The 57,529-nt window shown below is 42.4% G+C and carries 63 protein-coding genes and 1 riboswitch; of the genes, 58 read left to right on the top strand and 5 right to left on the bottom strand.

Annotation, left to right across the window (positions count from 1 at the left end):
* Nucleotides 1-60 precede the first annotated feature (60 nt).
* From ACTNC6_RS14310 to ACTNC6_RS14185, 26 genes are all read left to right on the top strand, one after another.
* Nucleotides 61-486, top strand: a complete 426-nt coding sequence (locus ACTNC6_RS14310; RefSeq protein WP_441044419.1) for a GNAT family N-acetyltransferase — start codon at nt 61-63, stop codon at nt 484-486.
* Between the two features lie 28 nt (nt 487-514).
* The gene (locus ACTNC6_RS14305; protein WP_441044418.1) at nt 515-1,222 is read left to right on the top strand and encodes an SDR family oxidoreductase; all 708 of its coding nucleotides are present in this window, start codon (nt 515-517) and stop codon (nt 1,220-1,222) included.
* A 184-nt stretch (nt 1,223-1,406) separates the two neighbouring features.
* Nucleotides 1,407-2,093 (top strand): MBL fold metallo-hydrolase, encoded by a 687-nt coding sequence (locus ACTNC6_RS14300; RefSeq protein ID WP_441044417.1) that lies wholly within the window; start codon nt 1,407-1,409, stop codon nt 2,091-2,093.
* A complete protein-coding gene (locus tag ACTNC6_RS14295) occupies nt 2,090-2,446 on the top strand; it encodes a VOC family protein (RefSeq protein ID WP_441035926.1) in 357 nt (118 codons plus the stop codon). The genes ACTNC6_RS14300 and ACTNC6_RS14295 overlap by 4 nt, the downstream gene beginning before the upstream one ends.
* Nucleotides 2,447-2,515: 69 nt before the next feature.
* Entirely contained in the window at nt 2,516-2,878 is a 363-nt protein-coding gene (locus tag ACTNC6_RS14290; protein ID WP_008704887.1) for a YccF domain-containing protein, read from the top strand.
* A gap of 185 nt (nt 2,879-3,063) precedes the next feature.
* Nucleotides 3,064-3,468: a (deoxy)nucleoside triphosphate pyrophosphohydrolase gene (locus tag ACTNC6_RS14285; protein ID WP_303242938.1), complete on the top strand. Its 405-nt coding sequence runs from the start codon at nt 3,064-3,066 to the stop codon at nt 3,466-3,468.
* A gap of 29 nt (nt 3,469-3,497) precedes the next feature.
* On the top strand, nt 3,498-3,740 hold the full coding sequence (locus ACTNC6_RS14280) for a hypothetical protein (RefSeq protein WP_441044416.1): 243 nt from the start codon (nt 3,498-3,500) through the stop codon (nt 3,738-3,740).
* 114 nt (nt 3,741-3,854) lie between these two features.
* A complete protein-coding gene (locus ACTNC6_RS14275; protein ID WP_441044415.1) occupies nt 3,855-4,151 on the top strand; it encodes a type II toxin-antitoxin system RelE/ParE family toxin in 297 nt (98 codons plus the stop codon).
* Between the two features lie 32 nt (nt 4,152-4,183).
* The gene (locus ACTNC6_RS14270; RefSeq protein WP_441044414.1) at nt 4,184-5,236 is read left to right on the top strand and encodes a HigA family addiction module antitoxin; all 1,053 of its coding nucleotides are present in this window, start codon (nt 4,184-4,186) and stop codon (nt 5,234-5,236) included.
* Nucleotides 5,237-5,381: 145 nt separating this feature from the next.
* Nucleotides 5,382-5,651 carry an ArsR/SmtB family transcription factor gene (locus ACTNC6_RS14265; RefSeq protein WP_441044413.1) on the top strand — a complete coding sequence of 90 codons (270 nt, stop codon included), beginning with the start codon at nt 5,382-5,384 and terminating at the stop codon, nt 5,649-5,651.
* Nucleotides 5,652-5,654: 3 nt separating this feature from the next.
* Nucleotides 5,655-6,344, top strand: a complete 690-nt coding sequence (locus ACTNC6_RS14260) for a DUF5714 domain-containing protein (RefSeq protein ID WP_441044412.1) — start codon at nt 5,655-5,657, stop codon at nt 6,342-6,344.
* On the top strand, nt 6,337-6,744 hold the full coding sequence (locus ACTNC6_RS14255; protein ID WP_441036604.1) for an arsenate reductase ArsC: 408 nt from the start codon (nt 6,337-6,339) through the stop codon (nt 6,742-6,744). Before ACTNC6_RS14260 ends, ACTNC6_RS14255 begins: the two co-directional genes overlap by 8 nt.
* A gap of 565 nt (nt 6,745-7,309) precedes the next feature.
* Nucleotides 7,310-7,624: a multidrug transporter gene (locus ACTNC6_RS14250; RefSeq protein WP_026648564.1), complete on the top strand. Its 315-nt coding sequence runs from the start codon at nt 7,310-7,312 to the stop codon at nt 7,622-7,624.
* Nucleotides 7,625-7,680: 56 nt separating this feature from the next.
* Complete coding sequence (locus ACTNC6_RS14245; RefSeq protein ID WP_441036603.1) at nt 7,681-8,091, top strand: peptide deformylase; 411 nt, start codon at nt 7,681-7,683, stop codon at nt 8,089-8,091.
* A gap of 26 nt (nt 8,092-8,117) precedes the next feature.
* Nucleotides 8,118-8,486, top strand: coding sequence for a VOC family protein (locus ACTNC6_RS14240; protein ID WP_303242933.1), 369 nt, complete (start codon nt 8,118-8,120; stop codon nt 8,484-8,486).
* A gap of 10 nt (nt 8,487-8,496) precedes the next feature.
* Entirely contained in the window at nt 8,497-8,952 is a 456-nt protein-coding gene (locus ACTNC6_RS14235) for a YaiI/YqxD family protein (protein WP_441044411.1), read from the top strand.
* 36 nt (nt 8,953-8,988) lie between these two features.
* Entirely contained in the window at nt 8,989-10,455 is a 1,467-nt protein-coding gene (locus ACTNC6_RS14230; RefSeq protein ID WP_441044410.1) for a WYL domain-containing protein, read from the top strand.
* A gap of 126 nt (nt 10,456-10,581) precedes the next feature.
* The gene (locus tag ACTNC6_RS14225; protein WP_441044409.1) at nt 10,582-10,773 is read left to right on the top strand and encodes a hypothetical protein; all 192 of its coding nucleotides are present in this window, start codon (nt 10,582-10,584) and stop codon (nt 10,771-10,773) included.
* 238 nt (nt 10,774-11,011) lie between these two features.
* Nucleotides 11,012-11,719 carry a gamma-glutamyl-gamma-aminobutyrate hydrolase family protein gene (locus tag ACTNC6_RS14220; RefSeq protein ID WP_441036600.1) on the top strand — a complete coding sequence of 236 codons (708 nt, stop codon included), beginning with the start codon at nt 11,012-11,014 and terminating at the stop codon, nt 11,717-11,719.
* A 33-nt stretch (nt 11,720-11,752) separates the two neighbouring features.
* A complete protein-coding gene (locus ACTNC6_RS14215; RefSeq protein ID WP_441036599.1) occupies nt 11,753-12,544 on the top strand; it encodes a LytTR family transcriptional regulator DNA-binding domain-containing protein in 792 nt (263 codons plus the stop codon).
* A gap of 192 nt (nt 12,545-12,736) precedes the next feature.
* Complete coding sequence (locus ACTNC6_RS14210; RefSeq protein ID WP_441036598.1) at nt 12,737-14,719, top strand: alkyl/aryl-sulfatase; 1,983 nt, start codon at nt 12,737-12,739, stop codon at nt 14,717-14,719.
* Between the two features lie 31 nt (nt 14,720-14,750).
* Nucleotides 14,751-16,085, top strand: coding sequence for a DUF1254 domain-containing protein (locus ACTNC6_RS14205; protein ID WP_441044408.1), 1,335 nt, complete (start codon nt 14,751-14,753; stop codon nt 16,083-16,085).
* Nucleotides 16,086-16,279: 194 nt separating this feature from the next.
* Nucleotides 16,280-16,357: riboswitch (glycine riboswitch) on the bottom strand.
* Nucleotides 16,358-16,595: 238 nt separating this feature from the next.
* Nucleotides 16,596-18,092, top strand: a complete 1,497-nt coding sequence (glpK, locus tag ACTNC6_RS14200; protein WP_173743116.1) for a glycerol kinase GlpK — start codon at nt 16,596-16,598, stop codon at nt 18,090-18,092.
* A 21-nt stretch (nt 18,093-18,113) separates the two neighbouring features.
* Nucleotides 18,114-19,550 (top strand): NAD(P)/FAD-dependent oxidoreductase, encoded by a 1,437-nt coding sequence (locus ACTNC6_RS14195; RefSeq protein WP_441044407.1) that lies wholly within the window; start codon nt 18,114-18,116, stop codon nt 19,548-19,550.
* A gap of 17 nt (nt 19,551-19,567) precedes the next feature.
* The gene (locus tag ACTNC6_RS14190; RefSeq protein WP_441044406.1) at nt 19,568-20,836 is read left to right on the top strand and encodes an NAD(P)/FAD-dependent oxidoreductase; all 1,269 of its coding nucleotides are present in this window, start codon (nt 19,568-19,570) and stop codon (nt 20,834-20,836) included.
* Between the two features lie 3 nt (nt 20,837-20,839).
* Nucleotides 20,840-21,199 carry a DUF1667 domain-containing protein gene (locus tag ACTNC6_RS14185; protein WP_303242922.1) on the top strand — a complete coding sequence of 120 codons (360 nt, stop codon included), beginning with the start codon at nt 20,840-20,842 and terminating at the stop codon, nt 21,197-21,199.
* Nucleotides 21,200-21,252: 53 nt separating this feature from the next.
* Here the strand turns inward: ACTNC6_RS14185 and eutJ are convergent, their stop codons facing one another.
* Nucleotides 21,253-22,089 carry an ethanolamine utilization protein EutJ gene (gene eutJ, locus ACTNC6_RS14180; RefSeq protein ID WP_441036594.1) on the bottom strand — a complete coding sequence of 279 codons (837 nt, stop codon included), beginning with the start codon at nt 22,087-22,089 and terminating at the stop codon, nt 21,253-21,255.
* Nucleotides 22,090-22,375: 286 nt separating this feature from the next.
* Between eutJ and ACTNC6_RS14175 the strand changes: the two genes are divergently transcribed.
* From ACTNC6_RS14175 to ACTNC6_RS14140, 8 genes are all read left to right on the top strand, one after another.
* On the top strand, nt 22,376-22,912 hold the full coding sequence (locus tag ACTNC6_RS14175) for a hypothetical protein (protein WP_441044405.1): 537 nt from the start codon (nt 22,376-22,378) through the stop codon (nt 22,910-22,912).
* Between the two features lie 130 nt (nt 22,913-23,042).
* The gene (locus tag ACTNC6_RS14170) at nt 23,043-23,528 is read left to right on the top strand and encodes a LeuD/DmdB family oxidoreductase small subunit (protein WP_019163282.1); all 486 of its coding nucleotides are present in this window, start codon (nt 23,043-23,045) and stop codon (nt 23,526-23,528) included.
* 1 nt (nt 23,529) lies between these two features.
* Entirely contained in the window at nt 23,530-24,783 is a 1,254-nt protein-coding gene (locus ACTNC6_RS14165) for a 3-isopropylmalate dehydratase large subunit (protein ID WP_303242920.1), read from the top strand.
* 96 nt (nt 24,784-24,879) lie between these two features.
* Nucleotides 24,880-25,371 (top strand): LeuD/DmdB family oxidoreductase small subunit, encoded by a 492-nt coding sequence (locus ACTNC6_RS14160; protein ID WP_441044404.1) that lies wholly within the window; start codon nt 24,880-24,882, stop codon nt 25,369-25,371.
* A gap of 17 nt (nt 25,372-25,388) precedes the next feature.
* Nucleotides 25,389-26,642, top strand: coding sequence for a 3-isopropylmalate dehydratase large subunit (locus tag ACTNC6_RS14155; RefSeq protein WP_173743122.1), 1,254 nt, complete (start codon nt 25,389-25,391; stop codon nt 26,640-26,642).
* Nucleotides 26,643-27,061: 419 nt separating this feature from the next.
* Complete coding sequence (locus ACTNC6_RS14150) at nt 27,062-28,627, top strand: aminotransferase class I/II-fold pyridoxal phosphate-dependent enzyme (RefSeq protein ID WP_433844734.1); 1,566 nt, start codon at nt 27,062-27,064, stop codon at nt 28,625-28,627.
* 164 nt (nt 28,628-28,791) lie between these two features.
* Nucleotides 28,792-29,364, top strand: coding sequence for a signal peptidase I (gene lepB, locus ACTNC6_RS14145; RefSeq protein ID WP_186994374.1), 573 nt, complete (start codon nt 28,792-28,794; stop codon nt 29,362-29,364).
* 251 nt (nt 29,365-29,615) lie between these two features.
* Nucleotides 29,616-29,795, top strand: coding sequence for a hypothetical protein (locus tag ACTNC6_RS14140; RefSeq protein ID WP_441036593.1), 180 nt, complete (start codon nt 29,616-29,618; stop codon nt 29,793-29,795).
* A gap of 355 nt (nt 29,796-30,150) precedes the next feature.
* On the opposite strand, the gene ACTNC6_RS14135 is transcribed toward ACTNC6_RS14140, so the two are convergent.
* Nucleotides 30,151-30,411 (bottom strand): hypothetical protein, encoded by a 261-nt coding sequence (locus tag ACTNC6_RS14135; protein ID WP_441036592.1) that lies wholly within the window; start codon nt 30,409-30,411, stop codon nt 30,151-30,153.
* A gap of 525 nt (nt 30,412-30,936) precedes the next feature.
* Between ACTNC6_RS14135 and ACTNC6_RS14130 the strand changes: the two genes are divergently transcribed.
* The 8 genes from ACTNC6_RS14130 to ACTNC6_RS14095 all read left to right on the top strand — a co-directional run bounded on the left by ACTNC6_RS14130 (nt 30,937) and on the right by ACTNC6_RS14095 (nt 38,689).
* Nucleotides 30,937-31,080 carry a hypothetical protein gene (locus tag ACTNC6_RS14130; protein WP_441044403.1) on the top strand — a complete coding sequence of 48 codons (144 nt, stop codon included), beginning with the start codon at nt 30,937-30,939 and terminating at the stop codon, nt 31,078-31,080.
* A gap of 134 nt (nt 31,081-31,214) precedes the next feature.
* On the top strand, nt 31,215-31,862 hold the full coding sequence (locus ACTNC6_RS14125; protein WP_441044402.1) for an L-rhamnose mutarotase: 648 nt from the start codon (nt 31,215-31,217) through the stop codon (nt 31,860-31,862).
* Between the two features lie 84 nt (nt 31,863-31,946).
* On the top strand, nt 31,947-32,813 hold the full coding sequence (gene aroE / locus ACTNC6_RS14120; RefSeq protein WP_441044401.1) for a shikimate dehydrogenase: 867 nt from the start codon (nt 31,947-31,949) through the stop codon (nt 32,811-32,813).
* Between the two features lie 213 nt (nt 32,814-33,026).
* Complete coding sequence (locus tag ACTNC6_RS14115) at nt 33,027-34,526, top strand: S1C family serine protease (protein ID WP_441044400.1); 1,500 nt, start codon at nt 33,027-33,029, stop codon at nt 34,524-34,526.
* Between the two features lie 283 nt (nt 34,527-34,809).
* Nucleotides 34,810-35,160 (top strand): Hpt domain-containing protein, encoded by a 351-nt coding sequence (locus ACTNC6_RS14110; protein WP_173743131.1) that lies wholly within the window; start codon nt 34,810-34,812, stop codon nt 35,158-35,160.
* A 7-nt stretch (nt 35,161-35,167) separates the two neighbouring features.
* Nucleotides 35,168-35,842: an HAD family hydrolase gene (locus ACTNC6_RS14105; protein ID WP_441036589.1), complete on the top strand. Its 675-nt coding sequence runs from the start codon at nt 35,168-35,170 to the stop codon at nt 35,840-35,842.
* 130 nt (nt 35,843-35,972) lie between these two features.
* On the top strand, nt 35,973-37,259 hold the full coding sequence (locus tag ACTNC6_RS14100; RefSeq protein WP_441036588.1) for a chloride channel protein: 1,287 nt from the start codon (nt 35,973-35,975) through the stop codon (nt 37,257-37,259).
* A gap of 59 nt (nt 37,260-37,318) precedes the next feature.
* A complete protein-coding gene (locus ACTNC6_RS14095; protein WP_441036587.1) occupies nt 37,319-38,689 on the top strand; it encodes an MATE family efflux transporter in 1,371 nt (456 codons plus the stop codon).
* A 118-nt stretch (nt 38,690-38,807) separates the two neighbouring features.
* On the opposite strand, the gene ACTNC6_RS14090 is transcribed toward ACTNC6_RS14095, so the two are convergent.
* The 3 genes from ACTNC6_RS14090 to ACTNC6_RS14080 form a co-directional block, all read right to left on the bottom strand.
* A complete protein-coding gene (locus tag ACTNC6_RS14090; protein WP_441036586.1) occupies nt 38,808-39,404 on the bottom strand; it encodes a 50S ribosomal protein L25 in 597 nt (198 codons plus the stop codon).
* Nucleotides 39,405-39,872: 468 nt separating this feature from the next.
* Nucleotides 39,873-40,988 carry a glucose-1-phosphate adenylyltransferase subunit GlgD gene (gene glgD / locus ACTNC6_RS14085; protein WP_441036585.1) on the bottom strand — a complete coding sequence of 372 codons (1,116 nt, stop codon included), beginning with the start codon at nt 40,986-40,988 and terminating at the stop codon, nt 39,873-39,875.
* Between the two features lies 1 nt (nt 40,989).
* The gene (locus ACTNC6_RS14080; protein ID WP_441044399.1) at nt 40,990-42,129 is read right to left on the bottom strand and encodes a glucose-1-phosphate adenylyltransferase; all 1,140 of its coding nucleotides are present in this window, start codon (nt 42,127-42,129) and stop codon (nt 40,990-40,992) included.
* Nucleotides 42,130-42,449: 320 nt separating this feature from the next.
* On the opposite strand from ACTNC6_RS14080, the gene ACTNC6_RS14075 reads away from it, so the two are divergent.
* The 16 genes from ACTNC6_RS14075 (at nt 42,450) to rplA (ending at nt 57,236) form a co-directional block, all read left to right on the top strand.
* Nucleotides 42,450-43,892, top strand: coding sequence for a sugar transferase (locus ACTNC6_RS14075; RefSeq protein ID WP_441044398.1), 1,443 nt, complete (start codon nt 42,450-42,452; stop codon nt 43,890-43,892).
* A complete protein-coding gene (locus tag ACTNC6_RS14070; RefSeq protein ID WP_441044397.1) occupies nt 43,885-44,628 on the top strand; it encodes a glycosyltransferase family 2 protein in 744 nt (247 codons plus the stop codon). Before ACTNC6_RS14075 ends, ACTNC6_RS14070 begins: the two co-directional genes overlap by 8 nt.
* Nucleotides 44,629-44,743: 115 nt before the next feature.
* Complete coding sequence (locus tag ACTNC6_RS14065; RefSeq protein WP_441036581.1) at nt 44,744-46,138, top strand: acyltransferase family protein; 1,395 nt, start codon at nt 44,744-44,746, stop codon at nt 46,136-46,138.
* A gap of 211 nt (nt 46,139-46,349) precedes the next feature.
* Nucleotides 46,350-47,651, top strand: a complete 1,302-nt coding sequence (locus ACTNC6_RS14060; protein WP_441044396.1) for an adenylyltransferase/cytidyltransferase family protein — start codon at nt 46,350-46,352, stop codon at nt 47,649-47,651.
* Nucleotides 47,652-47,654: 3 nt separating this feature from the next.
* Entirely contained in the window at nt 47,655-49,925 is a 2,271-nt protein-coding gene (locus ACTNC6_RS14055; RefSeq protein WP_441044394.1) for a LicD family protein, read from the top strand.
* Nucleotides 49,926-50,135: 210 nt separating this feature from the next.
* A complete protein-coding gene (locus ACTNC6_RS14050) occupies nt 50,136-51,140 on the top strand; it encodes a LicD family protein (RefSeq protein ID WP_441044393.1) in 1,005 nt (334 codons plus the stop codon).
* A gap of 33 nt (nt 51,141-51,173) precedes the next feature.
* A complete protein-coding gene (locus ACTNC6_RS14045; protein WP_441044392.1) occupies nt 51,174-52,958 on the top strand; it encodes a thiamine pyrophosphate-binding protein in 1,785 nt (594 codons plus the stop codon).
* Nucleotides 52,959-53,021: 63 nt separating this feature from the next.
* Nucleotides 53,022-53,759 (top strand): SDR family NAD(P)-dependent oxidoreductase, encoded by a 738-nt coding sequence (locus tag ACTNC6_RS14040; RefSeq protein ID WP_441044391.1) that lies wholly within the window; start codon nt 53,022-53,024, stop codon nt 53,757-53,759.
* 40 nt (nt 53,760-53,799) lie between these two features.
* Nucleotides 53,800-53,928, top strand: a complete 129-nt coding sequence (locus tag ACTNC6_RS14035; protein WP_441044390.1) for a hypothetical protein — start codon at nt 53,800-53,802, stop codon at nt 53,926-53,928.
* Between the two features lie 58 nt (nt 53,929-53,986).
* The gene (locus ACTNC6_RS14030) at nt 53,987-54,547 is read left to right on the top strand and encodes a hypothetical protein (RefSeq protein ID WP_441044389.1); all 561 of its coding nucleotides are present in this window, start codon (nt 53,987-53,989) and stop codon (nt 54,545-54,547) included.
* Nucleotides 54,548-54,680: 133 nt separating this feature from the next.
* A complete protein-coding gene (locus ACTNC6_RS14025; protein ID WP_441044432.1) occupies nt 54,681-54,851 on the top strand; it encodes a GGDEF domain-containing protein in 171 nt (56 codons plus the stop codon).
* Nucleotides 54,852-55,039: 188 nt separating this feature from the next.
* A complete protein-coding gene (gene rpmG, locus ACTNC6_RS14020) occupies nt 55,040-55,189 on the top strand; it encodes a 50S ribosomal protein L33 (protein WP_025578252.1) in 150 nt (49 codons plus the stop codon).
* Nucleotides 55,190-55,242: 53 nt separating this feature from the next.
* On the top strand, nt 55,243-55,452 hold the full coding sequence (gene secE, locus ACTNC6_RS14015; RefSeq protein ID WP_173743147.1) for a preprotein translocase subunit SecE: 210 nt from the start codon (nt 55,243-55,245) through the stop codon (nt 55,450-55,452).
* Nucleotides 55,453-55,467: 15 nt separating this feature from the next.
* Entirely contained in the window at nt 55,468-55,983 is a 516-nt protein-coding gene (gene nusG, locus ACTNC6_RS14010) for a transcription termination/antitermination protein NusG (protein ID WP_019163248.1), read from the top strand.
* A gap of 70 nt (nt 55,984-56,053) precedes the next feature.
* Nucleotides 56,054-56,479 (top strand): 50S ribosomal protein L11, encoded by a 426-nt coding sequence (rplK, locus tag ACTNC6_RS14005; RefSeq protein WP_015540664.1) that lies wholly within the window; start codon nt 56,054-56,056, stop codon nt 56,477-56,479.
* 61 nt (nt 56,480-56,540) lie between these two features.
* The gene (rplA, locus tag ACTNC6_RS14000) at nt 56,541-57,236 is read left to right on the top strand and encodes a 50S ribosomal protein L1 (RefSeq protein ID WP_173743148.1); all 696 of its coding nucleotides are present in this window, start codon (nt 56,541-56,543) and stop codon (nt 57,234-57,236) included.
* Nucleotides 57,237-57,529 lie beyond the last annotated feature (293 nt).

Genomic DNA, 57,529 nt, shown 5'->3' with positions numbered 1-57,529 from the left:
TATTAGAGCGTGTTTTAAAAATGATGCCCGGAAATCGGGAGTGGATGGAGAATATTTGTTATGATCAGAAAGATGCAGAATATAGATATTAATAGAGTTGCTGACATATGGCTAAAGACCAATTTGAAAGCGCATTATTTTATTCCTGAGCAATATTGGACAAGTAATTATGAATTAGTGAAAGAAATGATATTACAAGCGGAAGTCTATGTGTATGAAGATGATAAAATGATTCAAGGATTTGTAGGACTAAGTAACGAATATATTGAAGGTATTTTTGTTTCTGATGAAATGCAGTCATGTGGTATAGGTAAACTTTTATTAGATTATATCAAGAACAAAAAAGTTAGATTGCGATTAAATGTATACCAGAAGAATAGCAGAGCTCTTTCTTTTTACCAAAGAGAAGGGTTCGATATCCAATGCGAAGGATTCGATGGTGCTACTGGCGAAAAAGAATATACAATGTTGTGGCAGCAGAAATAAAAATCGGATTTTTTGGGGAGGGTTTTATATGGAATTTAAAAATAAAGTAGTGATTGTGACGGGAGGCGCGCAGGGCATTGGAAAGACTATTGCAGAGGAATTTCAGAAGCAGGGGGCTCTTATCTGCAGCATTGATAAACAGCCCGGAGTTTACTTTACCGGTGATCTTGCACAGCAGGATACATTAGAGAAATTTGCTCAAAATGTGATTACCGAATATGGTCATGTGGATTATCTTATCAATAACGCATTACCTTTGATGAAAGGAATTGACAACTGCTCTTATGAAGAATTCAATTATGCATTAAAAGTAGGTGTTACGGCACCATTTTATCTGGCCAAACTATTTCAGCCATATTTTTCTGAAGGAGCTGCCATTGTCAATATTTCATCTTCCCGTGACCGCATGAGTCAGCCGCAAACAGAAAGTTACACCGCAGCAAAAGGCGGAATTTCAGCATTAACTCATGCGTTGGCAGTCAGCCTTGCAGGAAGAGTACGGGTCAATTCAATCTCTCCGGGATGGATAGATACTGACTTTACCGAATATACAGGAGCAGATGCAGTGCAGCAGCCGGTTCATCGTGTGGGAAATCCCATGGATATTGCCAATATGGTACTGTTTCTTTGCTCTGAAAAAGCAGGCTTTATCACAGGTGAAAACATCTGCATTGACGGTGGTATGACAAAACAAATGATTTATCATGGCGATTGTGGGTGGAGATTTGATATCTAACAGGGAGTAACCACTAAAGGTTTGCTTGCTAAGATAAAAGAATAATTCCATTGACATGAAATTTATATACGCAATGCCTCAGTTTTGGGATAGAATATCATTACTAAAAAATGTGCAGATGAACGGAAATAAAGCAGGTATAGGATTTTGCTATCCCGTACCAGCGATTTATATAGGAGATATCATGAAAATTACTTACATTAATCATAGTGGATTTTTAGTTGAGACTAGAGACTGTTACTATATTTTTGATTATTACAAGGGTGAATTACCGCACCTTGACAAGGAAAAAGAAGTAATTGTTTTTTGCAGCCACTTCCATGAGGATCATTTTAACCCACAAATCTTTGGGCTTCTTGATGATATGGGGATGACTTATCAGGCAGCCTTGGCCAATGATATACGAAAAAGAAATCATTTATCGGATATGAAGATCACATATGTTTATCATGATCAAACTTATAATCTGGATCATGATACCAGAGTCGATACATTGCTGTCTAACGATAGTGGTGTCGCATTTATTGTCAAAACAAAGGAAGGTACCATTTATCATGCCGGTGACTTAAACGACTGGTATTGGGATGGTGAGCCGAAAGCTGACAACCAGAGACTTACTTCAGCATATCGTGCGGAGATCAGGAAAATTAAGGGTATGCATTTTGACGCTGCATTTGTTCCCTTAGATCCGAGACAGGGAGATCACTATGCCGACGGGATCCTGTATTTCCTTAAAAATGTAGATTGCAATGTCATTTTTCCAATGCATTACTGGAATGATGCCAATGTAATTAAGCGGTTTATTACTGAGTATCCGCAATATAAATCACGTATTAGAAACACAGAATGTACAAAAGGAGAAGAACTATGAAATTTAAGATGATTCACGAAAACTACAATGTATCAGACCTGGACCGATCTATTAAATTTTACAACGAGGCCCTTGATCTGCACGAAGTGCGAAGAAAGACTACCGATGATTTTATTATTGTGTATATGAGCAACGATGTAAGTGATTTTGAGTTGGAACTTACCTGGCTTAAAGATCATCCACAGCCGTATAATCTGGGTGAATGCGAATTCCACCTGGCATTTAAGGCGGAGGATTATGAGGCAGCGCACAAGAAGCACGAAGAGATGGGGTGCATTTGCTTTGAAAATGAAGCGATGGGAATCTATTTCATTGTAGATCCAGATGGATACTGGCTTGAGATTCTGCCGTAAAGCTGGTTGAGAAATCGTAGAAATCATGTTGCTCAGATGTTCAGAGGACTTTAAGGGGGATGTGTTATCATGAGAACTATAGGTAATATCCTTTGGTTTATATTTGGAGGATTGCTGGGTGGACTGGCATGGGTTTTTGCAGGATGCATATGGTGTATTACAATTATTGGAATTCCGGTAGGCCTGCAATGCTTTAAATTTGCAACTTTGGCATTCTGGCCGTTTGGAAAAGAAATCGTGTATGGAAATGGTATGTTTTCATTCTTGGTAAATCTCATATGGATTGTATTTTTTGGCTGGGAAATGGCGCTTGGAAATCTGATAGTTGGTTGTATATGGTGTATTACGATAGTTGGAATTCCGTTTGGAAAGCAGTTTTTTAAGATGGCAAGACTTTCGTTCATGCCATTTGGTGCCAGTGTGATAGGGTAGAATACAAAAATTTAAGGAGTCATTTGAGAGAATGATTCAAATGCTATTGGGAATCATAAGTAAAGTTATTAATACATAATAAGAAAAAACAATAGTATTTGTAAGGCGTCAGTGGAGTATTCTACTGGCGTTTTTATTTAACATATTGGATTTACGAAGAATAAATGATTTGAGGTACGAAACAGATGAAGACTATAAAAGTAGTTGCAGCAGTTATCTGTGACAATATGAAAGAAAAGAATAAAATTTTTGCAACGGCTCGTGGTTACGGTGAGCTGAAAGGCGGCTGGGAGTTTCCAGGAGGAAAAATCGAAGCAGGTGAAACTCCTCAGGAGGCATTAAAGCGAGAAATCATGGAAGAATTGGATACAGAAATTAAGGTAGGGGATTTGATTGATACTATAGAGTATGACTATCCCACCTTTCACCTTTCCATGGATTGCTTCTGGGCAGAGGTCACAACTGGTCACCTGGAATTAAAAGAAGCGGAAGCTGCAAAATGGCTTACGAAGGACCAACTGGACAGCGTTGCCTGGTTACCGGCAGATGTCACTTTGATAGAGAAAATTCGAAGGAACATGGAGAACTGATTTCTAATATTATTTTCAGAGGAATTGCTATGATATACACAGTAAAACGAATTGAGGAAGACTTGGACTTTGGTTGTGAAGAACGACCGAAAGGAATGCCAGTCATGGCAATAGTGACGCTTACGAATTCTTCGGGCGAAGAAATAAGGATAAAAGCAGAGGATGCCATGCTCTATGAATGTAACATCAATGAAGGGGACAAGGTTAGCCTTGATATGAATAACAAGTTGGAAAAAGCGGCACTTATCTCAGACAATAATCGCCGAGTATAAGACAAAATTGATTTATAAGAGCATCCTGCAGAGAAAACTGGCAGATTGACGAAACGGAATATCCGTGCTATCATATATTTACCTCAAAGGTAAATCCGAAAGAGAGGTGATGGTTTGGATATCACGTACAAAACCAACAAAATCAAAAAGGTTTGTACGGATGCCAAAGCTGCAGAGAGAACCTACGGTCGAGAAATGGCCGATAAAATACATCAGCGTATAGATGAAATTGGCGCGGCAGACACTGTTGAAATGATGATTCAGTTCCATATTGGACGATGTCATTCTCTTACACAGAATCGGAAAGGACAATACGCGGTGGATTTGGTTCATCCGTACAGATTGGTATTCGAAAAGAATGGCGACGAAATCCAAATAGCGAACATTTTGGAAATAGTCGATTATCATTAATGGTCAAGATGACAAGTCAAGGAGGTAGCACTATGGTGAGAAGTCGCAGTTATATTGCAACGCCACCTGGGGCGACAATTAAAGAGCAGTTGAATGACAGAGGTATGAGTCAGAAGGAGTTTGCGGCCAGGATGGATATGTCTGAGAAGCATATCAGCAAGCTCATTAACGGTGACGTACAGCTTACACCGGAGACAGCTGTTAGATTAGAGATGGTTTTAGGTGTTCCGGCTAAGTTCTGGAATAACCTTGAGGCAATCTACAGAGAGAAGATTATTAAGGCAGAAGCAGAAAACGTAATGGATGCTGATGTCGAGATGGCAAAACAATTTCCATATAGTGAGATGGCAAAATTTGGATGGGTCCCAGAGACCAGAGAAGCTAAGGAGAAAGTTATCAATCTTAGGAAATACTTTGAGGTTGTTGAGCTTTCACTTCTTGGAAGCGAGCAGATTACAAGAATTGCGTGTAGACGTCTGGCAATCACAGAAAAAAGTGATCTGGCGTTGATGGCTTGGGCTCAGGAAGCAAAGATTAAGGCACGGGATATCCAAACCGCACCGATCAATATTAAAAGCTTAATTTCCGCCATGCCCGAGTTACGAAAAATGACTGTGCTTAAGCCAAAGGAATTCTGCCCTCAGATAAAGAAATGCCTTGCAGATTGTGGAATAGCTTTAGTATTTTTGCCACACCTTAAAGGATCTTTTCTTCAGGGAGCTTCCTTTATGGATGGAAATAAGATTGTTGTTGGACTTACGGCAAGAGGAAAGGACGCGGATAAGTTTTGGTTTAGTTTGTTTCACGAACTTGCCCACATTGCTCTCGGCCACGTAGGACAGCCTAACGGTACATCTGAGGATGATGAAAAAGCTGCTGACCAATGGTCTGGTGAGACGCTGATAACATCCGAGGAATTCGAGGCTTTCAGAAGAGGTAGAGATTATTCAGAGAGAAGCGTGCTCCAATTTGCAAAGGAACAGGGAATTGCACCTGGGATAGTAGTTGGGAGAATGCAGCTGGAAGGAATGATTAAGTACAGCATGCTGAATAATCTGAAAGAAAAATATGAAATAGCTGTATAATGGCATCATCAAAAAAGACTTTGAAGGATCATGTGAAGAGCATGATCCTTTTCTTATGCGTAAAAATTCAATGGATATACATTGACAAGTATCTATGCGTACGATAAATTAATACATAGACAAATGTCTATGCGAGGCGGCGAAAATGGAAACAAGAGATATGATACTGATATGTAAAGCATTATCGGATACAAATAGGCTGGAGATTGTTCAGATGCTGTCAGACGGAGAAAAATGTGGATGTAAGATTCTGGATAAATTCAATATCACGCAGCCTACTTTATCACATCACATGAAAATATTGGTCGACTGTGAGCTTGTAAATGATCGTAAGGAAGGTAAGTGGCATCATTATTCTCTGAATAAAAAAGTAATAAGAGAGGTAAGTTCATTTATTGAAGCTTTGGGAAGGTAGGAAATGGAAATGAAAGAAGAATGTATTATATGTAAAGCTCCACTTGTATATCTTGAAAAAGATGAAATGATGGAGTGTGTGTTATGCCATAAAAAGGAATTAAGCAAAACCCGATGTGAGCAGGGCCATTATGTATGTAATGAATGCCATACAAAAGGAATGGATGTAATTATAGACATATGTCTTAGTGAAATATCTAAGAATCCGATAGAAATTATAAGAAAAATGATGGAACAGCCATTCTGTCATATGCATGGACCAGAGCATCATGTTATGGTTGGTTCAGCGCTCCTTGCTGCATATAAAAATGCAGGTGGTGAGATTGATTTGCCGGAAGCTCTGCTTGAAATGATGAATCGAGGAAAAGCTGTTCCGGGTGGCGTATGTGGATTCTGGGGTGCTTGTGGTGCTGGAATTAGTACAGGAATGTTTATATCAATAATCTCAGGAGCGACTCCACTTAAAAATGAACCTTGGGGTCTGGCTAATAAAATGACTTCCAAGGCACTTGATGCAATCGGGAGCATTGGTGGACCAAGATGTTGTAAAAGAGATTCTTATATGGCCATAATCTCAGCGATTGACTATGTGGCAGAGAATTTCAATATACAAATGGAAAAGCCTGTTATAAAGTGTATTCATTCTGATAAGAACAATCAATGTATTAAGGAGAGGTGCCCATTTCATGAATAAGAAAAAAGTCGCATTTATCTGTGTTCATAATTCATGCCGTAGTCAGATAGCAGAGGCATTGGGAAAACATCTGGCATCAGATATATTTGAAAGCTATTCGGCCGGAACAGAGACAAAGCCTCAGATTAATCAGGATGCCGTTCGTGTCATGAAAGAGATTTATGGAATAGACATGGAAGCAAATGGTCAGTATAGTAAGCTGATTGCTGATATCCCAGATGTTGATATCGCAATATCAATGGGCTGTAATGTGGGATGTCCTTTTATTGGAAGAGCATTTGATGATAACTGGGGACTTGATGATCCAACGGGGAAATCAGATGATGATTTTAAGGCTATAATACAGCGGATTGAGGAGAATATCTTTGAGTTAAAGAAAAGGTTGAACGAGAACAAATAGAATACCTGCAGAACAAAATGGCAGCTTATCAGCTTTATGACACAGGACTTACTGTGACAAAGGAAGATAAGCTGCTTTCCTTATCTATCTGCAAGTATTCCAGTAGGATTCCTGTTTTGAGACAAATGTCCGGAAGGTGGGTAACCACTTCCTGTCCTTGCTATTCTCTATCTTCAGCTGTTAAATGCAAAAATAATCCAGGAAGTTTAGTCTTTTGGTTGTCGGGATTTTTGTACAGCCATTTGGTGTAAACTGATAGCATTAGAAAAAGAAATCAAGGGGGACTGGCAGATGAAAGGTTATAACACAAGCAACGGATACATGGAATACGTAGAAGGCAAATACATTTTATTTGCCAGTGAACGAGAATATTTCGAGTTTATGGAAGATTGAGAAGGAGGAAGGAACATGAGCAAAAGTAAAAAGGGATGGGAAGAAATTTTGTTTTGTAGGAAAGATTCACTATAGGAATTGTATTTATGTTATACTTGAGTTGATATTGAAAGTAAAAAAATACTAGTAAGTGCTTTTTTGAAAATTGGCACTCGAGGAGACTACAGAAATTATGGAAATTTCAAAAGCAGATTGGAAGTTATATCGTGAACGTGTTTCAGATTGGCAGGAACATTATATGGAGCAGCTCACCAAGGAATATGTCGAATTGCTTACATCCCCGGGAAACGCTTCGGATCATTTTTGGGAACTTGAAAAGAGAATAAAACAGGATAAGAAACATCCAGGTGTTTTGATCGAACTTCGTAAGTCGACAGCATTATGGGATATTGCGTATTTTGTCAGAGATAAGGTAATAACGATGAATGAGCTTGAAGGATTCAGTGAGGATCTGATTGATGCTGTAAAATTAATCTTGAGCCGATGAGAAAGATTTTCGGTCAGGATAAATAAAAATTAGAAATTAAATACAGGAGAAAATAAATGGTAAAGCAAATCGTAAGAGACATTTTCTTTTTAGGCCAGCCATCCGAGCCGGCCACAAAAGCAGATATCCAGATTGGGAAGGATCTGCAGGACACACTGCAGGCGAACCGGGAACGGTGCGTTGGTATGGCTGCAAATATGATTGGTGTAAGGAAGAATATTATCATTGTGAATATGGGATTTATAGATGTTGTTATGTTTAACCCGGTGATTGTTTCAAAGCATGATATGTATGAGACAGAAGAAGGCTGTCTGTCCCTGGATGGTGTTCGTAGGACGACCAGATACCAGGAAATTGAAGTAGAGTATTATGACTTCAATTGGAAAAAACAGCGCCAGAAACTGTCTGGATGGACGGCACAGATCTGCCAGCATGAGATTGATCATTTGTCCGGAAAAATTATATAACCAAAGCGGATTGCGAGGTGACGGATATGCTGAAAAATGTATTGATTGTGGTGGATGATATAGAAAAATCCATAGAGTTTTATAAGGACTTATTTGGACTGCAAGTGATTCTTCAGAATGAAGGTAATGTGATCTTATCGGAGGGACTTGTTTTGCAGGACGTCGGTTTATGGGGAAAGACGTTGGATGAAACTTCTACGCCATTTAATAACAGGATGGAATTGTATTTCGAGGAATTTGATATAGATGAATTGATTGCAAAATATGAATCTGGTAAGTATTCCGTCCGGTATGCCACAGAACTGACAGAACTTGCAGGTGGGCAGAAGCTTGTAAGACTGTATGATCCCAGTGGTAATCTCATCGAGGTTCGCACTCCGTTTATGTGTAATTGAGGGAGAAAATATGCAGATTTTTGTTGATGCAGATGCCTGTCCGGTAGTCGGTATTGTTGAAAAAGTTGCAAAAGAGCACAATTTTCCGGTAACGTTGTTGTGTGATACCAATCATGTGTTATCATCTGATTACAGTGAGGTGATTGTAGTTGGAGCCGGTGCAGATGCAGTAGATTATAAACTGATCAGTATTTGTCATAAAGGAGATATTGTTGTATCACAGGATTATGGAGTGGCTGCAATGGCACTTGGAAAGAGCGCATATGCGATTCATCAATCCGGGAAATGGTATACGAATGAGAATATTGACCAGATGCTTATGGAACGGCATCTGAACAAGAAAGCACGAAGGGCATCCGGAAAGAATCATTTAAAAGGACCACGAAAACGAACAGCAGAAGATGATGAGCATTTCAGAGCGTCTTTTGAAAAAATGATACATATGGCAATGGATAAGGAGAAATAATCACAAACGGAACACAGGAGAATTGGGAGGTGCAGAATGACGGAAAAGGAAAGAACCTATATTGCAATTGATCTTAAGTCATTCTACGCATCTGTAGAATGTAAAGAACGAAATCGGGATCCTTTGACGACTAATCTTGTGGTTGCGGATAAAAGCAGAACAGAAAAAACTATCTGTCTTGCGGTATCTCCAGCCTTAAAGTGTTATGGGATACCCGGAAGGGCTCGTTTATTTGAGGTTGTTCAAAAAGTAAAAGAAGCCAACAGTGCCCGCAGGTGGAAAGCACCGAACAGAACATTTATTGGTTCTTCTGATGACAGTACAGAATTAAATATCAATCCTGCACTGGAGATTGATTATATTGTTGCGCCTCCCCGGATGGCTCTCTATCTGGAATACAGCACCAGAATTTACAGCGTTTATCTGAAATATATTGCACCGGAAGATATTTTTCCTTATTCAATCGACGAAGTATTTATGGATGTGACGGATTATCTGCATACTTATAATATGACACCAATGGCTTCATTTGATCAGAAGCTCCGTACGTTATATCTGATGGAAATCTTGCTTGAACGTACCGATGATACACACATGCTAAATGCATCGGAATTATGTACGATCCTGGATCGTGAATATGGCATTAGTACGGACCGAAGAACAATTTATACAGAGATGGAGATTCTTGATAAATTCGGACTGGATATCCAGCAGAAGAAGGGCAAGTGTCCTGGCTATTATATTGGTGCCAGGGATTTTGAGCTGCCGGAGTTGAAGCTTCTTGTGGATGCAGTTCAGTCTTCTAAATTTATTACAGAAAAGAAATCCAAGGAATTGATACAGAAATTGGAGAAGCTTTGCTGTAAGACAGATGCCGAAATGCTTTCCAGATATGTCCTCATTGTAAACCGACCGAAGACAGAGAATGAAACGGTGTATTATAACGTAGATTATATTCACACAGCTATTTATGAAAATAAACAGATTAAATTTCACTATGCGGAATGGACAGTTAAGAAGGAGATGAAATTGAAAAAGAATGGTGCCTTCTACATTGTCAGTCCCTGGGCGTTGACATGGGATGATGAAAACTACTATTTGGTAGCCTATGATGCAGTGTCCAGAATTATCAAGCATTATCGTGTAGATAAAATGCGGGATACTGAGATTCTGGAGGCTGATCGTAAGGGGGAAGAGTCCTTCAAAAATTTTGATCTGGCTGCATTTGCCAAGAAAACATTTGGCATGTATGGTGGTGTGGATGCGGAAGTTACTCTGGAATGCAGAAATGAACTTGCAGGTGTTGTGATTGACCGCTTTGGTCGTGATGTATGGATGTGTCCTCATGGAGAGGATCATTTCAGAGCCAGAGTGTTTGTATCGGTAAGCTCACAGTTCTTTGGCTGGCTTACCGGTGTTGGATTCGGGATGAGGATTGTCGGACCGGAAGAGATAAGGCAGCAGTATAAAGTGTATCTGCAAAGTGTGCTTCGAAACTATTAGTTCTGGCAGATTCGTTGGTTGTGCGGATTTTTGTACATCTATTTTGCGATAATATGCTCATCAGTTAAAGGTACCAGGGTGCTAAAGTAAAATGATCGAGAACGTATTTATCAGGAGGAATGTACAATGAGTAAGAAAGATGGGTATAGCAGACCGGGATTATTTGGAAGTATAAATCATTACGACAGCAAAGGCCATAAAATTGGAGAAAGCAGGCCAGGGTTCTTTGGCGGAATGAATCATTATGATGACAGAGGCCACAAGACTGGACATAGTGACAGGAGTTTATTGGGAGACTGGAATCACTATGATGATTAATAGGAACCGGGAAAAAACTATTTTGAAAAGGGAAAAAACTTTTTTATTATCGTATTACATGATATAGCAAATACAGAAATGAATGATATGCAAAATAAAGTAAACAAGTTGATGATACATGGAGAGTGTAACTCGTTTTGAGTTGCACTCTTTTTGTGACAAATTTATGTATATAGAGTATAATAAATGGTAAATAGTATGAAATATACAGCATGATGGAATTTAAGGAGAAACAGAGATGAGAAAAGTAATCGGTGTTATGCCGCTATATGATGCTGAAAAGAAAAGCTACTGGATACAGCCGCGTTATCTGCAGATGCTCGAAGCAGAAAATGCAATACCCCTGGTGCTTCCTTTAACAACGAATCATTATGAGTTAGACTATTTTATTGAAATATGCGGTGGTTTCTTGTTAAGTGGAGGGCATGATGTGTCTCCGGCTGTTTACAGGGAGGAACGGAAGCCCTGGTGCGGACCCTGCTGCGAGGCACGAGATGAAATGGAGCAATATATTTTAAAGAAAGCTGTGGAAGCAGATCGTTCTGTTCTTGGTATTTGCCGTGGTATTCAGCTGATGAATGTCTGCTATGATGGAACCTTATATCAAGATCTGAAGACGGAATATGGCACCTGTATCAATCATCGTATAGAACCTTCATACGACAAAACCGTACATATGAATACAATACAAAAGGATACTCCGCTTTATGATATTTTAGGCAAAGAACACATTAGGGTGAACAGCTATCATCATCAAGCAATTAAAACACTATCACCTCAGTTTAAACAAATGGCGATTTCAGAAGACGACTTGATCGAGAGCATTTATATGCCAGCTTGTAAATATGTGGTGGGTGTTCAGTGGCATCCTGAATATTCCTATCAGCTTGATGAAAACAGCAGAAACCTTGTACATTCTTTTGTCGATTCTATTCAAGGTTGTTGATCTTTTGTAAAATTGTGAATAGGAGATGGTGCCATGCAGCAGAAATTCATTACAGTAACCTTCAATCGTGCTAAGATCGCACTCCGGTGTGCAGATATTCTTTATGTGATCATGTCTGATGATCATTGTACCATTCATATGTTTGATGGAAGTGTTTATCGTTGTCGAATAACATTGAAAGAATTAAAGAAGCAGTTGGATGAAGGGTTTATGGAGGTAAAACGTGGCTGTATGATTGCAGTGTCTGCAATCAGTGATATTGGAGATAAAATTTTACTGTCTAATGGAGAGGAAATCTGCTATACAAAGAGAAAGAAAAAGGCTCTCAGAGAAGAACTGCAGAAAAAACAGGAGCTTATGATTGCAAAAATCAGTAAAAAAAAGCTGCCGCTGACCCCGGAAGAATATAGCAAATATTATAAAATATGTGATAGTCTCCCGTTTGCATTTACGGATATAGAAATGGTATTTAATGAAGAAAAAAAGGCAGTGGACTGGATCTTTCGATATGGGAATGAAGCCTTGGCTACACTGGAAAAGCTGCCGTTGGACAAGATGATCGGGAATTCCTTTTCCAGCCTTTTCTCCAATATGGACGCAAAATGGCTTCATGTTTATGAACGTGCCACCTTGTACGGTGAAACACTTGAAATCATGGACTATAGTCCGGAAATAGATACCAATCTGAAAATTATATGTTTTCCCACATTTCCGGGACACTGTGGATGCATTTTGTTTAATGCAGACCAAATGAAATCTATAAGTGAAGAAAATCATATGGTCAGGTTGGCTGCAGTTGCTATGAAAAGTAATCCCACTATATAAAGAAATGTTATAAAGAAATGTTGTTTTACCGCTTATTGTGTTGATTTACCGCAATAAAAATGTCATTTCGCAACAGCTTGATTGTTTCCCTGATATATTCATGCTATATTCTTATTAAATATAGCTCTTGTGATCAATTGAGATTTACAGCAGAGAATATTCAAAATTCTTGTAGGACAAGGGGGAAATAACATGAAAAGAAAAAAAGTAATTGCTTTGATTACTGCTGCATTGACATTTACCATGACTATCTGTGGCAGTTTAACTGCAGCTGCAGCATCAGAATTAACAGCGGAAAGTAAACCGGCCACTCAGTATACGATTGATGCAAACCAGGAAGTTTATGCATTGCTGGATTTCGAGGATACTGCAGAGTTTGAGAATGCTACAAAGGGTCAGATCGCTTCTCCGGATACTCTGGATATTTATGATGAGAACGGAAAGCTTGTATGGAGTCAGACGGCATATGCTTTTCTGGATCAGGACGCTCCGGATACAGCAAATCCCAGTCTTTGGAGAGATACACAGCTGAATCACATTTATGGTCTTTTTGAAGTAACGGATGGAATTTATCAGGTGCGTGGCTATGATATGTCAAATGTCACATTCATAAAAGGCGATACAGGATGGATTGTAGTAGATCCATTGATGAGTGTAGAGTGTGCACAAGCGGCTCTTGCCCTGGTGGAAGAGAATCTGGGCACTTTTCCTGTAAAGGCAGTGATCTACAGCCATTCTCATGTTGATCATTTCGGTGGAGTCAAGGGAATTGTTTCGGAAGAAGAGGTACAAGCCGGCAATGTGCAGGTAATTGCACCGGAAGGCTTTGAGAAGCATGCTGTCAGCGAGAATATTTATGCAGGTACTGCTATGGGACGAAGAGCAAGTTATCAGTATGGAACAATGCTTGAGGGTGGTGAAACAGGATCCCTTGCCATTGGTATTGGTATGGGACAGTCCAAGGGTAGAACAAGTTATATTTCTCCTACACTTGAAATCACACAAACTGGTGAGAAGCATACCATTGACGGAGTGGAAATTGAATTTCAGCTTACTCCGGGCACCGAAGCACCGGCAGAGATGAACTTCTGGATTGGATCCAAAAATGCTTTGTGGATGGCTGAAAACTGTACAGGAACACTCCACAATCTGTATACACTCCGCGGAGCCCAGGTGCGTGACGGAAACGCATGGGCAGAGTACATCATGGAATCTCTGGCTCTCTATGGTGATAAGGCAGATGTGGTATTCCAGTCCCATAACTGGCCACATTGGGGAAATGATACCATTCAGGAATATATGACCAATACTGCAGCTGTATATAAGTTTATTAACGACCAGACATTGCTCTACATTAATGAAGGTTATACGGAAACAGAGATTGCCAATATGATCCAGCTTCCGGAGGAACTGGAGAAAGTCTGGTATACTCGTCAGTATTACGGTACAGTTTCTCATAATTCGAAGGCAGTATATGAGAAATATATGGGCTGGTATGACGGTAATCCTGTCCATCTTGCTGAACTTACACCATCGGATTATGCCCAAAAGTTGGTAGAATATTTCGGTGATACAGATGCTGTTCTTGAAAAAGCAAAAGAAGATTTTGCAAAGGGAGAATATCAGTGGGTGGCCCAGATTACCAATACGCTGGTTTTTGCTGATCCGGAAAATACGGATGCACGTTATCTGTGTGCGGATGCATTGGAGCAATTGGGATATCAGGCAGAATCAGGTCCATGGCGCAGTGCTTACCTTTGTGCTGCACAGGAACTGCGAAATGGTACAAATACCGATGATGCAACGCGAAGTAGCGGTAACGGTGATGTTTTCTTACATATGACACCGGATATGATTCTGGATTATCTGGGAATTTTTGTAGATACGACGAAGATTCCAGATCTGACCTTTACAGCAAATATTATATTGCCGGAAGGTAATTATGTACTCCGCGTAAAAAATGGCGTACTTCTTTATCAGAAGGATGCACAGGATCCGGATGCAGATGTGACATGGAATACCAAACGTGCCGGACTGTTGGCTGTTGTTCAGAAAAACGCTGAGAATGTTGCTGCTTTGATCGAACAGGAAGGTGATGAGACCTGCCTGACACGATTGATGGATGCGGTTACTGTTACGTCAGAGTATAAATATTTTAACATTATTGAACCATAAAGTTTTGGGGCGGAAGCAGGAGGATATGAATATGAAAAGATTTGTAGCATCTGCTGACAGTGAGACAGATAAAAATATATGGGAGACAGTGGAAGCTGCTTATGTTTATACATTTCCGCTGGTGCTTATGGATGCGACTGAGACCTCGGCAACGAACACAGAGGAAGCTGCTACCGAAAAAGCACCTGTAAATCAGTTTATACACAGTGTTGCACTGGCAGATGCACAATTCAAGACTGTGGTGACTCCTAATGTGGATACGATCTATTCACAGGTCTGGTATGATCTGAGCGAGGAGCCGATGGTCTATGAACTTCCGGAAACAGATCGTTTTTGTAAGGTTCAAGTACTGGATGGATGGACAAATACTGCCGCGGTTCTTGATAAGGCTGGTGCATATGCAATTACTCTTTCTACGTGGGAAGGGGAACTGCCTGAGGGAGTTACCCGTATAGATGTTCCTACATCCATGGCATGGTCCATCACCAGAATCGTTTTAACAGGAGAAGAGGATCTTCCAAATGTGTATGCCATCCAGGAAAAAATGAAACTTATGCCGCTTTCCGATTATATATCCGGAGACACTTATGAACCTCCGAGGGGAAGCTACAGCGAAGAGAATGATTATATTCCTGTTGATAAGGTTCTTTCCATGGATCCGATCACATTTTTTAATAAGGCCAATGAGTTGATGGTAAAGAATTCTCCGGCAGCTGCGGATAAGGAAATGCTTGAAAAAATAGCAGCTGTGAATATAGGTCCTGGTATGGAATTTGACACTTCTGTTCTTACCGGTGATGTTGCAGAAAACTGGAAGACAATGCTGACAGAAATTCAGCTAAAGCTTATCAAAGAGGGCCAGAAATTCTCAAAAAAGCTTGGTCAGTGGGACTATTTTGGTGAACCGATCGGAGATTTCAATACAGAATATGCTTATCGTGCACTGGTAGCTCTTGCAGGGCTTGGTGCCAATACAGTTGAAGTTGCGCTGTATCCAAAGATAGAGCAGGATGCGGATGGAAATACTCTCACAGGAGAAAAATCATATATTCTTCATTTTGAAAGCTATCCGCAGGTTCTTGAAGGGGGATTCTGGTCTGTGACTGCATATGGGGACGATGATTTCCTGATCGATAATCCTATTGATCGTTACTGCATAAATGACCGTTCCGATCTGAAAGTGAATGATGATGGTTCCGTTGATGTTATTCTGTCTAAGGATGCACCGGAGGATACCACAAACTGGCTTCCTGTAGATAACGGAGGTTTCCATTTGTATATGCGTATCTATACGCCTGATATGGATGCCCTGGAGACCTGGACAGCACCGACCATTACAGAAATTGATCCATCAAAGGTGAATTAAGTATTTTTCGCTATAAAAATAGGAAACGAAAAAAAAGCCCCCTGCTTATGGGGGCTTTTAAAATCATATACATAAAAAAGCGCAGAACAAATAAATACTTGTTCTGCGCTCTGTCATCTTAACCTGAAAGATTACCCGAAATTTTGTGATCGGTTGCTTCTTCGGTGCAACTTTATTGTTGCTTTCCAGAGGTTCGTCGGAAACTGGTTCTTTTGCCTGAGAGTTCTTCATCCCCTTCGGCGCACATTCTGCGTCTCTCCCAGTTTCGTCTTTCGATATCTTGAATTGCTCCATGCTAACATAAAATACCAAAAACGTCAATGAAAAATATGGGCTTTTGTTGGAAAGTGACTAAAAAATTGAAACATATTTTCTTTATATTGGACAAAATTAATAGTATAATGTTATAAAAAAGAATAAATTTTGACATATGCGTTATTCTGGATTTGTCAGAAATTGTCTTATATAATACAATCATTATAAAGGAGACCATGAAAGGGAGGAAAAGGAATGGCTAAATATGTAATGGCTCTGGATGCAGGAACAACAAGTAACAGATGCATCCTGTTTAATGAAAAGGGAGAATTGTGCAGCGTTGCACAGAGGGAATTCACACAGTATTTTCCAAAACCAGGATGGGTTGAACATGATGCGGATGAGATTTGGGCAAGTATGCTTGGTGTAGCTGTTGAAGCAATGAATATGATCGGGGCAACCGCTGAAGATATTGCTGCAATCGGTATTACGAATCAGAGGGAAACTACGATTGTATGGGATAAAGAGACCGGTGAACCAATTTATCATGCCATCGTGTGGCAGTGCCGCAGAACTTCTGAATATTGTGACAGCCTGAAGGAAAAAGGACTCATTGATAAATTCAGAGAAAAAACAGGTCTTGTTATTGATGCCTACTTCTCAGGAACAAAGGTAAAATGGCTCCTGGACAATGTGCCGGGTGCGAGAGAACGGGCGCAGAGAGGGGAATTACTATTTGGTACAGTTGAGACCTGGCTGATCTGGAAACTGACAAAAGGTGCAGTTCATGTAACAGATTATTCTAATGCTTCCCGCACGATGCTGTTCAACATCAACACACTGGAATGGGATGAGGAGATCCTTGCAGAGCTGGATATCCCCAAATGTATGCTGCCTGAACCAAAACCTTCAAGCTGTGTATACGGAGAGGCAGATATATCTTACCTTGGCGGACCTATCCCAATTGCAGGTGCTGCCGGAGATCAGCAGGCTGCTTTATTCGGACAGACCTGTTTCAATGCAGGAGAAGCAAAAAATACATATGGAACAGGCTGTTTTCTTCTTATGAATACCGGTGAGAAACCAATCTTTTCAAAAAATGGTCTGGTAACAACTATTGCATGGGGACTGGACGGAAAAGTAAATTATGCGCTGGAAGGCTCCATCTTTGTAGCAGGTGCTGCGATCCAGTGGCTGAGAGATGAACTTCGTATTATTGAGTCCGCAGCAGATTCAGAATACATGGCAAAGAAAGTAAAAGATACAAACGGATGTTATGTGGTACCTGCATTTACCGGACTTGGCGCACCGCACTGGGATCAGTATGCAAGAGGAACTATTGTAGGAATCACACGTGGAGTTAACAAATATCATATTATCCGTGCAACCCTGGAATCTCTTGCTTATCAGGTAAATGATGTACTGGAAGCAATGAAAGCAGACTCAGGGATTGATCTGGCAGCACTTAAGGTTGACGGAGGAGCAAGCGCAAATGATTTCCTGATGCAGACACAGTCTGATATTATCAATGCACCGGTTAACCGTCCTCAATGTGTGGAGACAACAGCAATGGGTGCTGCTTATCTTGCAGGTCTGGCAGTGGGATACTGGACAAGTAAAGAAGATGTTGTTAAAAACTGGGCAATTGACCAAACGTTTGAGCCACAGATTTCTGATGAAGAAAGAGAAAAACGTATCAAGGGCTGGAACAAGGCTGTCAAATACGCTTATGGATGGGCAAAAGAGGATTAGTGATTAAGGAGTGATCTGGGAATGTATGATGTAATAATTATCGGAGCCGGAGTTTCAGGTGCGGCAACAGCAAGAGAGCTGTCACGGTACAAAATAAAAGCCTGTGTAATTGAAAAAGAAGAGGATGTATGTTGCGGCACTTCCAAGGCAAATAGTGCTCTTGTCCATGCCGGCTATGATGCTGCTGAAGGATCACTGAAGGCAAAACTGAATGTCAGGGGAAATCAGATGATGGAACAGCTTTCCCGGGATCTGGATTTTCCGTTTAAGAAAAATGGTTCTCTGGTTGTATGTCTGCATGAAGAAGATATGCCAAATCTTCAGGCACTGTATAACAGAGGCATTGCAAATGGAGTTAAGGAGTTAAGGATTCTTAACCGTGAGGAACTGAAGGAAATGGAGCCGAATATTTCCGATCAGGCTTACGCTGCGCTTTATGCACCTACAGCCGGTATTGTATGTCCTTTTGGTATGAATATGGCAATGGCAGAGAATGCAAATGCCAATGGTGTGGAATTTAAATTTGATACAGAAGTTATGGATCTTAAACCAATAGATAAGGGCTGGGAGGTCCATACAGATCATGGAGTTTTCCAGACAAGATACGTGGTAAATGCAGCCGGTGTTTATGCAGACAGATTCCATAATATGGTAAGTGAGAAGAAGATCCATATCACACCCCGGCGTGGAGATTACTGTCTGCTTGATAAGAGCGCAGGAAACCATGTAAGTAAAACTATCTTCGCACTTCCGGGAAAATACGGAAAAGGGATCCTAGTGGCACCCACAGTCCACGGAAATCTGCTCCTGGGTCCAACCGCAATTGATATTGATGATAAAGAGGGAACCAACACCACCAGAGAAGGTCTGGACCAGGTAATCGCTAAAGCAGAAATGAATGTAAAAAATATTCCGCTCCGTCAGGTTATCACTTCATTTGCCGGACTTCGTGCACATGAGGACGGAAATGAGTTTCTGATTGGTGAAGTGGAAGATGCAAAAGGTTTTATCGACTGTGCAGGTATCGAATCACCGGGACTTACCAGTGCACCGGCCATCGGGGAAATGATAGCACAGATCCTAAAGGAAAAAATGAACCTGGAAGAAAAGGAAGATTTCATCGCAACAAGAAAAGGGATTCTTGATCCCAATACCCTTAGCAAGGAAGAAAGAATCGCCCTGATCAGAGAAAAACCAGGGTATGGAAATATTATCTGCCGTTGCGAGATGGTAACAGAAGGTGAGATCATGGATGCCATCAACAGACCTCTGGGAGCAAAATCACTGGATGGAGTAAAACGCAGAACAAGAGCTGGTATGGGACGCTGTCAGGCTGGCTTCTGTTCCCCGAGAACAATGGAGATCCTGGCAAGAGAACGACATGTGAGCATGTTTGATATTACGAAATCCGGTGGAAATTCCAGAATTGTCACAGATAATAATAAGGATTCGTTATAAAAGGGAGGCATTGAATCATGAAAGCTTATGATATTGTTATCATCGGAGGAGGACCGGCAGGACTTGCAGCTGCGATCTCTGCCAAGAAAAGCGGCGTTGACAGTATCCTGATCCTTGAAAGAGACCGGGAGCTTGGCGGGATTCTGAATCAGTGTATCCATAATGGATTCGGACTTCATACATTCAAAGAAGAACTGACCGGACCGGAATATGCAGAACGTTTTATTGGACAGGTGAAAGAACTGGACATTGAATATAAATTAAACACAATGGTTATGGATATCAGCTCTCAGAAGATAGTCACTGCAATGAACCGTGAAGAAGGACTTTTTGAGATCCGGGCAAAAGCAGTTGTTCTGGCAATGGGATGCCGCGAACGTTCCAGAGGAGCACTGAATATCCCGGGCTATCGCCCTGCAGGTATTTTCTCAGCAGGTACAGCACAGAGACTGGTAAATATTGAAGGCTATATGCCGGGAAGAGAAGTTGTGATCCTTGGTTCCGGAGATATTGGTCTGATCATGGCAAGACGAATGACACTGGAAGGTGCAAAGGTTAAAGTAGTTGCAGAATTGATGCCTTATTCCGGCGGACTGAAACGAAATATTGTTCAGTGCCTGGATGATTACGGAATCCCGCTGAAGCTCGGCCATACAGTTGTTGATATTAAGGGAAAAGAACGGCTGGAAGGTGTTACACTGGCACAGGTAGACGATCATGGAAAGCCAATCCCCGGAACTGAGGAAGAATACAGCTGTGATACTCTTCTCCTTTCCGTAGGTTTAATTCCGGAAAATGAGCTCTCAAGAGGTATGGGTGTGGATATGAATCCTGTTACATCAGGACCTAAAGTAAACGAAAGCCTTGAGACAAATATTGAAGGTGTATTTGCATGTGGAAATGTATTGCACGTACATGACCTGGTTGACTTTGTATCTGAAGAAGCCGGAACTGCCGGAAGAAATGCTGCTGAATATGTGAAACTGGGAAGTGAAAGAAGCTCAGAGGGAAAAGAGATCAGGATAAATCCGGTTGAAGGTGTCAGATACACAGTTCCGGGAACCATCCATACAGACCGTATGGATGAGAATCTGACCGTGCGCTTCCGTGTGGGCGGTGTTTATACAAACTGCTACATCAGTGCATATTTTGATGACGAAAGAGTGATCCACAAAAAACGTCCGGTTGTTGCACCAGGAGAAATGGAAGAGATTAAGCTGACAAAAGAGCAGCTTCTGAAATATCCTGATCTTCAGACCATCACAGTTAAGATTGAGGAGGCGTAAACTATGGAAGAGAGAAAACTGACATGTATCGGCTGTCCCATGGGCTGTCCTCTTACTGTTGTGATGAATGGCAAAGAGGTGGTAAGTGTCACTGGAAATACCTGTAAGCGCGGTGATGTATATGCCAGAAAAGAAGTGACTGATCCTACAAGGATCGTGACCTCTACTGTACGTGTATCAGGGGGCAGCATTCATATGGTATCAGTAAAAACAAAAGAGGATATTCCTAAAGATAAGATCTTTGAATGTGTAAGAGCCCTGAAAGGCATTCAAGTCCCGGCACCTGTTCATATTGGAGATATCATTCTTAAAAATGTGGCGGATACCGGTGTGGATATTGTTGCAACCAAAAATGTAGAATGACATATAAATACCCCGGAATTTCTTTTTGAAATTCCGGGGTGTTTAAATAATAATTATTTTTTATGCGTGACAGGAGGAAGATCGCAGTAATAAGCGATTCCCAGCGGAGTAACCAGAAGCGGATGAACCGGACGATAAACAGGCAGTCCCAGCTTTTTCTCAAATACAGCTGTGAAATCCCTGAAGCTTGCGGAACCTCCGGCAACATATACAGCAGGAACCTGGTAACCATTGAGAAATTTCTGAGTGATGGTAGCCATTTTTTCTACAGTAGCTTTGATCACAGGGAAAATTTCATCTTCCTTTGAAGGATCTGTTTTTAAAATTTCAGCTTCTTCGTAGGGAATATTGTAATGCCCTGCCACTGTCATTGTCATGTGACTGCCGCCGGTAGCCTCATCGTCTGTATAGATTACTTTGCCATCTTTGAGAATACTGATTCCTGTGGTGCCGCCGCCTACATCAACTACAGCACCATCTGTGATCTTAAGTACAGCCGCTGCAGCGGTTGGTTCATCTACGATATTCGTAACCTCAAAGCCAGCGCCCTCCAGCACATACTGGATGCTTTTGGTACTTCCCTGAGAGACTCCGGGTGGAATGGCTGCTGCCGCATAAAGAAGCTCAGTCTTTAATTTCTCTTCAAGTTCAGCTTTCAGTTTTGTGACAAGCTGAACAGATTCATAAAAATTAACGATCACACCGTCACGGATTGCGCGGGAAGGTGCAGATATGCCGGCAATGGGACGATTGGTATTGTCTACAACTGCCAGAACAGTGTTGGCAGTACCAAGATCCACGCCTACTTTTAGTCGGCCTTTGAAATTTTTACATTCACCGGTGCGTACAAGCTCGGCGAAATTTGATAAAGTCCTGTTTTTTAATTCCATTGTATACTCCTGATATTTTATCAATTTTTCAAACACGTTCTAGTTTTAGTCTGCGGATTGCTTCGCAGAATTACTTTTACCATAGTTTTCATTATAAAAGATATATTATAAAAAAGCAATAAAATACAATATCAATATGCAGGCTTTTATGTAAGGTTTGCCAAAGAAAAATATCTGTTTTTATGAATTATAAATGGGCTGTGTTAATGTAAAAGTCCGGGTTGGAAAAAGAACAAAAATAAATTATAATGACTTTTATACTTAAATGTGAGAAAGCAGGAACAACATGAGTGAATATATAACAACCTATACAGGAAATCATTTTAAACCAACCAATCCGGATCCGGAGCTGATCCGGATTGAGGATATTGCACATGCTCTTTCATTGATCTGCAGGGGAAATGGTCATGTAAAGACTTTCTGGTCAGTGGGAGAACATTGTATCTGCTGTGCAAAAGAGGCTGCTGCCAGAGGCTTGTCTGACCGTATAGTTCTGGCCTGTCTGCTTCATGACGCCAGTGAATGCTATATGTCAGATGTACCTTCACCGTTTAAAAAAGAGCTGCCTGAGTATCAGATATGGGAGGAACAGCTGCTCTGTATGATTTATAAGAAGTTTTTGGGTTCTGGGCTGACAAAGGAAGAGCAGACCCGGCTGGATGAAATCGATCATGCACTGCTCTGGTATGATCTGGAAATCCTTCTGGGAGAAAAACAGCAGACAGAGGCACCAGGGCTTCATATAGATCTGACTTATGAGGTACGTCCCTTTGAAGAGGTGGAAAGAGAATATTTGGATATTTTTACCAGAACATATAAATGAAGAACGTGATATCTTTTATTTTCTTTCTGCAATATTTTGTGTTAGAATAGGAAAAGAATTTTTACATTGTCTGACAAAAAGTGTCAGGGAATGAGTGTACAATGAATATATCAGAAAGGAATCATATATTATGGAACAGGGAACAATTTTTAAATTTCATAATGATCTGGATACAGATCAGATCATTGCTTCACAGTATCTGTTGCTTCCAAATCTGGATGAGATGAAAGGACATACCTTTGAATCTTTGGATCCGGATTTTGCAAAGAAGGTAAAGCCTGGAGATTTTGTGGTTGGCGGAGAGAATTTTGGCTGTGGTTCCTCCAGAGAGCAGGCACCTGGTGTGTTGAAGGCTTTGGGTGTGCAGGCTGTTATTGCCAAATCTTTTGCCAGGATTTTTTTCAGAAATGCCATTAATATCGGACTTCCGGCAATTGTCTGTAAAGATCTCCCGGATGAAGTTCAGACAGGGGACAAAATGGTGCTCCATATGTCTGAGGGAACAGCAGAAGCGAAGGGAAAAATATATTCCTGTACCAAATTGCCGGAATATATGCAGGGAATCTTAAATCAGGGTGGTCTGATCGCCTCTCTGAACCGAGAGGAGGAAAAATAAGATGGGAATGACAATCGCAGAGAAAATCATTGCTGCAGCTGCGGGAGTAGACAGTGTAAAACCGGGTGATATCCATACGGTAAAGCTGGACCGCCTGATGAGCAATGACGGAACTACACATCTGACAGTGGATATGTACAACAATAAATTAAAAAATCCTCATATTGCAGATGCAAAAAAGCTGGTATTTATTGTAGACCACAATGTACCTTCTGACAGCCCGAAAACTGCCGCATCCCAGAAAAAAATGAGGGATTTTGCAAGGGAAAATCATATTGATTTCTGGGAAGGAAAGGGAGTGTGCCACCAGGTTATGATCGAGAATTATGTACGTCCCGGTGAGCTGATCTTTGGTGCAGACAGTCATACTTGCTCTTATGGTGCACTGGGTGCTTTTGGCACAGGTGTTGGATGTACAGATTTCCTCTATGGTATGGTGACAGGAACCTCCTGGGTACTGGTACCGGAATCTGTGAAGTTTAATCTTGTGGGAAAATTACCGGAGGGTGTTTATGCCAGAGATCTGATCCTTACCATTATCGGTGAGATCGGGGCAAACGGATGTAATTATCAGGCTATGGAGTTTACCGGTGAAGGTGCAAAGACATTAAGCATCAGTGACCGAATGGCTCTCTGCAACATGGCAGTAGAAGCCGGTGCAAAGACCGGTATTTTTGAGGCCGACGAGAAGGCAATGGAATACCTGAGAGAGCATGGTCGTGAGCCAAAGGCTGTATTCCACAGTGATCCGGATGCAGTTTATGCCAGAGAATATACCTTTGATCTGTCCAAGGTGCGCCCGGTAGTGGCAAAGCCTGATTTTGTGGATAATGTAGTTCCTGCAGAGGAAACCTGTGGAATTCCGATTAATGAAGCCTTTCTTGGTTCCTGCAATAATGGACGTATTGAAGATCTCAGAGTAGGTGCTGAGATTATTAAAGGTAAAAAGGTTGCTGAGGGTGTTCGTTTCCTGGTGGTACCTGCAAGCCAGACCATTTACAGACAGGCACTGAAGGAAGGACTGTTGGATATCTTTATGGATGCAGGAGCAATTGTTATGAACCCGAACTGTAGTGTTTGCTGGGGAAGCTGTCAGGGTGTTATCGGTGAAAACGAGGTGCTGATCAGTACAGGAACACGTAACTTCAAAGGCCGTGCAGGACATCCAAGCTCTAAGGTATATCTGGGATCAGCAGCAACTGTTACAGCATCTGCCATTGCAGGTAAAATTGCTCTGGCCAGTGAAGTTAAGTAGTATTTTAACCGAATAAACTGCGGAGCAGTTATTCGGCGTAGAGCTGCGTAGCAAAGCGGATGATTTTATCCAATTGACATAAACGAGGTAAATATTATGGAAAAATTCACAGGAAAGGTGTGGGTACTTGGAGATGACATTGATACAGATATCATTATCCCTACTGAGTATCTGGCACTGAAAACGATAGATGATATGAAGCAGTATGGATTCAGCCCTCTCCGTCCGGAGCTGGCTGGACAGATCCGTAAGGGAGATATTATTGTTGCAGGCAAAAATTTTGGCTGCGGTTCCTCCAGAGAGCAGGCACCGGAGATTATCAAGGCGTTGGGGATCCAGTGTGTGATCGCAAAATCCTTTGCCCGGATCTTTTTCCGCAACTCAATTAATAACGGACTTCTGTTGATTGAGCAGCCAACTCTCTATGATGAGATCAAGGAGGGGGATGAGGTAACTGTAGTGCTGAATGAGCATGTAGATTACAATGGCGAACAGTACCCAATTGCTTCTCTGCCGGAGAATCTCATGGATATTATCCGGGCAGGCGGTCTGGTAAAGGCTATGCGTAAGCTGAATGGTCTGGATTAAGAGGAAGGGAGAAGCAAATGGGCGAGACAGTTATTGAGAAGATTATCAGAAATAATGTGGGAAAAGCGGTAAAACCGGGAGATATTGTGACTGTAAATGTGGATAGAGTGATGATCCACGATATTTTCATTCCTTTTGTTGCAGAAAAGTTCAAAGAGATGGGATTTACAAAGCTCTGGGATCCGGATAAAGTTGTGCTGATCTATGATCATCTGGTTCCGGCCAGTCAGCTGGACGATACCAGACATTTCCATGTGGGAGATGAGTTTGCAAAGAAATTTGGAATGAAAAATGTACATAGAAGTGACGGAATCTGTCATCAGCTGATGACGGAAGCCGGTTATGTGAAGCCCGGAAACGTGGTATTTGGTACAGACAGCCATACTACTACCTATGGCTGTGTGGGTGCTTTTTCCTCAGGTATCGGATATACAGAGATGGCAAGTATCCTGGGAACCGGCACCATGTGGATCCGGGTGCCTGAGACCATTAAGATTGTGATCGATGGAGAACTTCCGGAAAATGTAATGTCCAAGGATGTGATCCTGCGGATCATCGGTGATCTTACAGCAGCAGGTGCAACTTACCGATCACTGGAATTTACCGGAAGTACAGTGAAGAATATGTCTGTGGCAAGTCGTATGACAATGTCAAATATGGCAATAGAGGCAGGAGCCAAATGTGCGTTGTTTACACCGGATGAGAAAACAGCAGAGTACTGTGGAATTGAACTGGATGATTTTCAGAAGAGCCTGTCAGGAGATGAGGATGCGGTATATATGAAGACTCTGACCTATCGTGCCGAAGATTTTGTACCGGTTATGGCATGTCCTTCCCAGGTAGATAAGATCCGCCCCGTAGAGGAACTGGAGGGCACAGAGATTGATCAGGTATTTATCGGTTCCTGTACCAACGGACGTCTGGAGGATCTTCAGGCAGCAGCTGAGGTTCTGAAGGGAAAGAAAGTGGCAGATTATGTGAAGCTGATCGTCACACCTGCCAGCCGCAAGATTTACAGACAGGCAGCAGATATGGGAATCCTGGATATTCTGGCTGAGGCGGGAGCTATGATCACACATCCCGGTTGTGGACTGTGCTGCGGACGTGCAGGGGGTATCCTCACAGATGGAGAGCGTGTGGTAGCCACCAATAACCGTAACTTCCTGGGACGAATGGGAACATCAAAAGTTCAGATCTATCTGGCATCTCCCAGAACAGCAGCTTCCTGTGCTGTAGCTGGAAAGATTGTGAATCCGGTTATGGGAGAATAAACGGAGACAGATCATTGAGTAAATAATAAGGAGTACCTCAGATACAAGGAACAGTACATTATTGTACCGGTTTGTATCAGAGGTGCTTTTTTGTTTGAGCTAAGTTCAATATGATGATGCTGGCTTTGTTGATGAATTTAGAAATATATAAGATGAAATTGAACAAAAAAATAAGACTATAAAATACAAAAATAAATGTTGAATTTTTGGAAATGAGATGATATACTGAGTTCAATTACATGAGGCGAGAATATATAAAGTTCAAAACAATGTTTATTGAACTTTGACATTATTGTAATGTAACTATTCAGCAGATAGTATTTTATGGGTAATAGAAGAACTGCTACATTTAACCAAATCAAGTAGCGAAGCGGATGATTTTATCCGCCGGACTTTTTCGAAAGGAAAGGGAGAAAAATATGGCGAATCATACATTTGCAGAAAGGCTGAAAGAGGCTTTAAATAATAAACAGATGAAACAGGTAGATCTGGTGCGCTGTGCTCAGGAGCAGGGCGTGAAGCTTGGAAAAAGTCATGTAAGTCAATATCTCAGTGGCAAGACGATTCCCAGAGCAGAAATCCTGCATTTTATTTCTGGGGTACTGGATGTAACAGAAGAATGGTTGATGGGAAATGGAGATGCAGAGAAACTAATGGATCCGGAAGTGATGACACCGGAAGCTGAAAAGCATCCGGAAGACCTTGATGGAAGCAGTGAAAAAGGAGCTGAAGGCATGGAGCAGACAGTTGAGGAGGGACGAAAAGTGCGCGAGTTTAAAAAATCATCAAAGCTTGATAATGTATTGTATGATGTGAGAGGACCGGTAGTAGAGGAAGCAAGTCGTATGGAAGCTGCCGGAACACAGGTGTTGAAGCTGAATATCGGAAACCCTGCACCTTTTGGCTTCCGCACACCGGATGAGGTTATTTATGATATGCGTGATCAGCTGACAGACTGTGAGGGATATTCCGCATCCAAAGGTCTTTTTTCAGCCAGAAAAGCAATCATGCAGTATGCACAGCTGAAGAAAATCCCAAATGTCAGTGTGGAGGATATTTATACAGGAAATGGTGTCAGTGAACTGATCAATCTGTGTATGTCTGCATTGCTGGATAATGGAGATGAAATCCTGATCCCTTCTCCTGATTATCCACTTTGGACTGCCTGTGCAACTCTGGCAGGAGGTAAGGCAGTTCATTATATCTGTGACGAGAAATCTGAGTGGTATCCGGATATGGATGATATACGCAAAAAGATTACAAGCAGAACAAAGGCAATCGTGCTGATCAATCCTAATAATCCTACGGGTGCTTTATATCCGAGAGAAGTGCTGCAGGAAATTGTGAATATTGCCAGAGAGCATCAGCTGATCATTTTTTCTGATGAAATTTATGACCGCCTGGTTATGGATGGACAGGAGCATGTTTCCATTGCATCCCTGGCACCGGATCTGTTCTGTGTAACCTTCAGTGGTTTATCCAAATCTCATATGATCGCAGGATTCAGAATTGGCTGGATGATTTTAAGTGGAAATAAGCGTATTGCAGCAGATTATATTGAGGGCCTGAAGATGCTTTCCAATATGAGACTTTGTTCTAATGTGCCGGCACAGTCTATTGTACAGACTGCTCTGGGTGGTCATCAGAGTGTAAATGATTATATTGTTCCGGGCGGACGTATTTATGAGCAGAGAGAATATATTTACAATGCACTGACAGATATTCCGGGAATTACAGCTGTGAAGCCTAAGGCTGCATTTTATATGTTCCCGAAGATTGATGTGAAAAAGTTCGGTATTGTCAGTGACGAGAAATTTGCTCTGGATCTTTTACGGGAAAAGAAGATCCTGTTGGTTCATGGAGGTGGATTCAACTGGGGACAGCCGGATCATTTCCGTGTAGTTTACCTGCCGCGAATTGAAGTGCTGAAAGAGGCAGCAGGTAAATTAAAGGATTTCCTGAGTACTTACCATCAGTCCCTTTGATAGAAAGGTCTGTTTATGACACAAGGTACAAAATGTTTCACGTGAAACATTTTGTACCTTTTTTGGAAGGAGATTTTATAAATTTATAGAATTTTAAGTAGTAGTTTCAGCTGTAATGTGTTAAACTGTAAACAGTTATGAATTTTCTGGAGGTGAAACTGATAATGGAAAACGAGGAAAAAAACCAGGAAGAACAACAGCAACAGCCTGCACAATCTGTGTGGAAGGAAATCTGGGATTATGCAAAGATTATTCTTGTTGTCTTTGTAATCGCATTTCTGCTGGGACATTTCGTGTATATTAATGCAAGAGTGCCGTCAGGTTCCATGGAACAGACTATTATGACAGGTGACAGAGTATTTGGAAACCGATTGGCATATAAGAATAAGGAGCCGGAGAGATTTGATATTGTGATTTTTAAATATCCGGATGATCCTTCACAGCTTTTTGTAAAAAGAGTGATCGGGCTCCCGGGTGAGACTGTTAATATCGTAGATGGTAAAGTGTATATTAACGATTCTGAAGAGCCGCTGGATGACAGCTTTTGTCCGGAAACACCGGAAGGCAGCTTTGGACCCTATACAGTGCCTGAGGATTGCTATTTTATGTTAGGGGACAATCGTAATCACAGTATGGATTCCAGATACTGGACAAATACTTTTGTGGAAAAGGATGCCATTGAGGCACAGGTGGCTGTGAGATATTGGCCTCTGAATAAGATGGGAACTGTGAAATAAGGATAAGTGTAAAAATTATAGTGATATGAGTAATATTAAGAGAACTGTCGAAAGAGAAAATCTGTCGGCAGTTTTTTCTGTGAATTTTTTCACAGTAAGATAGTATATATGGAGGAGAAAATAAGAGAAGGATGCGGATCTGATCAGGGAAAGAGCCAAAATGCAGTCAGAAGCAGGAGCCACATTTCACCAGTGGACTGTCAAATATTTCCTTTGGTCTTCCGGTAAGAAAAAATATTAACCAGGCTTTTATGGTTCTGGCCATGAATGCCGGTATGGACAGTGCGATTGTAGATCCGACTAACAAAAATATGATCGGTATGATTTATGCTACAGATGCACTGCTGGAGCAGGCTGTATATCTTCTTGACTATGCAGAACGTAACTGGAGTGATGTAAAAGGAACCTTTGTGGAATCCCTGGGGAGATAGAAATACGGTGATTGCTTAAAGATTCGCAGATGTAAAATATATCAAATTTGTTGAATCCCAAAATTCAAATATATAAAAAATCGAGGACTTGAAAATATTGTTCTGCGATTTTTTAGTTGAATTAAAAGAATATTTTTATGAATAAATTTTTTCTGAACGGATATATTCTTCAGCATATAAGAAATCAGATGTTGTTTTATAGTATAATCAACATCTGTATTTTCAACAAAATAGTTTTTTTCATCGTGATATTCCTGAAGTTCGCTGAATGCATCAATAATTTGATAATTTGCAGCAATTTGCAGAGCAATATCATCGGCAAGCCGAAGTGTATTGTCAATTTGAGTGGTGATTCTTAAAAGCCCCAGGGCTGTGTTTCTGTTTTTACTGTTTTTTCGCTTTCAATTGCCTGCTCAAGCATAAAAGATAAATAAGTATCCTGAAGTGCTTCGCGTAATGAATAAAATTCTGTTCCGTTTTCTGTGAAGTTTTTCATACATGCAAGGCAAGACGCTACGGCAATTTCATCATCATTCATTCTTGCGGGATAAAAAGGATTTTGATAAACTTGTTTATCTAAAAATAGAATTCCCTTATGTGCCCATGGATGCTTCATCGATCTCTCGTGGTACTCCATTTACAAAGCTACAGAATGTCATAACAGTAAAAGGAATCCGCAATGAAATAAAGATACAGATTACAGAGAAAAAAGTACCATATATATGTAAATATTGCAACAAAAAGAAAATAGATGCAATCTGTAAGGTCAATGTAAGACCAAAGATAAAATAATAATAAATTCCCTGCGATAATTTGTCATTTCGTCTGGAAATGACAATGCCGGCTATTGCTCCCAAAAAAACGGAAATCACCGTTACGGGAATAGTAATAATAATACTGTTAAGATATCCCAGCCATATTTTTCCAGATTCCAATACATGAGTATAGTTGGAGAAAAGCCGTTTTGATGGCAAGGCAAGGTCAAATCTTGCTGCTTCTGCCTGGGTTTTGAATGTATACTTTATACATTCAAGAAATGCTATACGGTTAAAAATATTCTAAGGGAATCTTTAAGTTGTTTTACAATAACAGGCTAATAAATGTTATACTGTAGGCATCAGTTTTTTGCAGGAGGTGTAACATGAAGCTGGAGAGAGACAACATTCCGCTGGATAAAAATTTTCCTTTTCAGATTGCAGAGGTGAGGTTGACACCGGAGAACAGCAGGCCGGGGATCTGGCATTGGCACAGTTATTTTGAGATTACCTGTGTGCTGGAGGAATGACCTCCGGTGCAGTGAAAGAATAAAAAAGAATAGAATATCTGTAAATCTGTGGTAGAATAATACTGTAGTCTGAAGGTAATCTGTACCTGTGGCTGCAGTATTATTTTTGTTACATTTTAGGAGGGTTTTATATTATGGAAAGACATGCGTTTGCCATGAAAGTGAAGGATGGTCAGATGAATACATATCGCCGGAAGCTTGGGGAAATCTGGCCGGAGCTTACCGGTTTTCTGGATAGAAACCAGATTAAAAATTTCAGTATCTGGAATGCAGACCAGCTGATCTTTGGGTATTATGAGAAAGCAGACGGTGCTGTGCTCAATGCAGAAGAGAAGTCAGTAAAGGACAGACTGACAGGGGAAATCCAGGATACTTTTCAGTGGATTTCTACTCCGGGAGAGGATATGCGTCTGATGTATCATAACTTTGGAGTTGTCAGGGAAAACAAGGAGCTGATCCGTCACAGGATGTTTATGACAAAGCTGAAGGATGGCTGCGAAGAAGAATATAAGGCGAGACATGACGGACTGATCGCACAGAGAGGGGATACTGTGGATCCGGGCCCGGACAGCAATTTCAGTATCTGGAGTGCAGGTGGATATATCTTTGGATATGATGAAATTGACACGACTATGGAGCGAGATGAGGCACCGGAGGAGCATGAGGCAACTGTAGCCTGGGAAACCAGACAGCTGGGGATCATGGACTGGATCACCAATGATGTAGACTGGATGACAGGAGAATGCCATCCTGCAAGCAGAAGGCTGGCATGGCACAATTAATAGTTTGTTCTCACAGACTTGCTTTATCACTTTAAATCGTGTATAATCTGAATTACGAATAAAATGCGGAAAGGAATACAGATTATGTCAAAACATATTACAGGACACACAGGATTATTATGTTTACTTGGAAGCCCGGTTGCGCACAGTGTTTCTCCGGAAATGCACAATGAGGCATGCGACCAGCTGGGACTTGATTATACATATCTTGCATTTGACGTGCCGGAGGAAAAAATGCCGGAGGCAGTCCAGGGACTGAGGACTATGGGCGTCAGAGGCTGGAATATTACCATGCCGGGCAAGAATATTATGTGTAAGCTGGCAGATAAGATTTCTCCTGCATCAGAGATTTCCGGAGCATGTAATACTATTGTAAATGATAATGGTGTATTGACTGCATACACTACAGACGGTGTAGGATTTATGCGGGCAGTTGCTGAGAATGGTGTGGATATTATCGGCAAGAAAATGACACTTCTGGGAGCCGGCGGTGCTGCCACTGCCATTTTGGTACAGGCTGCACTGGATGGAGTTGCAGAGATCAATGTATTTAATGTGAGGGATGGATTTTTCGCAAGAGCAGAGGATATCGTTGCCAAATTAAATGAGCGTACAAAATGTAAAGTAACACTTCACGATTATGAAGATCCGGAGGTTCTCCGTGCGTCTATCGCAGACAGCGCAATCCTGGTAAACGGTACTTCCGTGGGAATGGCACCGAACACAGACAGGACTATCATTACAGACACTTCCATGTTCCACAAGGATCTCTTTGTATTTGATGTAATCTATAATCCTAAAGAAACCAGATTACTCCGTGAAGCAAAAGAGGCAGGCTGCAGAACCGGCAATGGTATGTATATGCTTCTGTATCAGGGAGCTGCTTCCTTTAAGCTTTGGACCGGAGAGGATATGCCGGTAGAAATTATAAAGGAAAAGTATTTTTCTTAAGGCTATGAGAATAGATAAAAAGCGTCCATGAGGGCGCTTTTTATATGATACCGGTGAAAGGGGAGCCAGTGCCATAATATGTCACAGATTAAACACAATTTTCCCACACATTCAACACAAATCATCCCTATACTTAGAACCATCAAAAGGAAACAGAGAGTTGCAGTGAACAGACACTGAAACGGGTAATTGAGAATCAGGAGGGACTTAACCATGATGAATAAGGATAAAAATAATGATAAAATCAGAAAAATTGTAAAGAAAGGTCTGACACTTAGCCTGTGTGCAGTTCTTGCAGGTGGTGTGGCAGCAGGAAGCTTTGAGGGATTCAGCGCACTGACAGGGGAGACTACCGTGCAGGCAGCAGATAAAAATGACGCTAAGCTTACTTATGCAAAATCAGAAAAGAAAGCAGATAAGGATGATGCAAAAGAGGATGACAGCAAATCAGATTCCAAGAAGAGTGATACAGCAAAGGGAAGCCTGGATGTATCTGACATTGCAGCAGAAGCACTTCCTTCCATTGTATCTATTACAACAAAATCTGTTCAGGAGGTTCAGACCTATTATGGAATGTACGGAATGTACGGATATGCCCCACAGCAGGAACAGGAGGTAGAGGGCAGTGGTTCCGGTATTATTGTAGGTAAAAATGACGATGAATATCTGATTGCTACTAACTATCATGTAGTAGAGGAAGCAGATACATTATCTGTAGCCTTTGCAGACGGAACTGCAGCAGAAGCTACTGTAAAGGGCTTTGATGAGGAAAAAGACCTGGCAGTTGTAGCTGTATCCGTTGATGATATTGACTCTGACACAAAGGATGCAATTTCTGTTGCCAAGATCGGCAGCTCTGATGATCTGAAGGTTGGAGAACAGGTAATTGCCATCGGTAATGCATTAGGATACGGACAGTCTGTTACTACCGGTATTGTAAGTGCAAAGAACCGCAGAATGGATTCTGATAACAATACAGTTACAGACGGCAGCACAGATGATTCAAGTACAGACGGAGTAAACCTGATCCAGACAGATGCTGCTATCAACCCTGGAAACAGTGGTGGTGCACTTTTGAATATGGATGGTGAAGTTGTAGGTATCAACTCTGCAAAGCTTGCATCCACAGAGGTTGAAGGTATGGGATATGCCATTGCTATCTCTGATGTAACAGATATCCTTGAGAATCTGATGAATGAGACTGCCAGAAATAAACTGGATGATGAAGACCATGGTGTACTTGGCATCAAAGGACAGACGGTAGATTCTCAGGCTGTACAATTATATGATATTCCGTCTGGCGTTTATGTATACCAGGTTATGGATGGAAGTGCAGCTGAGAAGGCTGGCCTGAAGGAAAAATCTGTAATCACTAAATTTGAGGGAAAAACAGTCAGCAGCATTGAACAGTTGATTTCTTATCTGGCTTACTATGAACCAGGCGAGGAGGTTGAACTTACCGTGCAGGTTCCTGGAGGTTCCGGATATGAGGAAAATACTGTGAAAGTAACCCTGGATAAGAATACCACTGATGAAGACAGTGATAATAAGGACGGAAAGAAGAAGGACCAGGATGCAGAGGATGAAGAATCTATAGAAGATGCATTTGGTGGTTCCGGGGATGAAGACTCTGAAGACCAGGAAGAGGAAGGCTCTGAGGAGGATGAAAATCCATTTATCAAATATTTTACGGAGCAGGGACTTTTCAGATAAAATATAATTGTTCAGGACATGTAAGGCTGTGAGTGCAGATCTGTATAAATAGTATTTTGAGCAAAAACATAGAAGAGACATTTGTATGTAGGATATGTATATACGGATGTCTCTTTGTTGATTTTTTAACATGTTTTTTGCATATTTTTGGAAGCTCGGTACTTGTGAAGGAATATATGGCGTGATAAAATAAGACAACTGATAAAATAACAAAGATGTTTAAAGGATATTATAACAAATGTATAACTCGGAATGGGTTAATAAGTATTAAGGAGAAAGTCAAATGACAATCAAAGAGTGTTATGAACAGATGGGGGCAGATTACGAAGATGTACTGGGCAGATTGAGAAATGAAGCACTGATCAGGAAGTTTGCAAAGAAGTTTCTGGAAGATGGAAGCTTTCAGATGCTGAAGGATGGCCTGGCAAAGAAGGACGGAGAAATGGCTTTCCGTGCAGCCCATACTCTGAAGGGGGTATGTCAGAATCTGGGATTTGATAATTTATATGAGCCAAGCTTTGATATTACAGAGAAGCTTAGAGGCAGGGATACAGAGGGCTGTGAGGAGCTTTTTGCAAAAGTAGAAGAGCAGTACAATAAGACTGCAGAAGCAATCCGCATGCTGGAGGACTGATTCACAGATGATGGAAAGTAAGGGTGCAATTTTTGATGTAGATGGTACACTTCTGGATTCCATGCCGGTATGGCATAATATCGGTGAGCTTTATCTGGAAAGTCTGGGGATTACCTGTGAAAAGGATCTGGGTGATAAAATATATGCCATGAGCCTGGAGCAGGGTGCTTCTTATCTACGCAAAGAATATCATCTGGAGAAGTCAGAGTCTGAGATTATTCATGAGGTGTTGAAAATCGTAGATGATTTTTACAGATTGGAAGTGCCGTTGAAGCCAGGAGTAAGGAAGGTTCTGGATTGGTTCAGAAACCATGGTATCCCAATGGCAGTTGCTACATCCGGAAACAGAGCACTTGCGCTGGCAGCTCTGGAGAGAACAGGGGCTGCAGAGTATTTTCAGACAGTACTTACCTGTTCGGAGATCGGTGCAGGAAAGGATAAGCCTGAGATTTATCTGCAGGCAGCACAGGCTATTGGGTGTAAACCGGAGGAGACGCTGGTATTTGAGGATGCATTTCATGCGGCCTGTACAGCACGTGAAGCTGGTTTTCTTGTGATCGGAGTGTATGATGAAAGCAACCGGCGATTTGTTCATCAGATGCAGGAGCAGTGTATCTGTTACTGTGACCAGATGGAGGAATGCATAGAATTTTTAAATGCAGACGGTATTTACAGAGAATAAAATCTGTAAATGCCGTTTTTTCCTGCTGTTCGTATATATTCTGTCCACAGCAATAACAGGAAGACTAGGATTTTTTGCTGAACTATAGTAAAATAGGAAGTAAACAGTATGCGGAAAGGTATTGAGGAAAATGGAAGAAGAAAAAGAACAGAAGGTAAAAGAAAAGCTGTCATATTATGGTCAGGAGATAAAACGGGATGTGGGGAATCTGGTGAAATGGCTGTTTCTGGCGGCAGTGGTTGGATGTGTCACAGGGGCAGCAAGTACATTATTCTCCTTTGCTTTGAAAGGGGTAACTGCCTACAGGAAAGCAAATGAATGGATTTTTCTTTTGCTTCCGGTGATGGGTCTGATCATTGTATTCTTGTATGAGAAAATTGGTAAGGAGGACGGAGGAACCAACCAGGTGCTGTCTACAGTCCGGTCTCAGGATGATGTGCCTCTTTTATCAGCACCTTTGATTTTTATATCTACAGCGCTGACACATCTGGCAGGCGGTTCCGCAGGAAGAGAGGGAGCTGCGATCCAGCTGGGAGGAAGTATTGCCAATCAGCTGGGACGGTGGATCCATCTGGATGAGGAAGATCGCCATGTGATCGTTATGTGTGGTATGAGTGCGGCTTTCTCTGCATTATTTGGTACACCTATGGCTGCAGCTGTGTTTGCACTGGAGGTAGTCAGTGTGGGTGTTATGTATTATACAGCTCTTATGCCCTGTATGATTGCTTCTCTGATTGCCTCTCAGTTTGCAGCGGGCATGGGTGTTACACCGGAATCCTTTCATGTGGTGGATATTCCGGCCTTGTCTTTGGAAACAGGACTGAAAATGGTGATAGTAGCTGTGGGATGTGCGGTTGTAAGCATTATATTCTGTATGGTGCTGAATGCTGTGGCAGGTCTGTATGCAAAATGGCTGAAAAATCCATACATCCGTGTAGTTGTGGGAGCGTGTCTGGTGATTGCAGTTACTCTGCTTCTGAGAACAGATGAATATATGGGTTCCGGTGCAGAGCTGATCGCTAAGGCAGTAGAGACCGGACAGACAGATACATTTGCATTTTTGTGGAAAATCATTCTTACAGCGTTGACCATGCGTGCAGGTTTCCGGGGAGGGGAGATTGTTCCCTCTTTCTGTGTGGGGGCTACTTTTGGATGTGTGATGGGAAACCTGCTGGGACTTTCTCCCTCAATCTGTGCAGCCTGTGGTATGGCAGCAGTATTCTGTGGGGTAACAAACTGTCCGATTACTTCTATATTGATTGCTTTTGAGATGTTTGGCTTCCGTGGAGTGTCCTTTTACCTGATTGCGGTGTCCATAAGCTATGCTGCTTCCGGATATTATGGACTGTACAAGAATCAGACCATTGTGTACTCAAAATATAAAGCAAAATATGTGAACAGGCACACAAGGTTCTGATCATGTAGCGAAGAGAAAGCTTTGATTTTATTTGTAGGAATTGACTAGGAGGAATTTACTTGGAAAAGTACAAGGAAAATATACAGGCTGAAAATCCTCTGGGCACAGCGCCAGTAGGCGGTCTGATCAGAAAATTTGCCATTCCGGCGATTATCAGTATGCTGGTTAGTGCAATGTATAATATTGTGGATCAGATTTTTATCGGACAGGGAGTCGGAATGCTGGGAAACGCAGCTACCAATGTGGCATTTCCGGTGACTACCATTGCCACAGCTATGGCACTGCTCCTGGGTATCGGCGGAGCTTCCAATTATAATCTGGAAATGGGGGCAGGACGGGAAAAAAAAGCCAGTGGTATTGCCGGGACTGCTCTTTCTTCTCTGGCGATCAGCGGTGCAGTTTTATGTGTGATCGTGGTGCTGTTTCTGAAGCCCCTTCTTACATTGTTCGGTGCAACGAAGGATGTTATGCCTTATGCTGTGGATTATACAGGAATCACAGCATTGGGGCTTCCGTTCTATATTTTATCTGTGGGAGGAAATCATGTTGTCAGGGCAGACAGAAGTCCCACCTATTCTATGGCCTGCGTAACAGCAGGTGCAGTGATCAATACCATCCTGGATCCTCTGTTTATCTTTGGATTTGGATGGGGAATTAAGGGAGCTGCCTGGGCTACAGTGATCGGGCAGGTTGTATCCGGAATTCTGGTTGTAGTGTACTTCTGGAAATTCAGGAAAATGTATCTGGAAAAATCCATGTTGAAGCCACGGTTACATTATCTGAAAGCGATTACCGCCTTGGGTCTGGCATCCTGTATCAATCAGATTGCAATGGCTCTGGTGCAGATCGTTCTGAATAATATTCTGCGGTATTATGGGGCAGCTTCTATATATGGAAGTGATATTCCCATTGCCTGTGTTGGTGTTATTTCCAAGGTAAATCAGGTATTTATGGCCATCTGTATCGGAATTTCCCAGGGCTGTCAGCCAATCTGGGGATTTAACTATGGGGCAGAAAAATATTCTAGGGTGCGTCAGACCTATAGGTATTCTGTAACTGCCTGTACAGTTATTGCTACCGGCTTTTTCCTGTGTTTCCAGCTGTTTCCCCATCAGATCGTGGGAATCTTTGGCACAGGAAGTGATCTGTATTTCCAGTTTGCAGAGCGCTATCTGAAGATTTATATGTTTATGACTTTCGCAAACGGAATCCAGCCAATGTCATCCGGATTTTTTACTTCTATAGGAAAAGCAAAGCTGGGTGTTGTTATGTCTCTTACCAGACAGGTGATCTTTCTCCTGCCGTTGATCGTGCTCTTCCCTCTGTTTATGGGAATTGACGGTGTTATGTATGCAGGACCGATCGCAGATGCAGCAGCATTTGCTCTGGCTATTATTTTTGCCAGAAGAGAGCTGATGAAGATGAAGTGAGCAGAAGTATAATAGATGTGATTATCTAACAGATCGTAATTATTTTCCAGACAGATAACAATAAAGGGGTTCCACATGAAAATGTGAGAACCCCTTTAAAAATACATAATTTTGAAATTTACTTAGCTTCTTCCTCAGCAGCTTCTTCCTCTTCAGCTTCCAGAGCCGGATCTACGTGAACTGCGGATACGGATACGACTGCGGCATCAAGATCTGTCTTCAAGTCTACATCCTTGTCCTGAGCGATAGCAAGATCTCTGACCTTGATCACATCACCGATCTTCATATCACCAACATCAACCATAACCTTGTCAACCAGTGCAGATGGCAGAGCCTTGAAAGAAATCTCTTCCAAATGCTGCTGTAATACACCGGCGGCCAGTTTATCATGGTTTACAAGTACGACCTCAGCTACGGAATGTACCTTCTCGTTGCTTACCAGTGCCTGGAAATCTATTTCATCCACCTGTCCCTTTAACGGATTGAACTGAATCTCCTTGATCAATACATCATAAGACTGACCATCCACATCCAGCATAATCTGACTGCCCTTGTTGCTAGTCTTGAGAAGCTTTTCTACGTTAGATCTTTCAATCTTAACAGGAAGAGAACCCTCAATCTCCCTGCCAAATACATTACCTGTAACGTATCCTTCTCTTCTTAATCTCTTGGCCTTTGTGTCCATTGTTCTTGTTTCAGCTTTTAAAGTATTCATTTGACTTTTCCTCCATTTTACAGCTGAGGTGACACGCTTGACACTATCTTTCATTCATCAGGTGGTGTTAAGTATTTTTAAGTATTCAGTTGTTTGCTTGTCTCTTATCTTTGTTACACCTGTATTATAACACCCAACTTCCTAAAATCAACCCTTAAATTGTGAAAATTCCGTGAACTGTCACTGCTCACACCATTCCCAGCAACACGCAACGCATTTATACTATCACATAAATCCAAATTGTATCTCTCAAGTATTTGTATGAGCCTCACTCATAAAAACACCTCACAGGATAGTGACATGCAAATATTGATCTAAAATCCAAGCACCTACCCAACCAAGCGATTTAGCAAAGTCAATAATCTTCCCCACACCACAATCCCAGCGCTCCAAATAAAAAAAGCGCGAGGGGTGTCCAGAGGGGACGCCGCTATGCGTCCCCTTTGGCCTCCTCACGCGAAGTTCCTTTTAGAGGGTATCCCCTCTGCGGATATAACCAGGCTGGTCAGCCGGGGAAACAATTTCTTTTTCATGAACAAGTCGAGCCCATTTATCAACTACTTCATTTTCTACGTGAACACCCTCGCCAACTGTAACTTCAGCGAGAACAACACTGTTTTTGACAACAGCGCCTTTTTTGATCACGCAGCCACGTCCGATTACTGAATTTTCAACAGTACCTTCAATCTGGCATCCGTTGGAGATTACTGAATTCTTTACTTCTGCTGTATCGAAATACTGAGTCGGGCAGGAGTCATTGGTACGTGTATAAATTGGCCAGTTATCATGGAAAAGCTCCTGAGCTGCTTTGTAATCCAGAAGATTCATGTTTGCATCATAGTAACTTGGGAAATCTGTGATACTTGCGAAGAAGCCCTTATGTGCAACGCCGCGGATATCCAGAGTACCGCAATTTGCTTTCAGGATATCTGCCAGAGTATACATGGAAGAAAGCTTCTTGGCTTCTTTGATCAGGCTGATGAAAAGCTCTGTTTTCATAACGCAGGTATCCATATAAATATTCTGGTTTTTCTTATTACCATGGTTGGCACCGATGGATTCAACACCCTTCTGACGGTTCAGTTCCAGGATATTACAAGTGAGATATGCTTCCTTTGCATTATCAACTGCGTGATAAAGCATGGTAACATCTGCACCGGATTCGATATGTGTATGTATAAACTGGTCAAAATCAATAGAATAAACCATATAGCTGGGAGCAACAACAACATATGGATGGTTCATTCTGCTCAGAGATTCCATATTATCCATATAGCAGGAAATATCGGTATTATAAATATCATTATTATTATTGTGCTCAGAGAACAGAAGCTGAAGTCTGCCGCTCTTTGAGTTAATGTTATAATGACGGCCTGTTCCAACGTGCTCTACAATGGAACGTGGTTTATTGTTAATATAAACCTGGATGCGGTCAATGTTACTGTTAGTCATATTGGAGATAGGGAAGTCAATGACTCTGTATCTGCCAAGGAAGGAAAATGCGCCGATGGGGCGGAAATCCTGCATTCCATCTACATAAATATTTCTCCCGGAAGAGCTTACGATTCCAAATGCCTTATACATATTATTCTGCCCCCTTTACACGTTTTGCGATAAGCGCAATGTTTTCGCTGCCTGAATCACCCACAACAGCTCCCTTACCGATACGGATACCACCTGCTACCAGTGCGCGCTGAACTACAGCGCCGTCTTCTACAATAGCACCTGGCATCAGTACGCTGTCGATAACCTTTGCACCGACACCAACTTTAACACCTGTAAAGAGAACAGAGTGTTTTACTTCGCCCTGGACCACACAGCCCTGTGTAATATAGGCATCCTTTACATCTGCTTCTGTACTGATGTACTGTGGAAGAGCAGTAACGTCCTCAGTATAAATTTTCCAGGATGGATCACCCAGGTCGAGTTCATTCTTGGAGCTTAACAGATCCATATTAGCTTCCCAGAGAGAATCAATGGTTCCTACATCTTTCCAGTAACCTTTGAATTTATATGCATAAAGTGTCTTTCCATCGTTAAGCATAGTAGGGATGATATCTTTACCAAAATCATGGTTGGAATCTGGATTCTTGATATCTGCCATAAGTATTTTGCGAAGAAGCTTCCATGTAAAAATATAGATACCCATAGATGCAAGATTACTCTTTGGATGCTCCGGCTTTTCCTCGAATTCTACAATACGTCCGGATTCATCTGTGTTCATGATACCAAAACGGCTGGCCTCTTTCATAGGAACCTCAATAACTGCGATGGTTGCGTCAGCATTGGCTTCCTTATGAGCTGCCAGCATTTTGTCATAGTTCATTTTGTAAATATGATCTCCGGAAAGAACCAGAACATATTCAGGATCAAATTTATCGATGAAATCGATATTCTGGGAAATCGCATCTGCGGTTCCACGATATACATTCAGATTTTCGTCAGCCTTCTCACGGGGAGGAAGAACATAGACACCACTGTCTTTGGCATCCAGACCCCAGCGTCCGCCGGCTGCAACATAGCTGTTCAGCTGAATGGATTCATACTGTGTAAGCACACCTACTACATCAATACCACTGTTGGCACAGTTACTTAATGGAAAGTCTACGATACGATATTTACCGCCGTAAGCTACAGCTGGTTTTGCTACTTTATTGGTTAAATCATGGAGACGGCTGCCACGTCCGCCGGCCAGAATCATAGCCAACATACTATTTTGTTTCATAATAGTAACCCTCGCTTTCTTTTACTAAACACATTATACAATTTTTTAATTAACATTACCAGAGGTTTATGAAAAAAATATGTAAAATTTTCGGTAGAAAAAGTGAAAATTCGAAGAAAAATTATGCACTATATACAAATGACCAGGGAAAAGTGAAAAAATCAGGATTTGTAAGTATGCACAAAATTAATAAAAACAGGTGGACGTAATATATATCTTGGGCTATAATGTAGGGCAAAGTGACGGCCACAATCATTAAAATATATGGTTTGTTACCTGAACAGTTATGAAATCCGTACAAAAATGATTAGAGGTATTTTGTGAGTAAGAGAGAAGATTATAAACGTTTTATTATATTTTTGCTGGCCAGCCTGATCGTGCTGGCTCAGATGGCAATTTTTGCTTATGTCTGGTACAACATTTACAGAGGACAGATCAATAAGCCCTTCTGGCGTAAGGGTAACTGGGTATTGATCGCTATTTATGGTTTGCTGTTTGGACTGTTTTCCAAGTTATACGGAGGACTGAAGGTTGGATATCTGAAGCGGATCGATGTATTTTATTCCCTGACTCTGGCACTTCTGTGTACCAATGTGGTGGAATATCTGCAGATTACTTTGATCAACAGATGGTTCCTGGAAGCATGGCCAATGATAGAGATGACAGGGATCCAGCTTATAGTTTCCATTGTATGGATCTGGGGTTCCCGTTATATTTATTCCAGGCTGTACCGTGCCAGGAAGCTGCTGGTTATCTACGGAGATAGGGATCCGGGGGATGACCTGATCCACAAAATGAATTCAAGAAGAGATAAATATGATATCAGCGGCAAGGTACATGCCAGTGTGGGTGAGGAAGAAATCCACCGGATGATGGCGGATTATGATGGAGTGATCATCTGGGATCTTCCTTCAGCAATGAGAAACCGCTATTTGAAATATTGTTTCTCCCATTCCATCCGATGCTATATCAGTCCAAAGATTTCAGATATTATATTGATGGGCAGTGACAGGATCCATCTGTTTGATACTCCTCTTCTTATGTCCAGAAATATGGGGCTTTCTATAGATCAGAGGGCTGCAAAGAGACTGTTGGACATTTTGGTTTCCGGTGTGGGGATCATTCTCACCTCCCCGATCATGCTTATTATTGCCATAGCAGTAAAAGCATACGACAGAGGGCCCGTATTTTATTTTCAGGATCGTCTTACCCTGCATGGAAGGGAATTCAAGATCTGTAAATTCCGCAGTATGTGCGTAGACTCAGAGAAAAACGGTGCCCGGCTGGCATCTAAGCATGATTCCCGCATTACACCAGTGGGAAATGTACTGCGAAATCTTCACCTGGATGAACTGCCCCAGCTTTTCAATGTATTTAAAGGTGATATGTCCCTGGTTGGTCCTCGCCCTGAGCGTAAGACCATTATGGAGGAGTATGAGAAAGAGCTTCCGGAGTTTTATTACCGTCTGAAGGTAAAGGCAGGACTTACCGGATATGCCCAGGTTTACGGTAAATATAATACGACGCCATATGATAAACTGAAGCTGGATCTGTTTTATATTGAGAATTATTCTTTTCTGCTGGATATTAAGCTGATTTTCATGACAGTGAAAATCTTTTTCCAGAAAGAGGTTTCCGAGGGCGTGGATGACAGACAGATCAATGCCCTGAAAACATCCGGAGCAGAGAAAATCTCAGATACAGCAGAGGTTCCGGAACTGATGAAGGAGCCGGACAGCAGAGGGGAGAAAAAATATGAATAAACCACAGGTATCTGTGATCATGCCGGTTTATAACGGAGAAAAATATATTAAACAGGCTGTGGAATCAGTCTTTGCCCAGAAGGTTGCTACAGAGCTTCTGGTCATAGATGACGGTTCCACAGATCATACAGAGAAAGTCCTGTCTGCCTATGAGGGCAGAGAGGACTTTCGGTATCTAAAGAATAAAGAAAATATGGGAGCGGCCAGGTCCAGGAATCGTGGAGTGCAGGAAGCCAGAGGGGAATACATTGCTTTTCTGGATGCTGATGACTGGTGGGAAAAGGGAAAGCTGACAGCCCAGCTGGAGCTTCTGGAGAAAACAGGGTATGTATTATGCTCCACAGGCAGGGAACTGATGGAGGCGGACGGTACAGACACCGGCCGGTATATACCTGTAAAAGAAAAAATCCTGTACAGAGATCTGCTGAAGCACAACAGTATCAATTGTTCTTCTGTGGTGATCCGAAGGGAGGCTGCCCTGGAATTTCCTATGGAGCATGATGACAGCCATGAGGATTATATTACCTGGCTGAAGGTCCTGCGAAAATATGGCTGTGCAGGAGGAATCAACCGGCCCTACCTGAAATACCGTCTCAGTGAAGGGGGAAAATCCAGAAACAAGCTGAAATCAGCAGCTATGACATACAGGGTTTACCGCTATGCCGGTTATGGACATGTGAAAAGCTGCCTGTTTTTTGTTTCCTATGCAGTTCACGGAATCCGGAAATATTTTTAACCGGTGTTATATCATATATAACACTTTCCTTAAATTTCTATTCCAAAATTTATAAAATTATGTTATGATGTGCACAGAATAAAAAGTCAGAAAAAAGAAGGAAAGTTTATAAATTATGAAACTGAAAGCAGACAGGGCGGCTGTGCCGTATTCCTACCTGATAGATAATGTAAAGGTATTACTTATTTTTCTGGTAGTATTCAATCACATTATTGCATTTAATCTTGTAAAAGTAGACATTGTGGTAAGGTATATCTGGTATGCAATTACGATTTTTCACATGCCTGCATTTATTTTTATATCCGGCTATCTGTCCAAGAAGCCGCAGAATGTTATGAAAAATGTCAAGAATCTGCTGATTCCCTATATTCTGGGCTACAGTCTGACCTGGTATTCACAGATCTGGCTGGGAAGGTCTGTAGATTATGAGATCCTCAGGCCTACCGGTACAGTTATGTGGTATGTGCTTGCACTTTTTGTATACAGACTGACAGTGGAGGGATTTGGACAGATTCGGTTTATCGTACCCTTGAGTATTATTTTTGCTCTCTGGGCAGGTACCAGGCCGGAGTTTTCCACCTTTTTATCCGCATCCAGGATTGTGGTATTTTTCCCGTTCTTTGTAGCCGGATATCTGTGGAAAAGTGAATATATTACAGCAGTGCGCCGCTTCAGACAAAAATGGCTGTTGATTCCTATTTCGGCAGTTCTTTTGTGGGCAATACCCAATTATATGATCACAAATGAAATGGGAGTTGCTATTTTCCGTGCCAATCACAGCTATAAGCTTTGCGGGCTGGAGGATCCGGAAGGGATTGTGATCCGTCTGCTGATGTATCTGGTATCTTTTATTATTATTTATACAATGCTGGCTATCATGCCGGACAGGAAGCTGATCCTGACCTATATCGGGCGTCATACAATGGGAATTTATTTCTTCCATTATCCTATCATGATCCTGATGAACGGATTGTTTATTTTGCAGATTCCTGCACTGACCAATGTGTGGACTCTGCTGGGGGTCTCTCTGGTATTTCTGCTGGTTCTGGGAAGTCTTCCGGTGGATCTGGCTTATACAGGCATTCTGAACCTGATTGCCTTTATCCTGTTTAAGAAGGATAAAACAGTTAAGGATGAAGGTCTGGAAGAGGAGTATGACAGTGATGATGATAAATATGAAATGCTCCGCAGGAAAAGGGCTATTGAGGAATTAGCTGCAACTCTGGAGACGGGTAATGAGCAGCAGAAGTCACATACACAGACCATTGACCTGGATGAGGAGAGCGGAAGCACAGATGCAGACAGACAGGAGGGCTTCAGTCAGGTGGCTGGCTATGAGCTGGATATTGAAGAGGATAACATGGACGACATGCCGGCTGAGGAACTTGAAGAAGCTGAAAGAGAAATGTCTCTGGAGGAGCTGATCGAGGAGCTGGAAGCTACCACAAGGAAAATTAAAAGTAGTGATCTCCTGGAAAGTACAGGAAATGATCTGGATAAACATTTATAAAATGCAGAAAATAAGCTCTGAAGGCGGTAGGGATTTCCGTTTTTGGGGCTTTTATATTTTTCATAAAAATAAATTGTGTCTGTAACATACGAATGACATATTGCTTCATCTATGCTATAATCAGAAAAGATGTTAGATTTAAATTAGTATGGTTTGCCTCCGGATGAACAGTGCCGGAAGAGGCATAACAGGGAGAGTGCGGGGTTATATCATGAAAAAAGTAATCACATATGGTACTTTTGATCTGTTTCACAAGGGCCATTACAATATTATCAAAAGAGCGAAGGCTTTGGGGGATTACCTGATCGTAGGTGTTACCAGCGAGAGCTTTGATATTGAGCGAGGGAAGCTGAATGTGAGGGACAGCCTGATCAAGAGAATCGAAAATGTACGCAGGACCGGACTGGCTGATGAGATTATTATTGAAGAATATCAGGGTCAGAAGGTCAGCGACATCATTAAATATGATATTGATGTTCTGGTAGTTGGTTCTGACTGGAGAGGAAAATTCGATTATCTGAAAAATTACTGCGATGTGGTATACCTGGAGCGTACCAAGAATATTTCCAGTACCAAGCTGAGAAGTGAGGGGATCATCTTTAACATGGGAATTGTCACCGATGATATTCAGGACAATGGCTTTGTACAGGAGTCCAAATATGTCAGTGGTGTCCATGTAGAGAGAGTATTCTCAGAGACAGAGGAGGTTGCCAGGGATTTTTGTGATAAGTATGAACTGGACTCCTGGTGGAATGATTATGAGGAGTTCCTGTCAGATGTGGATATTGTGTATATCAAATGCAGGCAGGCAGACAGGGAAGAATATATCCGGAAAGCCATTGAGAAAGGAAAATATGTGATCAGTGACAGTCCGGCTGTTCTTTCACCGGATAAGCTGCGCACCCTTTTCCAGATAGCAAAAGATAACAATGTGGTACTGATCGAACGGCTGACCTTAGTATATCTCAGGGCATTCAATCAGCTGGTATGGCTGGTACACAGTAATCTGGTGGGTGATCTGGTCAGTGTGAAATGTGCCATTTCCCAGGATGATTTTGAGGGAGGAAAGCCTTTTAATGAGACTGTGATCCATGCCATCTGTGCAGTGGTCAAGCTGTTAGGAAAGAATTGCCTGGAGGTCAATACCAATGCAGTGACTGACAGGAATGGAGATTTTGTTTACGATATGATCACTATGAAATATAAAACAGCTCTGGCCACCATTGAGATCGGAACCACTGTGGATGTGGAGGATGAACTGGTGATCATTGGAAGTAACGGAAGAGTTACCGTACCCAATGACTGGTGGAATACGGGATATTTTGAAGCAAATATTGCAGGAAAGGAATTCCTGAAACGGTATAGCTTTAATTTTGAGGGGAATGGTTTCCGCTATCTCCTTCAGGAGCTGATGATCATGATCAGAGACAAGAGAACAGAATGCACCAGACTTTTTTATGATGAGTCAGTGAAATTGATTGAAATACTGGAGACGATCAATCAGAAAGGATAATTCATGACAGAAAAACAAAAATATCTCCTGAAGCTTCTTCGGGAGGTTGATGAAATCTGCAGAGAACATGATCTGAGGTATGTTCTGGCAGGAGGCTCCCTGATTGGAGCCCTGCGCCATGAGGGATTTGTGCCCTGGGACGATGCCATAGATTTGTATATGCCCAGACCGGACTGGGAGAAGTTTGTAGAGATCTGCAAAAGAGATCTGCCGCCGGAGAGAGCCATCCAGTGCTCGCAGGCAGACAGACATTATACCAATTCCTATTCCAGATATGCATCGGCAGATACCTGTGCGATCCACAGAAGTCAGATTGCAGGCAAAGATGTGGCGGGAGAGGTGATCGATGTATTTACCTTGGATCCCATCCCTTCTGACGACAGAGAATATGAGAAATACCGGACATATTTTATGATCTATTCAGATCTTTTGAATATTTCGGCAAGCTATAGTGACAGATGGGAGATTCCTGTTTCCTTGTACCGGAAATATCTGTATTCCTATCTTTTTCTGGGCAAAGACAGAACACTGAGCAAGCTGGAGAAGCTTATGTTTTCATATAAAGAGGAGGATTGCGACCGTTATGCCATGGGCTGGGCAGGCTGTCCCTCTCTCTTTGACAAGGAGACCTTTTTCCCGGCAAAAGAGGGAACCTTCCAGGGACTGAAAGTAATGATCCCCAACCACTGCAGTGAATATCTGACTCAGTATTATGGAGATGAGTGGTCTTATATGCCGGCATATGCGGAACGTGAGGGACATCGGACTGTGTGCGTGGAAGGGGCTACCTATAAGGAATTCCGGGAGGATTACATGTCTGGTGTGAACAGGGGCAGACTGAACAGAAATGCCATCAGACAGAAGCTGTACAATATGCGTATTGCCAGAGAGAATCACAGGGTCAGCCACAAAGGTCTGGAATACAAGGCTGGCTGTGTGGCAGCAGATCTCAGGGAAGCCATCCGGGAATCTGGACTGAATCTGCAGGAATTGATGGAAAAGGGTGCCTATCGGAAACTGGGAAATCTTTTTGTTGCATATTATAAGGCACAGCTTAGCCCTGATTTTATTGGCAGGGAGGATTTTGACCATATTTATGCATATTATCATCCGGTGTTGGTGGATATTCCGGATGAGGTGTTCCTGGCAGCAGTAAAAACCCTCTTTTATACAGAACGGATTTCCAAAGCCTTTCGTATGCTGGAAATCAGGGAAAAGGCAGACCATCTCACAGGAGAGATGGAGAGTCTGAAAACAGATATCCTCCTGTTTCGCAAAGGTCTGGAGCATTATGAAGCAGGGCATATGGATGAATGCAGGAAGCTTTGTGAGGAGCTTCTGGAAAAATATCCCGGTCATCCCGGTCTGATGAAGCTTAAATGCAGGCTTCTGATGGAAAAGACAGGGGAGAACCTGCAGGAGGCAGAGCAGTTTCTGGAGAAAGCCTTGCGGTTTTTTCCGGAGGATGGATATTTTATGAAGTATCTGGCAGACATCCTGTGGATGAAGGGAAACGGGCAGAAGGCTTTACAGCTTTATGCCAGAGTGAAGGAGAATACTGCCAACGGATTTGTGTGGCTGGAAATGGACAAATTGTTCCGGCCTTATAAAGGGCAGATACTCAGGAACTGTGAGGAAATGATTGGCAGAAGACAGCGGACAGAAGCTCTGCAGACCATGGAAATGTGGCAGAAGATCATGCCTGAGGACGAAGATATCCGTGCCGGCTGGTATCTGGCAAAGATTTCCTGTGTCCGTACCCAGAGCCAGATTGAGAAGCTGATCAGGGAAATCCTGGAAAAAACAGAGGTGCCTATGGGTACCGGTGATAAAAAAGAGCAGAATCCAGGGTACAGGAAAGCATTGGCGAAAGCCTGGAAACGTCTGGGGTATCCAGGAGAGCTTGCTGCACTCAGGGCAGATCTGGCATGCATCAGCGAGGAAAGTGAGCTGGAATGGCTGGCTGAGAAGGTGCGGAGCCGCCAGATCCATAAGGAGGAAAAGCCTTATGTGTATAAGCTGGTGGGAGATATCCGCAGCAAACAGGGACAGACCAGAGAAGCTTTTGAAAATTATAGGAAAGCATTGGAATATACAGTTCCGCCTTATCTGAAAACAGAGCTGTACCGGATCATTATCAGTGATCTGGACAATGGAAGCCGCCAGATCCGTAACTTTGGAAAGAATGCAGACATGCTGCCTGCAATGAACAGCTGGCTGGGTAAATATGGAACTCTGGAAGAGATACAGGCACTGGCAGCCCGTCTGGTATAGATAACAGGGGCTGGTGAAGACATTATGAATCCATAAAAGAAAGGCTGTAGAAAGTTGAACAAAAAGCAAAAAGTGATTTTTTCGCTGTTGAAAGAGGTAGATGAGATCTGCCGGAAGCATAATATAAAATACTATCTTTCCCCTCGCCTTACCTGGTGCGCTGTGCAGGGAGGCAATTTTCCTCAGAATCCTCAGTCAGGAGCTGTGCTTATGCGGGTTCCGGATATGGAGCGGTTTTGTCAGGCAGTGGAGGAGGATCCGGGAGAACACAGGGCGCTGGAATCTATGAAAACCCACAAATATTTTCCGGGCTTTTATCTGAGATATGAGAACACCGATACAGTATGTATTGATCTGGACAGAACCAGAGATTATGCTTATCCGGGACTGGGGATCAATATTCTGCCCCTGCGGATCCCGGCAGCATCTGAACACAGGGAGAACCGTCTGATAAAAAAAGAAGCAGAGTGGCGCCAGATCCATGCACCGGGCAATGCAGTCAGGGATACAGAATTTACCTGGAGCAAGGCCTGGATGAAATTTCTGTGTGCAATTGAGGGCAGAAATCAGGTGGCAGCAGGAATCTACAATAGTTTATGCAAGAAACAGCAGGAGAATCCCACAGAGGTATATACCCTGATGAATGGCAGGAAAAGTCACAGTTATCCCGTTGCTGTTTTTGAAAACACCTGTCAGGTTGTGCTGGAGGGGGAATCCTTTCCTGCTCCCGGGGATGTGGAGACCTATCTGAATATAAGCTATGGAAAAGGCTGGCGAAATATGACAGAACCTCGTTATATGGTTCCTGCCCGTCTGGTGGTCAGCGCCAGAGTCAGCTATATGCAGTTCTGGAAGGACAGTAAGGATTTTGAGAAATACTGCAGGGAACGGCAGAAAAATCTCTCCAGACTGGGTAAAAGCAAAGGTATGAAAGCATATTTTAATCAGTGCTGGGATTATGTGGAATTTTGTGGAGAAAGGATGAACCTGGGGCTTTCTTATGTGAAGCGAAAGGATTACATCAGAAATCTGTACAAGAACGAGGATTATATGACTCTGGAGAAGGTATTCCGTCCATATTATCAGATGATGCAGAAAAGCCTGGAGAAGGGTGAAATCTGTGCAGAGGATATAGAGATACTGGATATTTATACGGATGTACTGGAGAAAACAGGCAGGAATGTGCAGAGAGAAGAGATCGGAATGATTATATAAAGCAGAAAATTGAAGCAGATAACGGAGGAAACTATGAAGCTTTCAGATTATGTTGTTGCATTTTTACAGAAAAAAGGAATCCGTCATTTTTTCGGTTATCAGGGAACGATGATCGCCCATCTGGTGGATTCTATAGAGAGAAATCCGGATACAGAGAACCATTCCAGCTACAATGAGCAGGGAGCTGCTTTTGCAGCCTGTGGTTATGCCCAGGCAAAGGAGGAATGTGCCTGTGCTTACGCTACCAGCGGCCCGGGTGCTGTAAATCTCCTCAGTGGTGTGGCAGATGCTTATTATGATTCTCTTCCTGTGATTTTCCTTACAGGACAGCTGAATACCTATGAATATTCCGGAATCAAGGGCCTGCGCCAGCAGGGATTCCAGGAGACAGATATTGTAGCTATGGCAAAGCCTATTACAAAGTATGCAGTACAGATCCGCGATGCGGAGGATATTGTGACAGAGCTGAACAAGGCCTATCATATTGCGACTACGGGACGGAGAGGCCCGGTGCTTATTGATCTGCCTATGAATATCCAGCGTGGAGAAGTGGAGAATCCTGTTTATGACATGGAGTTTGAGGAGGATGTCTGTGGTGTTGAGATGGAAGAGGCAGTGGAAACTGCATCTGCACACATTCTGCATGGTACAGATGAGGCAGTCCGTGCAATCTGTGATGAGCTGGAACAGGCCAAACGGCCGGTGATCATGCTGGGACATGGGGTAGACAGTGCTGTCAGTCAGCAAAAGCTGATCCGTTTTGCAAGAAGCCGTCAGATTCCGATTATTACCAGTGTACTTGCCAAGTCGGTTCTGGCTTATGATGATCCACAGAATTTTGGCTGTATCGGAGGGGCCTATGGGCACAGATATGCAAACATGATCGCCAATGCCAAAAGTGATCTGCTTCTGTGTTTCGGCATTTCACTGTGTACCAGACAGATCGGTACCAAAGTGAATGAATTTGCAAAAGGCGCGAAGATCATCCGTGTAGACCTTGATCCCTACAATCTTCAGAGGAATATTCACGAAAATGGAGAAAATGAGATCAAGATCCTGGCGGAAACAGGTACCCTGATCCAGGCATTGGATAAAGTGCCTTGCAGAGAGCAGGAGGGTATCAGTGACTGGATGGTGGTATGCAGTGAAATCAGGGAGAATCTTCAGGCAGTGGATGATGCCCTTCCTGAGAGATATCCTAACCGTATGATCGGGGAGCTCAGTGATATGCTTAAGGATACAGGTGCCATCGCAGTGGATGTAGGACAGCATATGGTGTGGAGTTATCAGTCCTTCAAAAACCGCGAAGGCCAGAAATTACTTTTTTCCGGCGGACATGGAGCCATGGGCTATGCTCTTCCTGCAGCCATCGGAGCTTACTATGCCACCGGGAAACCAACTGCCTGCATCTGTGGGGACGGAGCTTTTCAGATGAATATCCAGGAGCTGGAATGGGTAAAACGTGAAAATCTGCCGGTGAAAATTATGGTGATGAACAATGAGGCACTTGGTATGATACGCCATCTCCAGAGAGATTACTTTGACTGTCTTTTTGCAGGAACTACAGATGGATGCGGATTTGCATCCTGCGATTTTTCAAAGGTGGCAGCAGCATATGGAATCTCTTCCTGCCGTATGCACTGTGAGGATGTAAAAGAGGAGGCTCCGCAGTTTATGGAGGGACCGGGACCAAAGCTTCTGGAAGTTATGCTGGAGCATGGAACCTTCGCTTATCCAAAAACCTGTCTGGGTGAGCCCATCCATAACCAGCAGCCATATGCGCCGAAAAGTGTGTATGACCATCTGATGGCACTATAAGCTGAATATAAGGGCGAGGGCGTTCATCACATTGATAGAGGGAGAATAGAGGATAGATACGTTATGAATAGAGTAACTGTAATTACAGGAGGTACCTCCGGAATTGGACGAGGGATTGTGGAGAAGGTACTGGCAAATGCAGACAGGGATGACCTGATCTTTGCCACATATGCTCATAATGCCGGGAAGGCTAATGCATTTTGGGAGAGTCTGAGCCCGGAGGAACAGGAAAAACTGATCATTTTGAAGGCTGATATGTCTTCCTATGAGGATATGATGGCTTTTGTGCAGGAAGTGAAGAGCCGCGCAGGACATGTAGACTGGCTCATCAGCAATGCGGGAATCAGCACCTATGATAAATTTCAGGACTATACCTTTGAAGAATGGAACCATATTGTAAATACCAATCTGTCTATACCGGTATTTATGATTAAGGAATTTATGCCGGTGATGACAGAGGGCGGCAGTGTCCTTTTTATGGGTTCTTACGCAGGACGGCAGGCATATTCTTCATCTGTAGTATATGGAGTGACCAAGGCAGCCATTCATTTCCTTACCAAGTCGCTGGTAAAGGAATTTGAGCCAAAAGGAATCAGGGTCAATGCCATAGCACCGGGATTTATTCAGACTCCATGGCATGAGAACCGTACCCAGGAGAGCTACGACCGCATTAACCGTAAGATCGCCCTCCATCGTTTCGGTGAGATTAAGGACGTGGCAGATATGGCTTACAGTATCCTGACTAATCATTATATGAATGGAAGTATTGTGGACATCCATGGAGGCTATGATTATTTTTAAAGGATACTTATCTCACAGGGTGTAACGGAAAGGAAACATTGTGAAAAAGCCATATAACAAGAAAAAAAGAGCAAGGGTGCTGTTGATGGCTATTTTACTGGCAATAGCAGTCTGCGCCGGTGCTCTGGCCTGCTTTAATGCAACGTTGAAACGGGGGGGAGAAGAATAAGACCAGAGAGTCCGTAGCTGAATGGACACAGCAGAATGCCCGGCTGCTTCAATATAAAATGGACAGATATTATGATACCTTGGAGAATGTAGCCAGGTCTGTACAGAATCTGCCCATGAACAGTCAGGAAACCCAGAAAAAGATTGGACGGAATTTCCCAACGGAAGATACACATTTTATTTGTATCCGTGCATTGGATCTGGAGGGGAAAAATCCTGAATTTACCGGCAGCTGGAAAGACCAGCAGTATTTTAAGGACAGCCTGAATATTTTTACAGATTCTGAAGAGGCTATGGAGCGCAGAGATCTCTATGTGACAGATAAGGACGGTACCTATATTGTAAAGCAGGATTATGAAGGAGTTTCCGGTGATAACCTGTACACAGATCTTTCCGGCAGAGAGCTCAGTGTGAAACTGGAAAATATCAGATTCAGGGTTAGTCAGAACATGAAGGTGTGTTTCAGTGCAGCGAAAACAGAGGATGATGTGGCAAGGGAATATGCCATTGTCCAGGCGAATGGCCAGAAGCTGAATGTGGTTACTGTCATGAAGGAGAAAACAGTTCTGGAGACCAGTACCTATTATCAGAAATATCTGTACCTTCTGATTTTCAGCTGATCATGGCGGTTCTGGTGGTTGTTTGGATATATCTGAGGATGATCCGTGATGACAGGATCTACATCAAGAATCTGAACAAGCGTCTGGAGCTCAGTGAGGAGACTTACAGAGTCACAGCAAGGAATAATGACGTCTGCATCTGACCTACAGTGATGGCAGCCAGTCTGTATCCATTACTGCATCTATGGGAATCATTCTGGCGGGCAGAAGTGAGACTTCTTTTCAGGAATTGTATGCCAGAGCAGATAAGGAGCTTTATGAGGTAAAAAGAACCGGAAAAGGAACCTGGCATATTAAGGAATAATCAGGGATTAATTTATGAAAAAGGCTTGACTTCTATGCCCGTTATGTGATAAACTTGACGAGCGACATGGAAGTTAGGTCTTTTTTTTATGCCCGAAAGTGATGACGGATACATCATGAAACCGCGTCCTCAGCGGCTCAGGGAATAGAGAAATGACCATGCAAATGAAAACACTGGAGGTGGAAGTTGTGCGCGTTAAGATTACATTAGCATGTACCGAGTGCAAGCAGCGTAACTACAATATGACTAAGGAGAAAAAGAACCATCCTGAGAGAATGGAAACTCAGAAATATTGTAAGTTCTGCCGTAAACACACTCTGCATAAGGAAACAAAGTAATCCACAGGTAACTGGATGACACAGTTACTCACAGAGAATTGTGAGGTCAGACTATGCAAGGAAATGAAAAATCTGCTGACAAAAGTCAGAAGAAGAGTTGGTTTCAGGGACTTCAATCAGAATTCAAAAAGATTGTCTGGACAGACCGCAATGAACTGATCAAGCAGACTATTGTAGTAGTTTGTGTTTCAATTGTGCTTTGCGTACTGATCAGCGTAATGGATTCGTTTATTCTCGAAGGCATTAATCTTTTAATGAAATAAGGATAAGGTGATTGTATGTCAGAAGCGAAATGGTATGTTGTTCATACCTATTCCGGGTATGAGAACAAAGTTAAAGTCGATATTGAAAAAACCATCGAAAACAGACACCTGGAGGATCAGATCCTTGAAGTTCGTGTTCCGCTGGAAGAGGTATCAGAGCTGAAAAACGGCGTCATGAAACAGGTGCAGAGAAAGATGTTTCCAGGCTATGTGCTTCTCAATATGGTGATGAATGACGATACATGGTATGTTGTCCGCAACACCAGAGGTGTGACGGGCTTCGTTGGACCGGGATCCAAGCCGGTACCGTTAACAGAGGAGGAAATGCTTCCTCTTGGAATTCAGAAGGACAATGTTCAGGTGGATTTCGCTGAAGGCGATACAGTTGTTGTCACCGGCGGTGCCTGGAAGGATACTGTTGGTGTTATCACTGGCATGAATATGCAGAAGCAGACAGCAACAATCAATGTTGAACTTTTTGGCCGCGAAACGCCGGTAGAAATTAGTTTCGCAGAAATCAAACAGATGTAACAAGTTAAAGGTAACACAATATCGTGGGAGGGACATAACCCCCGCCAATACCACATAGGAGGTGCCGAAAATGGCAAAGAAAGTAACAGGATATATCAAATTACAGATTCCGGCTGGTAAAGCAACTCCAGCACCACCTGTAGGTCCGGCTCTTGGACAGCACGGTGTTAATATCGTTCAGTTTACAAAAGAGTTCAATGCAAGAACAGCAGATCAGGGAGATTTAATCATTCCTGTAGTTATCACTGTTTATGCAGACAGAAGTTTCAGCTTCATAACCAAAACTCCGCCGGCTGCAGTTCTTCTTAAGAAAGCTGCAAACATCAAATCCGGTTCCGGCGTACCGAACAAGACAAAAGTTGCTAAGGTTACCAAGGCTCAGGTTCAGGAAATCGCTGAACTTAAGATGAAAGACTTAAATGCAGCATCCCTCGAAGCAGCTATGAGCATGATCGCTGGTACTGCAAGAAGTATGGGAATCGAAGTAGTTGATTAATTTTAATATTAAATAGTAAGTGGGAGGGCGTTCCCCGCAAATACCACAGGAGGTTATAGAAATGAAACGAGGAAAGAAATACGTGGAAGCTGCGAAAGCAGTAGACCGCGCTACATTATATGATACCGCAGAAGCTATCAGCTTAGTTAAGAAGGCTGCAGTTGCTAAATTTGACGAGACTATCGAAGTTCATATCCGTACAGGCTGTGATGGACGTCATGCAGACCAGCAGATCCGTGGTGCAGTTGTTCTGCCACATGGTACTGGTAAGAAGGTTCGTGTTTTAGTATTCGCTAAGGATGCTAAAGCTGAAGAAGCTAAGGCAGCAGGCGCTGAGTTCGTTGGAGCTGAGGAACTGATTCCGAAGATCCAGAACGAGGGATGGTTAGACTTTGACGTTGTTGTTGCAACTCCTGATATGATGGGTGTTGTTGGTCGTCTTGGTCGTGTACTTGGACCGAAAGGTTTAATGCCTAACCCTAAAGCTGGTACAGTAACTATGGATGTTACTAAAGCAGTTCACGATATCAAAGCTGGTAAGATTGAGTACCGTCTTGATAAAACCAACATTATTCATGTTCCGGTTGGTAAAGCATCCTTTACAGAAGAACAGTTAAGCGACAACTTCCAGACGCTGATCGATGCTATCGTTAAGGCTAGACCTAGCACACTGAAGGGCCAGTATTTAAAGAGCGTTGTTATTGCTCCTACTATGGGACCTGGTGTGAAGATCAATCCTATGAAGTTAGCACAATAAATGTATTTTGGGAAATCCCCTCGGAGTTTAAGACTCTGGGGGGATTTTTTTGGTGAAGGGGACGCGCGGGGAAATGTTTGTGTCCGGACACAAACATTTCTCCGCGCTGCGCGTCACAAAGGGCATGAGGGGGGAGGGCTCGGCACAGCTTTGGCTGCGCCATCGTGAGTTTGTTGGGGCGGGGATGGGGGATGAGGGTGATGGGGGAGACTGTCCGAAAACTCGGATAATCTAATCTGATGAGAAAAAGATTGATATGCTCTTGTGAGCGTTCAATATAAATTAAAATTGCA

This window comes from Blautia sp. HCP3S3_C4, assembly GCF_052064095.1.
Lineage (GTDB): Bacteria > Bacillota > Clostridia > Lachnospirales > Lachnospiraceae > Blautia_A.
The sequence above is the reverse complement of the archived record's forward strand: the minus strand, read 5'-3'. Positions and strand labels throughout refer to the sequence as shown.

Coding starts and splice junctions, on each gene's coding strand:
- ACTNC6_RS14310 (WP_441044419.1), top strand. CDS start 61: ATGATCAGAAAGATGCAGAATATAGATATTAATAGAGTTGCTGACATA.
- ACTNC6_RS14305 (WP_441044418.1), top strand. CDS start 515: ATGGAATTTAAAAATAAAGTAGTGATTGTGACGGGAGGCGCGCAGGGC.
- ACTNC6_RS14300 (WP_441044417.1), top strand. CDS start 1,407: ATGAAAATTACTTACATTAATCATAGTGGATTTTTAGTTGAGACTAGA.
- ACTNC6_RS14295 (WP_441035926.1), top strand. CDS start 2,090: ATGAAATTTAAGATGATTCACGAAAACTACAATGTATCAGACCTGGAC.
- ACTNC6_RS14290 (WP_008704887.1), top strand. CDS start 2,516: ATGAGAACTATAGGTAATATCCTTTGGTTTATATTTGGAGGATTGCTG.
- ACTNC6_RS14285 (WP_303242938.1), top strand. CDS start 3,064: ATGAAGACTATAAAAGTAGTTGCAGCAGTTATCTGTGACAATATGAAA.
- ACTNC6_RS14280 (WP_441044416.1), top strand. CDS start 3,498: ATGATATACACAGTAAAACGAATTGAGGAAGACTTGGACTTTGGTTGT.
- ACTNC6_RS14270 (WP_441044414.1), top strand. CDS start 4,184: ATGGTGAGAAGTCGCAGTTATATTGCAACGCCACCTGGGGCGACAATT.
- ACTNC6_RS14265 (WP_441044413.1), top strand. CDS start 5,382: ATGGAAACAAGAGATATGATACTGATATGTAAAGCATTATCGGATACA.
- ACTNC6_RS14260 (WP_441044412.1), top strand. CDS start 5,655: ATGGAAATGAAAGAAGAATGTATTATATGTAAAGCTCCACTTGTATAT.
- ACTNC6_RS14255 (WP_441036604.1), top strand. CDS start 6,337: ATGAATAAGAAAAAAGTCGCATTTATCTGTGTTCATAATTCATGCCGT.
- ACTNC6_RS14250 (WP_026648564.1), top strand. CDS start 7,310: ATGGAAATTTCAAAAGCAGATTGGAAGTTATATCGTGAACGTGTTTCA.
- ACTNC6_RS14245 (WP_441036603.1), top strand. CDS start 7,681: ATGGTAAAGCAAATCGTAAGAGACATTTTCTTTTTAGGCCAGCCATCC.
- ACTNC6_RS14240 (WP_303242933.1), top strand. CDS start 8,118: ATGCTGAAAAATGTATTGATTGTGGTGGATGATATAGAAAAATCCATA.
- ACTNC6_RS14235 (WP_441044411.1), top strand. CDS start 8,497: ATGCAGATTTTTGTTGATGCAGATGCCTGTCCGGTAGTCGGTATTGTT.
- ACTNC6_RS14230 (WP_441044410.1), top strand. CDS start 8,989: ATGACGGAAAAGGAAAGAACCTATATTGCAATTGATCTTAAGTCATTC.
- ACTNC6_RS14225 (WP_441044409.1), top strand. CDS start 10,582: ATGAGTAAGAAAGATGGGTATAGCAGACCGGGATTATTTGGAAGTATA.
- ACTNC6_RS14220 (WP_441036600.1), top strand. CDS start 11,012: ATGAGAAAAGTAATCGGTGTTATGCCGCTATATGATGCTGAAAAGAAA.
- ACTNC6_RS14215 (WP_441036599.1), top strand. CDS start 11,753: ATGCAGCAGAAATTCATTACAGTAACCTTCAATCGTGCTAAGATCGCA.
- ACTNC6_RS14210 (WP_441036598.1), top strand. CDS start 12,737: ATGAAAAGAAAAAAAGTAATTGCTTTGATTACTGCTGCATTGACATTT.
- ACTNC6_RS14205 (WP_441044408.1), top strand. CDS start 14,751: ATGAAAAGATTTGTAGCATCTGCTGACAGTGAGACAGATAAAAATATA.
- glpK (WP_173743116.1), top strand. CDS start 16,596: ATGGCTAAATATGTAATGGCTCTGGATGCAGGAACAACAAGTAACAGA.
- ACTNC6_RS14195 (WP_441044407.1), top strand. CDS start 18,114: ATGTATGATGTAATAATTATCGGAGCCGGAGTTTCAGGTGCGGCAACA.
- ACTNC6_RS14190 (WP_441044406.1), top strand. CDS start 19,568: ATGAAAGCTTATGATATTGTTATCATCGGAGGAGGACCGGCAGGACTT.
- ACTNC6_RS14185 (WP_303242922.1), top strand. CDS start 20,840: ATGGAAGAGAGAAAACTGACATGTATCGGCTGTCCCATGGGCTGTCCT.
- eutJ (WP_441036594.1), bottom strand. CDS start 22,089: ATGGAATTAAAAAACAGGACTTTATCAAATTTCGCCGAGCTTGTACGC.
- ACTNC6_RS14175 (WP_441044405.1), top strand. CDS start 22,376: ATGAGTGAATATATAACAACCTATACAGGAAATCATTTTAAACCAACC.
- ACTNC6_RS14170 (WP_019163282.1), top strand. CDS start 23,043: ATGGAACAGGGAACAATTTTTAAATTTCATAATGATCTGGATACAGAT.
- ACTNC6_RS14165 (WP_303242920.1), top strand. CDS start 23,530: ATGGGAATGACAATCGCAGAGAAAATCATTGCTGCAGCTGCGGGAGTA.
- ACTNC6_RS14160 (WP_441044404.1), top strand. CDS start 24,880: ATGGAAAAATTCACAGGAAAGGTGTGGGTACTTGGAGATGACATTGAT.
- ACTNC6_RS14155 (WP_173743122.1), top strand. CDS start 25,389: ATGGGCGAGACAGTTATTGAGAAGATTATCAGAAATAATGTGGGAAAA.
- ACTNC6_RS14150 (WP_433844734.1), top strand. CDS start 27,062: ATGGCGAATCATACATTTGCAGAAAGGCTGAAAGAGGCTTTAAATAAT.
- lepB (WP_186994374.1), top strand. CDS start 28,792: ATGGAAAACGAGGAAAAAAACCAGGAAGAACAACAGCAACAGCCTGCA.
- ACTNC6_RS14140 (WP_441036593.1), top strand. CDS start 29,616: ATGGTTCTGGCCATGAATGCCGGTATGGACAGTGCGATTGTAGATCCG.
- ACTNC6_RS14135 (WP_441036592.1), bottom strand. CDS start 30,411: ATGAAGCATCCATGGGCACATAAGGGAATTCTATTTTTAGATAAACAA.
- ACTNC6_RS14130 (WP_441044403.1), top strand. CDS start 30,937: ATGAAGCTGGAGAGAGACAACATTCCGCTGGATAAAAATTTTCCTTTT.
- ACTNC6_RS14125 (WP_441044402.1), top strand. CDS start 31,215: ATGGAAAGACATGCGTTTGCCATGAAAGTGAAGGATGGTCAGATGAAT.
- aroE (WP_441044401.1), top strand. CDS start 31,947: ATGTCAAAACATATTACAGGACACACAGGATTATTATGTTTACTTGGA.
- ACTNC6_RS14115 (WP_441044400.1), top strand. CDS start 33,027: ATGATGAATAAGGATAAAAATAATGATAAAATCAGAAAAATTGTAAAG.
- ACTNC6_RS14110 (WP_173743131.1), top strand. CDS start 34,810: ATGACAATCAAAGAGTGTTATGAACAGATGGGGGCAGATTACGAAGAT.
- ACTNC6_RS14105 (WP_441036589.1), top strand. CDS start 35,168: ATGATGGAAAGTAAGGGTGCAATTTTTGATGTAGATGGTACACTTCTG.
- ACTNC6_RS14100 (WP_441036588.1), top strand. CDS start 35,973: ATGGAAGAAGAAAAAGAACAGAAGGTAAAAGAAAAGCTGTCATATTAT.
- ACTNC6_RS14090 (WP_441036586.1), bottom strand. CDS start 39,404: ATGAATACTTTAAAAGCTGAAACAAGAACAATGGACACAAAGGCCAAG.
- glgD (WP_441036585.1), bottom strand. CDS start 40,988: ATGTATAAGGCATTTGGAATCGTAAGCTCTTCCGGGAGAAATATTTAT.
- ACTNC6_RS14080 (WP_441044399.1), bottom strand. CDS start 42,129: ATGAAACAAAATAGTATGTTGGCTATGATTCTGGCCGGCGGACGTGGC.
- ACTNC6_RS14070 (WP_441044397.1), top strand. CDS start 43,885: ATGAATAAACCACAGGTATCTGTGATCATGCCGGTTTATAACGGAGAA.
- ACTNC6_RS14065 (WP_441036581.1), top strand. CDS start 44,744: ATGAAACTGAAAGCAGACAGGGCGGCTGTGCCGTATTCCTACCTGATA.
- ACTNC6_RS14060 (WP_441044396.1), top strand. CDS start 46,350: ATGAAAAAAGTAATCACATATGGTACTTTTGATCTGTTTCACAAGGGC.
- ACTNC6_RS14055 (WP_441044394.1), top strand. CDS start 47,655: ATGACAGAAAAACAAAAATATCTCCTGAAGCTTCTTCGGGAGGTTGAT.
- ACTNC6_RS14050 (WP_441044393.1), top strand. CDS start 50,136: ATGCGGGTTCCGGATATGGAGCGGTTTTGTCAGGCAGTGGAGGAGGAT.
- ACTNC6_RS14045 (WP_441044392.1), top strand. CDS start 51,174: ATGAAGCTTTCAGATTATGTTGTTGCATTTTTACAGAAAAAAGGAATC.
- ACTNC6_RS14040 (WP_441044391.1), top strand. CDS start 53,022: ATGAATAGAGTAACTGTAATTACAGGAGGTACCTCCGGAATTGGACGA.
- ACTNC6_RS14030 (WP_441044389.1), top strand. CDS start 53,987: ATGGACAGATATTATGATACCTTGGAGAATGTAGCCAGGTCTGTACAG.
- secE (WP_173743147.1), top strand. CDS start 55,243: ATGCAAGGAAATGAAAAATCTGCTGACAAAAGTCAGAAGAAGAGTTGG.
- nusG (WP_019163248.1), top strand. CDS start 55,468: ATGTCAGAAGCGAAATGGTATGTTGTTCATACCTATTCCGGGTATGAG.
- rplK (WP_015540664.1), top strand. CDS start 56,054: ATGGCAAAGAAAGTAACAGGATATATCAAATTACAGATTCCGGCTGGT.
- rplA (WP_173743148.1), top strand. CDS start 56,541: ATGAAACGAGGAAAGAAATACGTGGAAGCTGCGAAAGCAGTAGACCGC.